Origin of the sequence: Streptomyces sp. NPDC088254 (assembly GCF_044740925.1) — a bacterium.
In the GTDB taxonomy this organism is placed as follows: domain Bacteria; phylum Actinomycetota; class Actinomycetes; order Streptomycetales; family Streptomycetaceae; genus Streptomyces.
In genome coordinates this window covers 338867-395156 of sequence record NZ_JBIURQ010000010.1, presented here as the reverse complement: position 1 = coordinate 395156, position 56290 = coordinate 338867, and the positions used below count along the sequence as shown (strand labels likewise).

55 protein-coding genes and 1 pseudogene (2 of these 56 cut by a window edge) are annotated in these 56290 nt (G+C 70.7%); 41 read left to right on the top strand and 15 right to left on the bottom strand.

From position 1 onward, the window contains the following. From hemL to ACIOC0_RS28865, 8 genes are all read left to right on the top strand, one after another. Positions 1-468 carry the 3' end of a glutamate-1-semialdehyde 2,1-aminomutase gene (gene hemL, locus ACIOC0_RS28900; protein ID WP_402158677.1) on the top strand. It extends 849 nt beyond the left edge of the window, so the window shows 468 of its 1317 coding nt (coding positions 850-1317); the start codon falls outside the window, past its left edge; it ends in the stop codon at positions 466-468. Between the two features lie 56 nt (positions 469-524). Then, positions 525-1172, top strand: coding sequence for a histidine phosphatase family protein (locus tag ACIOC0_RS28895; protein WP_352245335.1), 648 nt, complete (start codon positions 525-527; stop codon positions 1170-1172). Between the two features lie 148 nt (positions 1173-1320). Continuing rightward, positions 1321-2616, top strand: coding sequence for a hypothetical protein (locus ACIOC0_RS28890; RefSeq protein WP_402158676.1), 1296 nt, complete (start codon positions 1321-1323; stop codon positions 2614-2616). Between the two features lie 66 nt (positions 2617-2682). Then, a complete protein-coding gene (locus ACIOC0_RS28885; protein WP_402158675.1) occupies positions 2683-3309 on the top strand; it encodes a TlpA family protein disulfide reductase in 627 nt (208 codons plus the stop codon). A 1-nt stretch (position 3310) separates the two neighbouring features. After that, complete coding sequence (locus ACIOC0_RS28880; RefSeq protein ID WP_130440812.1) at positions 3311-4081, top strand: cytochrome c biogenesis CcdA family protein; 771 nt, start codon at positions 3311-3313, stop codon at positions 4079-4081. 3 nt (positions 4082-4084) lie between these two features. After that, a complete protein-coding gene (locus tag ACIOC0_RS28875) occupies positions 4085-5887 on the top strand; it encodes a cytochrome c biogenesis protein ResB (protein ID WP_402158674.1) in 1803 nt (600 codons plus the stop codon). After that, the gene (gene ccsB, locus ACIOC0_RS28870) at positions 5884-6963 is read left to right on the top strand and encodes a c-type cytochrome biogenesis protein CcsB (RefSeq protein WP_402158673.1); all 1080 of its coding nucleotides are present in this window, start codon (positions 5884-5886) and stop codon (positions 6961-6963) included. The genes ACIOC0_RS28875 and ccsB overlap by 4 nt, the downstream gene beginning before the upstream one ends. A gap of 53 nt (positions 6964-7016) precedes the next feature. Continuing rightward, the gene (locus tag ACIOC0_RS28865) at positions 7017-7475 is read left to right on the top strand and encodes an SRPBCC domain-containing protein (RefSeq protein ID WP_402158672.1); all 459 of its coding nucleotides are present in this window, start codon (positions 7017-7019) and stop codon (positions 7473-7475) included. Between the two features lie 60 nt (positions 7476-7535). Here ACIOC0_RS28865 and ACIOC0_RS28860 read toward each other — a convergent pair whose 3' ends face one another. The 3 genes from ACIOC0_RS28860 to ACIOC0_RS28850 form a co-directional block, all read right to left on the bottom strand. Next, complete coding sequence (locus ACIOC0_RS28860) at positions 7536-9089, bottom strand: hypothetical protein (protein ID WP_402158671.1); 1554 nt, start codon at positions 9087-9089, stop codon at positions 7536-7538. Further along, positions 9089-11149, bottom strand: coding sequence for a hypothetical protein (locus ACIOC0_RS28855; RefSeq protein WP_402158732.1), 2061 nt, complete (start codon positions 11147-11149; stop codon positions 9089-9091). Before ACIOC0_RS28855 ends, ACIOC0_RS28860 begins: the two co-directional genes overlap by 1 nt. Positions 11150-11314: 165 nt before the next feature. After that, the gene (locus tag ACIOC0_RS28850; protein WP_352245187.1) at positions 11315-11635 is read right to left on the bottom strand and encodes a PLD nuclease N-terminal domain-containing protein; all 321 of its coding nucleotides are present in this window, start codon (positions 11633-11635) and stop codon (positions 11315-11317) included. Between the two features lie 118 nt (positions 11636-11753). Between ACIOC0_RS28850 and ACIOC0_RS28845 the strand changes: the two genes are divergently transcribed. The 9 genes from ACIOC0_RS28845 to ACIOC0_RS28805 all read left to right on the top strand — a co-directional run bounded on the left by ACIOC0_RS28845 (position 11754) and on the right by ACIOC0_RS28805 (position 18955). Further along, the gene (locus ACIOC0_RS28845) at positions 11754-13205 is read left to right on the top strand and encodes a menaquinone biosynthesis decarboxylase (RefSeq protein WP_402158670.1); all 1452 of its coding nucleotides are present in this window, start codon (positions 11754-11756) and stop codon (positions 13203-13205) included. Beyond that, positions 13202-14107, top strand: coding sequence for a menaquinone biosynthesis prenyltransferase MqnP (mqnP, locus tag ACIOC0_RS28840; protein ID WP_402158669.1), 906 nt, complete (start codon positions 13202-13204; stop codon positions 14105-14107). Before ACIOC0_RS28845 ends, mqnP begins: the two co-directional genes overlap by 4 nt. Before the next feature lie 51 nt (positions 14108-14158). Further along, positions 14159-14824, top strand: a complete 666-nt coding sequence (locus tag ACIOC0_RS28835) for a UbiX family flavin prenyltransferase (protein ID WP_130441638.1) — start codon at positions 14159-14161, stop codon at positions 14822-14824. A gap of 65 nt (positions 14825-14889) precedes the next feature. Then, entirely contained in the window at positions 14890-15345 is a 456-nt protein-coding gene (locus ACIOC0_RS28830) for an Lrp/AsnC family transcriptional regulator (protein WP_130440828.1), read from the top strand. Positions 15346-15395: 50 nt separating this feature from the next. After that, the gene (gene mqnE / locus ACIOC0_RS28825) at positions 15396-16559 is read left to right on the top strand and encodes an aminofutalosine synthase MqnE (RefSeq protein ID WP_351094710.1); all 1164 of its coding nucleotides are present in this window, start codon (positions 15396-15398) and stop codon (positions 16557-16559) included. Positions 16560-16731: 172 nt separating this feature from the next. Continuing rightward, positions 16732-17271, top strand: coding sequence for a uracil-DNA glycosylase family protein (locus ACIOC0_RS28820; protein WP_402158668.1), 540 nt, complete (start codon positions 16732-16734; stop codon positions 17269-17271). Between the two features lie 44 nt (positions 17272-17315). Then, the gene (locus ACIOC0_RS28815; protein ID WP_402158667.1) at positions 17316-17840 is read left to right on the top strand and encodes a GNAT family N-acetyltransferase; all 525 of its coding nucleotides are present in this window, start codon (positions 17316-17318) and stop codon (positions 17838-17840) included. Between the two features lie 106 nt (positions 17841-17946). Further along, positions 17947-18246, top strand: a complete 300-nt coding sequence (locus ACIOC0_RS28810) for a DUF4229 domain-containing protein (protein ID WP_402158666.1) — start codon at positions 17947-17949, stop codon at positions 18244-18246. Positions 18247-18310: 64 nt separating this feature from the next. Next, the gene (locus ACIOC0_RS28805; protein WP_402158665.1) at positions 18311-18955 is read left to right on the top strand and encodes a TetR/AcrR family transcriptional regulator; all 645 of its coding nucleotides are present in this window, start codon (positions 18311-18313) and stop codon (positions 18953-18955) included. A gap of 9 nt (positions 18956-18964) precedes the next feature. Here the strand turns inward: ACIOC0_RS28805 and ACIOC0_RS28800 are convergent, their stop codons facing one another. Then, a complete protein-coding gene (locus tag ACIOC0_RS28800; protein ID WP_402158664.1) occupies positions 18965-19840 on the bottom strand; it encodes a MaoC/PaaZ C-terminal domain-containing protein in 876 nt (291 codons plus the stop codon). Then, positions 19840-21156, bottom strand: coding sequence for a 3-oxoacyl-ACP reductase (locus tag ACIOC0_RS28795; RefSeq protein WP_402158731.1), 1317 nt, complete (start codon positions 21154-21156; stop codon positions 19840-19842). Before ACIOC0_RS28795 ends, ACIOC0_RS28800 begins: the two co-directional genes overlap by 1 nt. A 105-nt stretch (positions 21157-21261) precedes the next feature. Here ACIOC0_RS28795 and ACIOC0_RS28790 point away from each other — a divergent pair, with 105 nt between their 5' ends. Then, positions 21262-22554 carry an acetyl-CoA C-acetyltransferase gene (locus ACIOC0_RS28790; RefSeq protein WP_402158663.1) on the top strand — a complete coding sequence of 431 codons (1293 nt, stop codon included), beginning with the start codon at positions 21262-21264 and terminating at the stop codon, positions 22552-22554. Between the two features lie 88 nt (positions 22555-22642). Here ACIOC0_RS28790 and ACIOC0_RS28785 read toward each other — a convergent pair whose 3' ends face one another. Further along, the gene (locus tag ACIOC0_RS28785) at positions 22643-23815 is read right to left on the bottom strand and encodes an IS200/IS605 family accessory protein TnpB-related protein (protein ID WP_402158730.1); all 1173 of its coding nucleotides are present in this window, start codon (positions 23813-23815) and stop codon (positions 22643-22645) included. A 387-nt stretch (positions 23816-24202) separates the two neighbouring features. Here ACIOC0_RS28785 and ACIOC0_RS28780 point away from each other — a divergent pair, with 387 nt between their 5' ends. Then, the gene (locus ACIOC0_RS28780; RefSeq protein WP_402158662.1) at positions 24203-26134 is read left to right on the top strand and encodes an AMP-dependent synthetase/ligase; all 1932 of its coding nucleotides are present in this window, start codon (positions 24203-24205) and stop codon (positions 26132-26134) included. Here the strand turns inward: ACIOC0_RS28780 and ACIOC0_RS28775 are convergent. Both ACIOC0_RS28775 and ACIOC0_RS28770 read right to left on the bottom strand, forming a co-directional pair. Next, a complete protein-coding gene (locus ACIOC0_RS28775; RefSeq protein WP_402158661.1) occupies positions 26127-26366 on the bottom strand; it encodes a DUF397 domain-containing protein in 240 nt (79 codons plus the stop codon). The genes ACIOC0_RS28780 and ACIOC0_RS28775 overlap by 8 nt on opposite strands. Next, positions 26363-26922 (bottom strand): annotated as a pseudogene (locus ACIOC0_RS28770) (Scr1 family TA system antitoxin-like transcriptional regulator). Before ACIOC0_RS28770 ends, ACIOC0_RS28775 begins: the two are co-directional and overlap by 4 nt. A gap of 215 nt (positions 26923-27137) precedes the next feature. On the opposite strand from ACIOC0_RS28770, the gene ACIOC0_RS28765 reads away from it, so the two are divergent. Beyond that, on the top strand, positions 27138-27611 hold the full coding sequence (locus ACIOC0_RS28765) for an ATP-binding protein (protein ID WP_402158660.1): 474 nt from the start codon (positions 27138-27140) through the stop codon (positions 27609-27611). Here the strand turns inward: ACIOC0_RS28765 and ACIOC0_RS28760 are convergent. Continuing rightward, positions 27559-28476, bottom strand: coding sequence for a LysR family transcriptional regulator (locus tag ACIOC0_RS28760; protein ID WP_402158659.1), 918 nt, complete (start codon positions 28474-28476; stop codon positions 27559-27561). The genes ACIOC0_RS28765 and ACIOC0_RS28760 overlap by 53 nt on opposite strands. A 183-nt stretch (positions 28477-28659) precedes the next feature. Between ACIOC0_RS28760 and ACIOC0_RS28755 the strand changes: the two genes are divergently transcribed. Next, the gene (locus ACIOC0_RS28755) at positions 28660-29211 is read left to right on the top strand and encodes a DUF6817 domain-containing protein (RefSeq protein WP_402158658.1); all 552 of its coding nucleotides are present in this window, start codon (positions 28660-28662) and stop codon (positions 29209-29211) included. A 14-nt stretch (positions 29212-29225) separates the two neighbouring features. Here the strand turns inward: ACIOC0_RS28755 and ACIOC0_RS28750 are convergent, their stop codons facing one another. Next, positions 29226-29876 (bottom strand): class I SAM-dependent methyltransferase, encoded by a 651-nt coding sequence (locus ACIOC0_RS28750; RefSeq protein ID WP_402158657.1) that lies wholly within the window; start codon positions 29874-29876, stop codon positions 29226-29228. Positions 29877-30275: 399 nt separating this feature from the next. Then, complete coding sequence (locus ACIOC0_RS28745) at positions 30276-30479, bottom strand: cold-shock protein (RefSeq protein ID WP_003974443.1); 204 nt, start codon at positions 30477-30479, stop codon at positions 30276-30278. Between the two features lie 288 nt (positions 30480-30767). Here ACIOC0_RS28745 and ACIOC0_RS28740 point away from each other — a divergent pair, with 288 nt between their 5' ends. From ACIOC0_RS28740 to ACIOC0_RS28725, 4 genes are all read left to right on the top strand, one after another. After that, positions 30768-31616, top strand: a complete 849-nt coding sequence (locus ACIOC0_RS28740; RefSeq protein WP_402158656.1) for a menaquinone biosynthetic enzyme MqnA/MqnD family protein — start codon at positions 30768-30770, stop codon at positions 31614-31616. Next, positions 31613-32458, top strand: a complete 846-nt coding sequence (locus ACIOC0_RS28735; RefSeq protein ID WP_402158655.1) for a prepilin peptidase — start codon at positions 31613-31615, stop codon at positions 32456-32458. Before ACIOC0_RS28740 ends, ACIOC0_RS28735 begins: the two co-directional genes overlap by 4 nt. A gap of 72 nt (positions 32459-32530) precedes the next feature. After that, the gene (gene mqnC, locus ACIOC0_RS28730) at positions 32531-33745 is read left to right on the top strand and encodes a cyclic dehypoxanthinyl futalosine synthase (protein WP_402158654.1); all 1215 of its coding nucleotides are present in this window, start codon (positions 32531-32533) and stop codon (positions 33743-33745) included. Positions 33746-33774: 29 nt separating this feature from the next. Next, on the top strand, positions 33775-34248 hold the full coding sequence (locus ACIOC0_RS28725) for an imidazolonepropionase-like domain-containing protein (protein WP_402158653.1): 474 nt from the start codon (positions 33775-33777) through the stop codon (positions 34246-34248). 24 nt (positions 34249-34272) lie between these two features. Here the strand turns inward: ACIOC0_RS28725 and ACIOC0_RS28720 are convergent, their stop codons facing one another. Beyond that, complete coding sequence (locus ACIOC0_RS28720) at positions 34273-35310, bottom strand: chitinase (protein ID WP_402158652.1); 1038 nt, start codon at positions 35308-35310, stop codon at positions 34273-34275. A 463-nt stretch (positions 35311-35773) separates the two neighbouring features. Between ACIOC0_RS28720 and ACIOC0_RS28715 the strand changes: the two genes are divergently transcribed. Then, positions 35774-36469 carry a demethylmenaquinone methyltransferase gene (locus tag ACIOC0_RS28715; protein WP_351094676.1) on the top strand — a complete coding sequence of 232 codons (696 nt, stop codon included), beginning with the start codon at positions 35774-35776 and terminating at the stop codon, positions 36467-36469. Between the two features lie 41 nt (positions 36470-36510). Here the strand turns inward: ACIOC0_RS28715 and ACIOC0_RS28710 are convergent, their stop codons facing one another. Both ACIOC0_RS28710 and ACIOC0_RS28705 read right to left on the bottom strand, forming a co-directional pair. Then, positions 36511-36828 carry a PASTA domain-containing protein gene (locus ACIOC0_RS28710; protein ID WP_402158651.1) on the bottom strand — a complete coding sequence of 106 codons (318 nt, stop codon included), beginning with the start codon at positions 36826-36828 and terminating at the stop codon, positions 36511-36513. A gap of 127 nt (positions 36829-36955) precedes the next feature. Then, on the bottom strand, positions 36956-37462 hold the full coding sequence (locus ACIOC0_RS28705; protein WP_402158650.1) for a GNAT family N-acetyltransferase: 507 nt from the start codon (positions 37460-37462) through the stop codon (positions 36956-36958). 97 nt (positions 37463-37559) lie between these two features. Between ACIOC0_RS28705 and ACIOC0_RS28700 the strand changes: the two genes are divergently transcribed. After that, entirely contained in the window at positions 37560-38846 is a 1287-nt protein-coding gene (locus ACIOC0_RS28700; protein WP_402158649.1) for a geranylgeranyl reductase family protein, read from the top strand. A gap of 274 nt (positions 38847-39120) precedes the next feature. On the opposite strand, the gene ACIOC0_RS28695 is transcribed toward ACIOC0_RS28700, so the two are convergent. Further along, positions 39121-39987 carry a C40 family peptidase gene (locus tag ACIOC0_RS28695; protein WP_402158648.1) on the bottom strand — a complete coding sequence of 289 codons (867 nt, stop codon included), beginning with the start codon at positions 39985-39987 and terminating at the stop codon, positions 39121-39123. A 712-nt stretch (positions 39988-40699) separates the two neighbouring features. Here ACIOC0_RS28695 and ACIOC0_RS28690 point away from each other — a divergent pair. The 14 genes in view from ACIOC0_RS28690 to nuoN are tightly spaced (at most 38 nt apart) and all read left to right on the top strand, a layout consistent with a single transcriptional unit that may run on beyond the window. Further along, entirely contained in the window at positions 40700-41059 is a 360-nt protein-coding gene (locus ACIOC0_RS28690) for an NADH-quinone oxidoreductase subunit A (RefSeq protein WP_030494815.1), read from the top strand. Positions 41060-41072: 13 nt separating this feature from the next. Next, the gene (locus ACIOC0_RS28685; protein ID WP_055635348.1) at positions 41073-41627 is read left to right on the top strand and encodes an NADH-quinone oxidoreductase subunit B family protein; all 555 of its coding nucleotides are present in this window, start codon (positions 41073-41075) and stop codon (positions 41625-41627) included. Continuing rightward, positions 41624-42379 carry an NADH-quinone oxidoreductase subunit C gene (locus tag ACIOC0_RS28680; RefSeq protein ID WP_402158647.1) on the top strand — a complete coding sequence of 252 codons (756 nt, stop codon included), beginning with the start codon at positions 41624-41626 and terminating at the stop codon, positions 42377-42379. Before ACIOC0_RS28685 ends, ACIOC0_RS28680 begins: the two co-directional genes overlap by 4 nt. Then, positions 42376-43698 (top strand): NADH-quinone oxidoreductase subunit D, encoded by a 1323-nt coding sequence (locus tag ACIOC0_RS28675; RefSeq protein WP_402158646.1) that lies wholly within the window; start codon positions 42376-42378, stop codon positions 43696-43698. The genes ACIOC0_RS28680 and ACIOC0_RS28675 overlap by 4 nt, the downstream gene beginning before the upstream one ends. Positions 43699-43736: 38 nt before the next feature. After that, positions 43737-44570 carry an NADH-quinone oxidoreductase subunit NuoE gene (gene nuoE / locus ACIOC0_RS28670; protein ID WP_402158729.1) on the top strand — a complete coding sequence of 278 codons (834 nt, stop codon included), beginning with the start codon at positions 43737-43739 and terminating at the stop codon, positions 44568-44570. After that, positions 44570-45916 (top strand): NADH-quinone oxidoreductase subunit NuoF, encoded by a 1347-nt coding sequence (nuoF, locus tag ACIOC0_RS28665; protein WP_130440902.1) that lies wholly within the window; start codon positions 44570-44572, stop codon positions 45914-45916. The genes nuoE and nuoF overlap by 1 nt, the downstream gene beginning before the upstream one ends. After that, positions 45913-48417: an NADH-quinone oxidoreductase subunit G gene (locus ACIOC0_RS28660; RefSeq protein WP_402158645.1), complete on the top strand. Its 2505-nt coding sequence runs from the start codon at positions 45913-45915 to the stop codon at positions 48415-48417. The genes nuoF and ACIOC0_RS28660 overlap by 4 nt, the downstream gene beginning before the upstream one ends. After that, positions 48414-49775 (top strand): NADH-quinone oxidoreductase subunit NuoH, encoded by a 1362-nt coding sequence (gene nuoH, locus ACIOC0_RS28655; protein ID WP_402158644.1) that lies wholly within the window; start codon positions 48414-48416, stop codon positions 49773-49775. Before ACIOC0_RS28660 ends, nuoH begins: the two co-directional genes overlap by 4 nt. Next, the gene (nuoI, locus tag ACIOC0_RS28650; protein ID WP_402158643.1) at positions 49768-50418 is read left to right on the top strand and encodes an NADH-quinone oxidoreductase subunit NuoI; all 651 of its coding nucleotides are present in this window, start codon (positions 49768-49770) and stop codon (positions 50416-50418) included. The genes nuoH and nuoI overlap by 8 nt, the downstream gene beginning before the upstream one ends. Then, positions 50415-51305: an NADH-quinone oxidoreductase subunit J gene (locus tag ACIOC0_RS28645; RefSeq protein WP_402158642.1), complete on the top strand. Its 891-nt coding sequence runs from the start codon at positions 50415-50417 to the stop codon at positions 51303-51305. The genes nuoI and ACIOC0_RS28645 overlap by 4 nt, the downstream gene beginning before the upstream one ends. Continuing rightward, a complete protein-coding gene (nuoK, locus tag ACIOC0_RS28640) occupies positions 51302-51601 on the top strand; it encodes an NADH-quinone oxidoreductase subunit NuoK (protein ID WP_130440912.1) in 300 nt (99 codons plus the stop codon). Before ACIOC0_RS28645 ends, nuoK begins: the two co-directional genes overlap by 4 nt. A 15-nt stretch (positions 51602-51616) precedes the next feature. Continuing rightward, entirely contained in the window at positions 51617-53581 is a 1965-nt protein-coding gene (nuoL, locus tag ACIOC0_RS28635) for an NADH-quinone oxidoreductase subunit L (protein ID WP_402158641.1), read from the top strand. Between the two features lie 5 nt (positions 53582-53586). After that, positions 53587-55158, top strand: a complete 1572-nt coding sequence (locus tag ACIOC0_RS28630; RefSeq protein WP_402158640.1) for an NADH-quinone oxidoreductase subunit M — start codon at positions 53587-53589, stop codon at positions 55156-55158. Next, positions 55155-56290, top strand: partial view of an NADH-quinone oxidoreductase subunit NuoN gene (gene nuoN, locus ACIOC0_RS28625; RefSeq protein ID WP_130440918.1) — the 5' portion only. 514 nt of this gene lie beyond the right edge of the window; 1136 of the gene's 1650 nt are visible here — the first part of the coding sequence; its start codon is at positions 55155-55157; the stop codon falls past the right edge of the window. The genes ACIOC0_RS28630 and nuoN overlap by 4 nt, the downstream gene beginning before the upstream one ends.

Below are 56290 nucleotides of genomic sequence, written 5' to 3'. Positions count from 1 at the left end.
GCGTTCGGCGGTCGCGCCGACGTGATGGAGCACCTCGCCCCCGCCGGGCCCGTCTACCAGGCCGGCACCCTCTCCGGGAACCCGGTCGCCACCGCCGCCGGCCTCGCCCAGCTGCGGCTGCTCGACGACGCCGCGTACGCCACGGTGAACGCCGTGTCCGAGCAGGTCCAGACGCTGGTGTCCCAGGCGCTGTCCAAGGAGGGCGTGGCCCACAGGCTGCAGAGCGCCTCCAACATGTTCTCCGTCTTCTTCACGGACCGCCCGGTGCGCGACTACACGGACGCGCGGGCGCAGGACTCGTTCCGCTACACCGCCTTCTTCCACTCGCTGCTGGCGAACGGCGTCTATCTGCCGCCCTCGTCCTTCGAGTCCTGGTTCGTGTCCACGGCCCACGACGAGCGGGCCCTCCAGCGGATCGCCGACGCCCTCCCGGCGGCGGCCCGAGCGGCTGCGGAGGCCACCGCGTGAGCACCGAGAAGACCCCGGGCACCGGGAACGACAGCGACATCACCGTCGTCCACCTCATGCGCCACGGCGAGGTGGAGAACCCCGACGGCGTCCTCTACGGCCGTCTCGGCGGATACCACCTCTCCGAGCTGGGCCGGCGGATGGCCGACCGGGTCGCCGAGCACCTCGCCCCGCGCGACGTCACCTATGTGTGCGCCTCCCCCCTGGAGCGGGCGCAGGAGACGGCCACGCCGATCGCCAAGGCGCACGGGCTGGACCTCGACAGCGACGCGCGGCTCATCGAGGCCGAGAACGTCTTCCAGGGCAAGACCTTCGGCGTCGGGGACGGCGCCCTGCGCCGGCCGGAGAACTGGAAGCACCTCGTCAACCCGTTCAAGCCGTCCTGGGGCGAGCCGTACGTCGACCAGGTCGTGCGGATGATGGGCGCGCTGAACGCGGCGAAGGACCAGGCGCGCGGGCACGAGGCCGTGCTGGTCAGCCATCAGCTGCCGATCTGGATCGTGCGGTCCTACGTCGAGCGCCGGCGGCTCTGGCACGACCCGCGCAAGCGGCAGTGCACCCTCGCCTCGCTGACGACGTTCACCTACCGCGGCGACACCATCGTCTCCGTCGGCTACACCGAGCCCGCCCGCGACCTCGTCCCCGCCCACCTCCTCGCCGGCGCCAAGCCGGTCAAGGGCAAGGGCAAAGCCTTCGGGGCGTAAGACACTTCACACGCCCCGGATTCCCCGCCGGGATCAACTGGCTCATTCCCGGCCATCGTTACGAAACTCGCACGAACAAGCGGAACCCCTTTGTTCGCCGCGTCCTCTCAGTGGGTGACCACCAGAGGACGTGACGAACGGGGATGCCATGCGCACTCTCAGCCGCAGGGGAGCGATCGGGCTCGGAGCAGGAGCCGTCGCCGCCGCCGGACTCGCCGGATGCGGCGGCTCCGCCGACCCGGACGGATCGAAGCCGTCGTCCGGTTCCGGGAAGAACCGTTCCGGCTCGGCCGAGCCCAGCCCGAGCCCGACCGCCCCGGCCCGCCCCCTGGGTGACGGCTCCACCTCCCTCACCGGCAAGCAGCCCCACCAGCCCGCCGCGCCCCGGCCGCTCGAACCCGGCCAGGAGCCGCCGCAGTTCGTGGTCTTCTCCTGGGACGGCGCCGGCGAGGTCGGCAACGGGCTCTTCCCGCGCTTCCTGGACCTCGCCAAGGAGCACGGCGCGGCGATGACCTTCTTCCTCTCCGGCATCTACCTGCTGCCCGAGTCCAAGAAGCGGCTCTACGACCCGCCGGGCAACCGTCGCGGGGCCTCCGACATCGGCTACCTCACCGACGCCCACATCAAGGACACCCTGAAGTACCTGCGCCGCGCCTGGCTCGAAGGGCACGAGATAGGCACCCACTTCAACGGGCACTTCTGCGGGGAGGGCAGCGGCTCGGTCGGCAACTGGACCTCCCAGCAGTGGCGCAGCGAGATAGACCAGGCCAAGGCCTTCGTGAAGGAGTGGCGCACCAACTCCGGCTGGACCGACCTGCCCGCGCTGCCCTTCGACTACGACAAGGAACTCGTCGGCGGCCGCACCCCCTGCCTCCTCGGCCAGGACAACCTGCTGCCCACCGCCCGCGCCCTCGGCTGGCGCTACGACGCCTCCTCGCCCGGCGGCCGTCAGGTCTGGCCCACCAAGAAGCAGGGCATATGGGACCTTCCGTTGCAGCAGATACCGTTCCCCGGCCGGGGGTTCGAGGTCCTGTCGATGGACTACAACATGCTCGCCAACCAGTCGATCAACTCCACCAAGGCGCCCAGCCACAACTACCCGCGCTGGCGCCAACAGGCCGCCCAGGCGTACATACAGGGATTCAAGCGGGCATTCGAGACGAACCGCGCGCCCTTCTTCGTCGGCAACCACTTCGAGCAGTGGAACGGCGGCATCTACATGGACGCCGTCGAGGAGGCCTTCAAGCACATCGCCCGGGAGAAGGAGAAGGGCGCGGACGTGCGGCTGGTCTCCTTCCGGCAGTTCGTCGACTGGCTCGACGTGCAGAGGCCCGAGGTGCTGGCCAAGCTCAGGACCCTGGAGGTCGGCCGGCGGCCGCCCGGCGGCTGGCAGGCCTTCCTCGGCGCCCAGGCCCCCGTCTCCCCCCGGCCGTCCGCCGCCTGAAATGCGGGTTTCCACCCGCAAGGGGGGTGCGCAAGATCCCCAGAACGGGCATGCGAAACTTTTCACATGAGTGCCGCCTGCCGCGCCCCCCGAAGCTCGAGGAACCGGACCCGAACGCGCCGCGCCGCCCTGACCGCAGGCGCCGCCGTCGCGGCGCTGCTCGTCTCCGCGTGCACCTCAGGAGGCACCTCGGGCGGGGGCGGCGACACCAACTTCATCATGGGCGCGGACGGCGTGGCGACCGCGAAGAAGGGGGAGCGGGCCGAGGCTCCCGACCTCTCCGGCACGACCGTGGACGGCGGGCAGCTCGACGTCTCCTCCTTCAAGGGCAAGGTCGTCGTCCTGAACGTGTGGGGCTCCTGGTGCGCCCCCTGCCGTGCGGAAGCGCCGAACTTCGAGAAGGTCCACAGCGACCTCAAGGACAAGGGCGTGCAGTTCGTCGGCATCAACACCCGTGACGCCGAGGTGACCAACGCCCGCTCCTTCGAGAAGCAGCAGGGCGTGACGTACCCGAGCCTCTACGACCCGAACGGCAAGCTGATGCTCCGCTTCAAGCGGGGCACGCTCAACCCGCAGGCGATCCCCTCCACCCTCGTCATCGACCGGGAGGGGAAGATCGCCGCCCGCTCGCTGGCAGCGCTCAGCGAGGAGAAGCTGCGCGGCATGATCTCCCCGGTCCTCGCGGAGAAGTGACGTGAGCACGGTCACGACACTCGCCCAGGAGGGCGTCAACGGCACGGTGCTCAACGGCGCCCTGCTCGTCGCCCTGCCCGTCGCCGTGCTCGGCGGCCTCGTCTCCTTCTTCTCCCCCTGCGTCCTGCCCCTCGTCCCCGGCTACCTGTCCTACGTCACCGGGGTCACCGGCACCGACCTCGGCGAGGCCCGGCGCGGCCGGATGGTCGCCGGCGCCTCCCTGTTCGTCCTCGGCTTCACCGCCGTGTTCGTCTCCAGCGGCGCCCTGTTCGGCTACTTCGGGGAGACCCTCCAGGACAACAAGGACGTCCTCAGCGATGTGCTGGGCGTGCTCATGATCCTCATGGGCGTCTTCTTCATGGGCCTGATGCCCTGGATGACCCAGCGGGAGTTCCGCTTCCATCGCCGGCCCGCCGCCGGTCTGGCCGGCGCCCCGCTGCTCGGCGCGCTGTTCGGCATCGGCTGGACGCCGTGCATCGGCCCGACCCTCGCCTCCGTCCTCGCCCTGTCCTCGCAGCAGTCGAGCGCGGGCCGCGGCGCGATACTGACCGTCGCCTACTGCCTCGGCCTCGGCGTGCCCTTCGTGCTCGCCGCGGTCGCCTTCCGCAAGGCGCTCGGCGCCTTCGGCTGGGTCAAGCGCCACTACGTCTGGGTGATGCGGATCGGCGGCACGATGATGATCGTGACCGGTCTGCTGCTGCTGACCGGCGTCTGGGACAGTCTCGTGCAGGACATGCAGTCCTGGTCCACCGGCTTCACTGTGGGGATCTGATCCATGAGCAACACGACCGCCGGCGAGCAGACCCCGGCCGCCCCCGACGACCAGGACCTCGGTGCGGCCGGCTCCCAGCTGTCCACCGCCCCGGCGGAGACGCTCTCCGGCGGCCCCGCGCTCGGCGTCGTCGGCTGGGCCCGCTGGTTCTGGCGGCAGCTGACCTCCATGCGGGTCGCGCTGCTGCTCCTGCTGCTGCTCGCGCTCGGCGCGATCCCCGGCTCGCTGATCCCGCAGACCGGCACCGACGCCACCAAGGTCGCCGCCTTCCTCAAGGACAACCCCACCCTCGGGCCCATCTACGAGAAGCTCGGCCTGTTCCACGTCTACAGCTCGGTGTGGTTCTCCGCGATCTACATCCTGCTGTTCGTCTCGCTCATCGGCTGCATCATCCCCCGCACCTGGCAGTTCGTGGGCCAGCTGCGCGGCCGCCCGCCGGGCGCGCCCAGGCGGCTGACGCGGCTGCCCGCCCACACCACGTGGCGCACGGGGGCCGAACCGGAGGAGGTCCGCGAGGCCGCCCTCGCGCTGCTGAAGAAGCGCCGCTTCCGCGCCCACCTCGCCGGTGACGCGGTCGCCGCCGAGAAGGGTTACCTGCGCGAGGTCGGCAACCTCGCCTTCCACATCGCGCTCATCGTGATGCTGGTCGCCTTCGCCTGGGGCCAGCTGTTCAAGATGGAGGGCAACAAGCTGATCGTCGAGGGCGGCGGGTTCTCCAACACCCTCACCCAGTACGACGACATCAAGTCCGGCACGCTCTTCAGCACCGACGACCTGGCGCCGTTCAGCTTCACCCTGGACGACTTCAAGGGCACCTACGAGGTGTCCGGCCCCAACAAGGGCACCCCGCGCACCTACCAGGCCTCCCTCACCTACTCCGAGGGCGCCTACGGCAAGGACCGCAAGACCGTCGTCAAGGTCAACCACCCGCTGGAGCTCGGCGACTCCAAGGTCTACCTCACCGCCCACGGCTACGCCCCGGTCGTCACCGTCCGCGACGGCAAGGGCGAGGTCGTCTACCGCGACGCCGTGCCCCTGCTGCCGCTCGACTCCAACGTCACGTCCTCCGGTGTGATCAAGGTCTACGACGGCTACCGCGACGCCAAGGGCACGAGCGAGCAGCTCGCCTTCCAGGCCTTCCTGCTGCCGAGCTACGCCAAGGGCAACGAGGTGTCCTCGGTCTTCCCGGCCCTGCTGAACCCGGTGCTGAACCTGGTGCCGTACCACGGGGACCTGGGCGTGGACGCGGGCATCCCGCAGAGTGTGTACCAGCTCGACAAGAGCCACATGAAGGCGTTCAAGGACGCCAAGGGCATCCAGATGCGGGAGAACCTCAAGCCCGGGGAGACCCTGACGCTTCCTGGCGGCGCCGGTTCGATCACCTACGACGGCACCAAGGAGTGGGCGAACTTCCAGGTCACCCAGCAGCCCGGCAGCGGCTGGGCGCTGGGCGGCGCGCTCACCGCGATCTTCGGCCTGGCCGCCTCCCTGTTCATCCAGCGCCGCCGGGTGTGGGTGCGCGCGGTGAAGGGCGCCGACGGGGTGACGGTCGTGGAGATGGCCGGCCTCGGCCGCAGCGAGTCCGCGAAGCTCCCCGAGGAGCTGGGCGACCTCGCCGGGCTCCTCTACGACCAGGCCCCCGCAGCGCCCGACCCGGAGGACGATCCCGACGGCCCTCCCGGCCCGGGGACCGATCCCGACCCCGACGCCGCCCCTGAGCCGACCCCGGGCACCGCCCCCGAAGCCGCCCCGGGCTCCACGACCCCCCACCCCCGAGCCGTACCTGCCGAAGGGCTGGAGAAATGACTCTCGCCGCCGCCACCAACGAGAACCTCGCGAACGTCAGCAACACGCTGATCTACTCCGCGATGGCCGTCTACACCCTGGCCTTCTTCGCGTACATCGCCGAATGGCTCTTCGGCAGCCGCAGCAAGGTCGGCCGCACGGCCGCCGCGCTCACCGCCGGCGCCACGGCGGCGAAGGGCCCGGCCGTGACCGTGAAGAAGGCCGGCAACACCGCCGTGCTGGAGCGCCCGAAGGTCGTCGTACGGTCCGCGGCCGGCGCGCGTGACGTGCCCGACGGGCCGGGCGCGCACGGCGGGGACGAGCAGGGCGACCTCTACGGCCGTGTCGCCGTCTCCCTCACGGTGCTCGCGTTCCTCGTCGAGTTCGGCGGGGTGCTCACCCGGGCCCTCTCGGTGCAGCGCGCCCCCTGGGGCAACATGTACGAGTTCAACCTCACCTTCTCCACGGTGGCCGTCGGCGTGTACCTCGCGCTGCTGGCGCTCAGGAAGAACGTGCGCTGGCTCGGCCTGTTCCTGATCACCACCGTGCTGCTGGACCTGGGCCTCGCCGTCACCGTCCTCTACACGGCGAGCGACCAGCTGGTCCCGGCCCTGCACTCCTACTGGCTGTACATCCACGTCTCCACCGCGATCTTCTGCGGCGCGGTGTTCTACGTCGGTGCGGTCAGCACGATCCTGTACCTGTTCAAGGACTCCTACGAGAACAAGCTCGCGAGCGGCGGCGCCCCCGGCCGGTTCGCGAACTCGGTCCTGGACCGGCTGCCGGCCGCGGCCTCCCTGGACAAGTTCTCCTACCGCGTCAACGCGGCCGTCTTCCCGCTGTGGACGTTCACGATCATCGCGGGCGCGATCTGGGCGGGCGACGCCTGGGGCCGCTACTGGGGCTGGGACCCCAAGGAGACCTGGTCGTTCATCACCTGGGTCGCCTACGCCGGCTATCTGCACGCCCGCGCCACCGCCGGCTGGAAGGGCCGCAAGGCCGCCTACCTCGCCCTGATCGCCTTCGCCTGCTGGCTGTTCAACTACTACGGCGTCAACATCTTCGTCAGCGGAAAGCACTCCTACTCGGGGGTGTGACCACCGGCCCGCCAAGGGGTGCGTGAGGTGTCGGTCGGGGTCACGCTGGTGTCATGAGCGGTTCGATCGAGCAGGGCACCAGCCAGACCCACGGCGACATCCGCATCCTGCACTTCCTGGTGCGGCTGCCGCGGACCATGGAGGCGGTCTGGCCGGCGTTCACCACTCCGGACGGGCTCGCGCAGTGGTTCGGGCCCGTCGACGTGCTGGAACCCCGGTACGGGGGCGTGATCGGGCTGCCGGGCCTGGGCGGCGGACAGGTCACCGCGTGGGACGTGGACCGGGTCGCCGAGTACACGGTGGAGGGCGGCGGCCGGATGCGGTTCCACCTGGAGCGGGACGGGGAGCGCGGGTGCGTCCTCCGGTTCACCTACGAGTTCCAGGGCGGCCGGGACGACGACGAGGACGACGCGGGGGACACCGCTCCGGCCGCGGAACCCGAGGGCGGGAGCGAGCACGGCTGGCGGGCGCGTTTCGAGCGCCTGATCGAGCACATGGAGCGGGTCCCTTAGCCCGCCCGGGTCGGCTCCCCGGGGAAGGACCGACCCGGCCCGCCGGGGAGACCGCGCCCCCTACGACGGCGGCAGGCACTCCTTCGCCGGCGGTCTCCCCTCCGGCCAGGCGATGCGGACGAAGCGGGAGGCGCCCTGCGCGGTGAGCTCGACGATCGGCACGGCCTTGTCGTACGGGTTGCCGTGTACGTCCAGGCAGATCCATCCGCTGGCCCCGCTCACCCGCAGCGAGCCCTTGACCTGCGGCCACTGAAGGCCGACGTCCGCGAGGGACGGCACGGTCCCGCCGTCGGGAGTGGCCTCCCGGATGCCGTGGACGGCGAGGCGCAGCGCGTCGTACGCGATGATCAGCTGCCCGTCGTCCAGCGCCGTGGGCCCGATCGGGCCGACCGGCTCACGGACGGCGCGTTCCAGCAGCGAGGCCAGCGCCGCCGCGTCCCGCGCCGACCCGCCCGTCGCCGGGGCGCCCCTGGTCCAGGCGTCCGGGTGGGCGAGGGCGGTGTAGCGGACGGAGAGGCTGCGGGTGAGGGCGGTGCGGTCCAGTTGCGGGTCGCCCGTCAGGTAGGAGCCCTCGTCGCCGGTGAGCAGGGTGAACCGGCGGTCCTGGCAGCCGCGGCCGCCGAGCGCGTTGATGAACTGCCGCAGCTGGGTGTGGCGGCCGGCGAACAGGATGGTGTCGGTCTCCGGCGAGGTGTCGCACACGAGGTGGGTGATCTGCCGGAAGGTGTTCGCGGTCGTGCCCTCCTGGGAGCGGTCGGCGGGCGGCGTGAACGGCTGCGGCTCGTAGGGGGAGCCCTTGATCAGCGCGGCGAACGACGTCTGCAGCGTCCGCGTGTACGGATCGCCCGGCTTGTCGTACACCAGCAGCGCGCGCCCCGCGGTGACCTTCGCGAACGAGGCCAGGGCGCGCGCCTCGTCGGTGTTGGTGGGGGAGACCCGGGCGAGGCCGGGGAAGGGGTCCTTGCCGCCGTGCCCGTTGGCGAGGTCGTCGGCGGTGATGGACGCGCCGATGACCGGGATGCCCCGCCGGGTCAGCTCCGCCACGGCCCTCTTGTTGTCCTCGGTGCTCATGCCGACCCCGGCGACCGCGCGCAGCCGCTCCGGTCCGGTCGTCATCCGCTCCAGCTGGTCCACCAGGCGCTCCCAGTGTGCGCTGGTCGCTCCGGGGTTGGCCAGCACCAGCCGGATCGCGGGGGCCTGCCCGTTGGAGGTGTGGTTGGCCTCCCACTGGGCGAGATAGGCGCCCTGCACCTCGTGCAGGATGTCGCTGAGGGTGGAGGGGGTGGTGGCGGTGTACGGCATCATCAGCGCGACCGTGACGTAACTCCCCTCCTTCAGCCGGTCGTTCTCCCGGTCGATGGCCCGCACCGCGTCCCGGAACCGGGGCCGCCCGAAGTCGTACGCGGTCGACGTCACGCCCACGCACTCGTCGCTGCCCTCGGGACGGGACACGCCCGGTGCGCACGAGCGGTCCTCGCGGGTGAGCGCTCGCACCGCGAAGAACGCGCCGGTGACGAGCGCGGCCGTGACCAGCACCGCGACATAGCGGTAGAGGCGGATCTCCCAGACCTCCCGCAGCCACCGCCCGAAGGAACCTCTGCCCCCGTCGGCCATCACGCCTCCCCGTCCCCGTCCCCGTCGTCGTCGGCGTCGTCGTGCGCGGGGACGCGCAGGGGGCGGCCCGCCAGGGCGTCCCGGTGCCAGGCCCGGGACGTCGTGAACAGCAGCGCGCCCCCGGCGGGCCGCAGGTCGGACAGTTGCAGCAGTTCGAACCGCAGCCGGTCGCACACCGTCGCCTCGGGCGGCACCAGCGGGTCGCTCACCTGCCACACCGCGTGCAGCAGCCGCCGTACGCGCAGATGGAGGCCGGCGTCCACGCCGTCGGGCGGCCGCTCGGCCCCGTCCGTGCGGCCCAGGGCGATCGCCGTGCGGCGGTCGTCGTCGCGGGCCCGGAAGCAGGGCGCGGAGGCGAGGAAGGCGAGCGTGCCGAGCCAGGCGCGGGTGTCCAGCGTGGCGAAGGTGTCCCGCAGATGGGCCACCGCGCCGGCGGTGTCGCCGAGGGCCAGTTCGTGGTGGAGCCGGTAGCGGGCGTGGGGGTCGGCACCGCCCTCGGGGCCGGGCGTGTAGTGCCGGATCAACGTCTCGTGCACCTCACGCCACTCGGCGTGGTCGGCGTCGCGGTGGTGCAGCCGGAGCAGCAGCAGGGTGCGGACGAAGGGGTCGCCGACGAAGTGGTCCGGCCGGCCCGCGAGTCCCTCCACGGCGAGCCGCGCCCGCAGGGACCGTACGCCCGATGAGCCGAAGTCGTCGGGCAGTCGGGCGGCGGCCAGGGCCACGGCGGAGTCGTGGTCGTGGGCGGCCGCGAGGACGGTCAGCTCGCCGAGGCGGTCGGCGGGGACCAGCCGGGTGAGCAACTCGGTGCACGCGGGCCGTCCGTCGTCGGGGTCCTCGGTGAGTTTGATCCGCGCGGTCAGCAATCGGCCCAACGACGCCGCCCGGTCCGGGTGTTGCCGGGCGGCTGTGGCGGTGAGGACGATGCCCAGCGGGTTGCCGCCGGTCAACCGGTGCACCGCGTGCGGAAGTCGGGGCGGGACGACGACGTCGTCGCAGACCGCGCCCACCATGTGCAGGGTGTCGTCCGGGGACAGCGGCGGCAGCGGCACCAGCAGCGCCCGCGAGGACGGCGACGGGCCCGGCGTCCAGCCGGTCGCGCGGGCGACCTCCGCGAGGTCACGCCGTACGGCGTCCCGCAGCAGGGGGTGACCGGTCCCGCGTACGGTCGCCGCCCACACCACCTGGTCGGCGATCCCCTCGGCCCGGTCCCGCAGCACGGCGTCCAGCAGCCCCGGGCCCGGCCCGCCGCGCGCGTTGTCCAGCAGGATCAACGGCCGCCCCAGCCGCCGCAGATGGGAGCCGAGGCCCGAGTACGCCTCGGCCAGGTCGGCGAGCAGCGCCCGCACCAGCCGGCGCTCGGCGTGCTCGCGGGACGCGCCGCCGGCCCGGAAGTTGCCCGCGAGCAGCAGCAGTCCGCGCTTGGCGTTGCCGCCCGCGTTGGGGTAGGCGCGGTACCAGGTGGCCGGCTTCTGCTCCTTGCGGGAGGTGACGCCCTCCGACAGCGCCTCCAGCGTGGCCTCGATGGCCGCCGCCACGAACGCGCCCTGGCCGCTCGCCGTCGAGACGACCTGCACCGCGACCCGCGCCGCCCAGCGTCCGGCCATGCTGAACCGTGAGCCCCGCTCGTTCAGCAGCAGGATCCGGGTCAGCTCCCGCCGGATGCGCTCCGAGTCGCCGCGTCCGCTCCAGTCGCCGGCCCGCACCGCCACCAGGCCCGCCGTCAGCCGCGGGAAGGTGAGCTGCCCGGCCGCCTTGACCGGCTCGGTCAACTGTTCTGCCAGCACCAGCAGCGCCTGCCAGACGGGGGACCAGGACTCGGGGCTCTCCTCGTGCGGCGGGCGCGCGAACTGCTCGTCCTCGCAGTCGATCAGCGCGGCCGGCGTCCGCTTGCGCGACTCGCCGCCCCGCAGCCGCTCGGTGTACGCGCCGAGGATCTCGGCGAGCACCGCGCTCTTGCCCGCGCCCCGGCCGCCGGCCAGCACCAGCAGGGGCGGCCCGCCGGGGTGTTCCACCCGTTCGGCGTGATGCTCGTACGGCCGCAGCCCGACCAGCCGGGACATGAGTCCGGCCGGCTCGACGTCGAACAGCGCCCCCCGTCCGTGCAACTGTCCGTGCACCGCACCTCCCCCGTGGCCGGTCTACGACGCCAGGGTAAGGAGGGAGTGTTGATGTGTGCCAGACCGCGTGAGGCCGGCCGGGCGAGGTCCGGCGGGTGAGAAACCGCGTCAGGGCTGCTCGCCGTCGTCCTTGCGCCGCTTCTTCTCCTCCTCGTCCAGCGACTTCAGGAACTCGGGGTTGTCGTCGGGTGCGACCCACCCTCCGCGCTGACGGCCGCCGCGGACGCCCGACCAGCCCTCGGCGGCCGGGCTGCGCTTCTTGCCCGCGATCAGCCACGAGATCGAGCCCACGAGAGGGAACAGCAGCACGAGGATCGCCCACAGCGGCTTGGGCATGTGGCGGATGTCGTCGTCCTTCGTGCTGATGCAGTCGATGAACGCGTACACGCTCAACGCCAGCGGCACCAGGAACATCAGTACCCGGAGCATGGGGGCCTCTCAGAGCAGTCGTGGTCGGGGCCGCGGTCCGAGGGCCTTGCGCAGGTGCAAGGACCCCTGAGGGCCCCAGGTACTGGGTCAGGGTAGCCGCTCGGGGATACTTGGCCCCATGGCTTACGACGATCTTCGCTCCCTGCTCAGGGCCCTGGAGCGCGAGGGCGACCTCAAGCGCGTCAAGGCCGAGGTCGATCCGTACCTGGAGGTCGGGGAGATCGTCGACCGGGTGCAGAAGGCCCAGGGCCCGGCGCTGCTCTTCGAGAACGTGAAGGGCTCCGCGATGCCCCTCGCGATGAACGTCTTCGGCACCGACCGCCGGCTCCTCAAGGCCCTCGGCCTCACCTCGTACGCGGAGATCTCCGAGAGGATCGGCGGTCTGCTCAAGCCCGAGCTGCCGCACGGGTTCGTCGGCGTCCGCGAGGCCTTCGGCAAGCTCGGCGCGATGACGCACGTCCCGCCGAAGAAGGTGAAGGACGCCCCCGTGCAGGAGGTCGTCCTGCACGGCGACGACGTGGACCTCGACCGGCTGCCCGCGCTGTTCACCTGGCCCAAGGACGGCGGCTCCTTCTTCAACCTGGGCCTGACCCACACCAAGGACCCGGAGAGCGGGATCCGCAACCTCGGCCTGTACCGCCTCCAGCGCCACGACCGGCGCACCATCGGCATGCACTGGCAGATCCACAAGGACAGCCGCAACCACTACCAGGTGGCGGCCCGCCGCGGCGAACGCCTCCCGGTCGCCATCGCCTTCGGCTGTCCGCCCGCCGTGACGTACGCCTCCACCGCCCCGCTCCCCGGCGACATCGACGAGTACCTCTTCGCCGGGTTCCTCGCCGGCAAGCGGATCGAGATGGTCGACTGCAAGACCGTGCCGCTCCAGGTGCCGGCGCAGGCGGAGGTCGTCCTCGAAGGCTGGCTGGAGCCGGGGAAGATGCTCCCGGAGGGCCCCTTCGGCGACCACACCGGCTTCTACACCCCGCAGGAGCCGTTCCCCGCGCTCACCATCGACTGCGTCACCATGCGCCGCCGCCCGCTGCTCCAGTCGATCGTCGTCGGCCGCCCGCCGACGGAGGACGGCCCGCTCGGCCGGGCGACGGAGCGCTTCTTCCTCCCGCTCCTGAAGATCATCGTCCCGGACATCGTGGACTACCACCTGCCCGAGGCGGGCGGCTTCCACAACTGCGCGATCGTCTCCATCGACAAGAAGTACCCCAAGCACGCGCAGAAGGTCATGCACGCCATCTGGGGCGCGCACATGATGTCGCTGACCAAGCTGATCGTGGTCGTGGACTCCGACTGCGACGTCCACGACCTGCACGAGGTGGCCTGGCGCGCCCTCGGCAACACCGACTACGCCCGCGACCTGTCCCTCGTCGAAGGCCCGGTCGACCACCTCGACCACGCCTCCTACCAGCAGTTCTGGGGCGGCAAGGCGGGCATCGACGCGACGAGGAAGTGGCCCGAGGAGGGCTACACCCGGGACGGCGGCTGGCCCGACATGGTCCTGTCGGACCCGGAGACGGCGTCCCTGGTGGACCGCCGCTGGAAGGAGTACGGGCTGTGACCTCCGCCTCCGCGGCGCTCCCGCAGCAGCCGGGACGCACGAAAGCCTTCCTGCGCCTGGTGATGATCGAGCACTCGGTCTTCGCGCTGCCCTTCGCCTACATCGCCGCCCTCACCGCGATGTTCCAGCTGGACCGCAACGTCCACTGGGGCCGGCTCGCGCTGGTCACCGTCTGCATGGTGGGCCTGCGCACCTTCGCGATGGCGGTCAACCGGATCATCGACCGTGAGATCGACGCGCGGAACCCGCGCACCGCCGGGCGCGAGCTGGTCACCGGCGCGATGTCGGTGCGGCACGCGTGGACGGGCGCGCTGATCGCGCTGGCGGTCTTCCTGGGCGCGGCGGCCCTGCTGAACCCGCTCTGCCTGGCGCTCGCCCCCGTCGCCGTGGTCCCGATGGTGGTCTACCCCTACGGCAAACGCTTCACGAACTTCCCCCAGGCCATCCTGGGTGTGGCCCAGGCGATGGGCCCGATCGGCGGCTGGCTCGCGATCACGGGGGAGTGGTCGTGGGACGCGGTGATCCTCGGGCTCGCCGTGGGCGTCTGGATCGGCGGCTTCGACCTGATCTACGCCTGTCAGGACGTCGAGACCGACCGCGAGATCGGCGTCAGGTCGGTCCCGGCCCGCTTCGGCGTCCCGGCGGCGATCTGGGGCGCCCGCGTCTGCCATGCGATCACCACGGCCCTGTTCGTCTGGTACGCCCTGGCCACCGGCGCGGGCGCGTTCTTCTGGCTGGGCCTGCTGATCGTCGCCGGCGCGTTCGTCTACGAGCACACCATCGTCCGCCCGCACGACCTGTCCCGGGTGAACAGGGCGTTCTTCTCGGTCAACGGCTTCATCGGCATCGCCTTGTTCGTGTGCGCGCTGCTCGATCTCGCGGTGCGGGGTCTGACCGTCTGACCACGCGCCCACCGGTACGCTCAAGGTGTGAACGCAGGAGAAACGCAGCGCGTGCCTTGGATCGTGGGGGTCTCCGGGGCGTCCGGTACGCCCTATGCCGCCGCTGTCCTGCGGGCGCTGCTCGCCGCGGGCGAGAGTGTCGACCTGGTGGTCAGCCGGGCCTCGCGGCTCACGCTGCTCGACGAGACGGGGATCTCGTTCCGGGACGCCCACTGGCGGGACGACCTGCGCGAATGGCTGGCGCGGGGGGCGGACGGCAAGCCGGACGCCTTCGACGTGAGCCTGGACGGGGTGCGGTACTGGGGCGCGGGGGACCTGGCGGCGGGGCCCTCCTCCGGGTCGTACGCGACGAAGGGGATGCTGATCGTCCCGGCGTCCACGGCCTGTGTGGCCGGGGTCGCCGTCGGACTGTCCAAGGACCTTCTCCAGCGCGCGGCGAGCGTGACGCTGAAGGAGCGCCGGCCGCTGGTCGTCGCCGTCCGGGAGACCCCGTTGAACGGGCAGACGCTGCGGCACCTCGTGGCGCTCGACGACGCGGGCGCGAGCGTGGTGCCCGCCTCCCCCGCCTTCTACGCGGGCGCGACCCACATCCAGGACCTGGTCGACTTCGTCGCGGGCCGGGTGCTGGACGCGGCGGGCGTCGGGCACGGGCTGTACCGCCGCTGGGAGGGCGAGCTGGGCCGGGCCCAGGGCGGCGGCGGAACCCGCACGCCCTGAACGCCATCTGAGCAAGTCGCAGTACGTCTCATCACTTCAGGAACTCTTTCGGAAGGCTCGATCGCATGGACGCGGTGGACAGGCAGCTCATCCAGGCCCTGAGGGAGAACGGCCGGGCCTCGTACGCGGAGTTGGGGCGCCTCGTCGGCCTGTCGGGACCCAGCGTCACCGACCGCATCAACCGGCTGGAGGCGGCCGGTGTGATCACCGGCTACCGCGCGACGGTGGACTCCGCCTCCCTCGGCCTGGGCGTGACCGCCCTCATCGGCATCTCCCTCTCCGACGCGGCCGACCACGAGGACGTGGCCGCCCGGATGAAGGACCTCAGCGAGATCGAGGACTGCTGGTTCATCGCCGGCGACGACTCGTTCATGCTCAAGGTGCGGGCCAACGACGTCGACGGCCTGGAGCGGATCATCCGGCGGCTGTCCGGGACGAAGGGCGTCTCCCGGACCCGCACCACCATCGTGCTCTCCACGAAGTGGGAGAACCGGGTGGGGGAGTTGCCCGAGGAGGTCTAGGACTTCCACGGGCGTACGGTGTACGAAGTCTGTCTACGAGAGGGATGATCATGGACGTCGGGCTCAAGCGCGAGCTGGAGGAGAAGGTCCGCTCCGGTGAGCGGCTGACCCGCGAGGACGGCATCGCGCTGTACGAGTCGGACGACCTGGCCTGGCTCGGCGGTCTCGCGCACGAGGTGCGGACGCGCAAGAACGGCGACGTCGTGCACTTCAACGTCAACCGGCACCTCAACATGACCAACGTGTGCACGGCGTCGTGCGCGTACTGCTCCTTCCAGCGCAAGCCGGGGGAGAAGGACGCGTACACGATGCGCATCGAGGAGGCCGTCAAGCTCGCCAAGGCGATGGAGTCGGAGAACCTCACCGAGCTGCACATCGTCAACGGCCTGCACCCGAACCTGCCGTGGCGCTACTACCCGCGCTCGCTGCGGGAGTTGAAGGCCGCCCTCCCGGACGTCTCGCTCAAGGCCTTCACGGCCACGGAGATCCACCACTTCGAGACGATCAGCGGTCTGTCGGCCTCCGAGATCCTCGACGAGCTGATCGACGCCGGTCTGGAGTCCCTCACCGGCGGCGGCGCGGAGATCTTCGACTGGGAGGTGCGCCGGCACATCGTGGACCACCGCACCCACTGGGAGGACTGGTCCCGCATCCACCGCCTGGCGCACGAGAAGGGGCTCAAGACCCCGAGCACCATGCTCTACGGCCACATCGAGGAGCCCCGCCACCGCGTCGACCACGTGCTGCGGCTGCGTGAGCTCCAGGACGAGACGGGCGGCTTCCAGGTCTTCATCCCGCTGCGCTACCAGCACGACTTCGTGGACATGCAGGACGGCAAGGTCCGCAACCGCCTCCAGGCCCGCACCCAGATGGCGACCGGCGCGGAGGCCCTGAAGACCTTCGCGGTCTCCCGTCTCCTCTTCGACAACGTCCCGCACGTCAAGGTCTTCTGGGTCATGCACGGCGTGCAGACCGCGCAGCTCGCGCTGCAGCACGGGGCGGACGACATGGACGGCTCGGTCGTCGAGTACAAGATCACCCACGACGCGGACAACTACGGCACGCCGAACAAGCTGACCCGCGAGGACCTGCTGGACCTCATCCGCGACGCCGGCTTCCGCCCCGTGGAACGCAACACCCGCTACGAGATCATCCGAGAGTACGAAGGCCCCGACCCCCTCCTCCGGGAATCCCCCCAGCCGATGCGAGTCTGACCTCGGACCGGCGGTCGTTTCAGCCCGTCTGGGGGTGCCCCCTCTGGGGGTTTTGAGGACGAGGGCCGTTCAGGGCCGATGGCGGGGGGCTGGGGGCGGCAGCCCCCAGGGCGGGACGGGAAAGGGCGGCGGGGGCGAGGAACACTCGCCCCGAACCGGGCACCCGTCCCGCATGGCCGGCACGAAGGCTGCCGAGGACGCGTACACCGCCGCGCCCTTCGTCCCGAGGACACCAACAGACCTCGCCCCCCTCCGCGAGGCCGCCGCCCACTGCCGAGGCTGCGTGGGCCCCGTCGGCGAGCTCCTCGACCGGGCCCTCGCCGACGCCGGCCTGGACCCCGCCGGCGCGTACGTCACCAACGCCGTCGAGCACTTCAAGTTCACCCCGGCCGAACCCCGCAAGCGCCGCATCCACAAGGCGCCGACCCTCAGGGAGGCGGCGGCCTGCGTCCCCTGGCCGGCGGCCGAACTGGCGATCGTGGAGCCCGAGCTGATCGTGGTGCCGGGGGCGACCGCCGGGAAGGCGCTGCTCGGCTCCTCGTTCAAGGTCACCGAGGCGCGCGGAACGCTCCTGGAGCGGGAGATCCACGGTCGCCCCGAGCGTCTGCTCCCCACCGTGCACCCCTCCTCCGTCCTGCGGGCCGACGACCGCGAGGCCGCGTACCGGGGCCTGGCCGCGGATCTGAGGACGGCGGCCCGCGCACTGTCGTGAGCATCACGGTGATTCCAGGCAGCAGTAAGGGCTAAAGTTGGCCCGTGCCACTTACCTTCACCCTTGATCCCGCCGTCACGCCCGACCTGCGCGACGGCATCCTCGACCTCTGGGCGGACGTCAGCAACGCCGGCGGAGCCGTCGGCTTCGTCGCGCCGGTCTCCCGGGAGGCGATCCGGCCCGAGCTGGTGCGGGCCCTCGCGCAGATCGCCGAGGGCCGCACCCGCCTGCTCGTCGGGCACGACGAGAGCGGCCGGGTCGCGGCGACCGCGTTCATCACCTTCAACACCCACCGGCTGATGACGCACTGGGTGTGGCTCTACACGGTGATGGTGCACCCGGAGCACCAGGGCAAGGGCCATGGCCGCGACCTGCTCGCCGCCGCCGCGCAGGCGGCCCGCGGTTTCGACGGGGTCGAGGCGATACGGCTGTCCTGCCGGGGCGGCCTCGGCCTGGAGGACTTCTACGCCTCCTGCGGGTACAAGGAGGTCGGCCGCGTCCCCGGCGCGATCAGGGTGGCGCCAGGCGACGACCGGGACGACATCACGCTGCTGCTGCCCCTGACCTGACCGGCCCCGCAACCCCCGTGCAAGATCGGTGCCCCGGCGTGCTTCACTGGACAACGGACCCATATCCGACGGACCCACGTCCGACCGACCGGAAGACTGGATTGAGATGCTCCGCTACACGTTGATGCGCCTCGGTGTGTTCGCAGGCTGCCTCGTGGCCGTCTGGGGTCTCGTCTACTTCGGTGTGGTTCCGCGCGGCCTCGGCCAGTCCAACGGCATGTGGATCATCCTGCTCGCGCTGGTGATCTCCGCGCCGCTCAGCTTCGTCCTGCTGCGCAAGGAGCGCGACCGCGCCTCGGAGACGGTCGTACGCCGGGTGGACCGGATGAAGGCCAACCTGGAGGCCAACCGCTCCCAGGAGGACGAGGCCGTCGACTCCGCCCGCACGCACGGGCAGACCTCGTAGCCTCACGGGACCTCGGGCCGGCGTACGGAAGTCCACCGCGCCGCCCCCCAACTAGGCTTGCCCCATGGGTGCCCTGAAGACCAAGCGGATGCCACGCGCCGTCCGTGAGCAGCAGATGCTGGACGCCGCCGTGGAGATCTTCGGGCGGCGGGGGTACATGGCCGCGTCGATGGACGAGATCGCCGAACTGGCGGGCGTGTCCAAGCCGTTGGTGTACCTGTACCTGAACTCCAAGGAAGACCTCTTCACCGCCTGCATCCGGCGCGAGGCGAAGGCGCTCGTGGACGCGGTGCGTTCCGGCGTCCGCGCCGACCTGCCCGCCGACCGCCAGCTGTGGGACGGCCTGCTGGCCTTCTTCGCGCACACCGGCCGGCACCCGCACGCCTGGTCCGTGCTGCACCTCCAGGCCCGCACCCACGGTGAGCCGTTCGCCGCCGAGGTCGCCGCGATGCGCGCGGAGATCGTCGTCTTCGTGACCCATCTGATCGCCGTCGCCGCCCGTGAGGCGCACCGGGCGCCCGACCTCCCCGAGCAGGAGGTCGGCGGGCTCGCCGAAGCCCTGGTGGGGGCCGCCGAGTCGCTGGCCGCCTGGGCCAACGCCACCGAGGGCGGCACGCCCCGGCAGGCGGCGGCGACGCTGATGAACTTCGCCTGGGCGGGCCTGGCCAACCTGATGGCGGGCCGCCCCTGGTCCCCGCCGGAGGCCTAGCCGGGTCCCTCAGCCGAGGGGCTCCACCCGTCCGCTCACGTGCAGCCGCCCCTCCTCACCCGGCCCGCGCAGCTCGAAGCGGGTGCCGTCCGCCGCGAAAGTCACCGTTCCGGGCAGCAGGACCGGTGCCCGGAAGCCGGCCCGCACCCGGACCGCCTCCGGGGTGCCGTGGGCGGCGAGGCAGCGGGCCGCGGTCCACATGCCGTGGGCGATGGCACGCGGGAAGCCGAACAGGCGGGCGGTGAGGGGATGCAGGTGGATGGGGTTGCGGTCACCCGAGGCGGCGCCGTAGCGGCGGCCCACGTCGGCGGCGAGCCGCCACTCGTCGAGCACGGGCAGCGGGGTCCGCGGGTCGTCTGCGGGAGACACCCCGTCCCCGGTGCCGGCCCCCGTCGAGGCCGCCCCCGGAGTGCGGTGCCGTGCGAGATACGTGCTGTGGGACTCCCACACCAGCTCGCCGCCGTCCCGTGCCTCGGTCACGACGGTCGCCTCGGTGCCGCGTCGGTGCGGTGCCAACCGGTCGACGTGCACGGCGAGTTCGTAGCACCCGGCGACCGGCAGCGGGCGGTGGCGGGTGATCTCGATCGACGTGTGGACCAGGCCGAGCAGCGGCAGCGGGAAGCGCCGGTCGCTCATCAGCCGCATGGCCAGCGGGAAGCCGAGGACGTGCGGATAGGTGACCGGCAGCGAGTCCTCGCCCGCACCGAAGCCGCACACCCGCTCGTACGCGGTCAGTCGGGCCTGGTCGATCCGCAGCCGGGGCAGGGCGAGACGGACGCGCGGATGGCCGGCGTCGGGGCGCGGCCGCTTGAACGGGGAGAGCAGCGCGCCCCGGGCGAGGAGCGGCGTGAGGGCGGGCTGCGCCGGCAGGGAGACGGTCGTCATCACGCCCCCAGCAGGCTCTGCCCGCACACCCGCACGACCTGCCCGTTGACCGCGCCGGACGCGGGATGGGCGAGCCAGGCGGTGGTCTCGGCGACGTCGACGGGCAGCCCGCCCTGGGCGAGCGAGTTCATACGACGGCCCGCCTCGCGGATGAACAACGGCACCGCGGCGGTCATCTTCGTCTCGATGAAGCCCGGCGCGACCGCGTTCACCGTCACCCCGTGCTCGGCGAGAGCGCGCGGCGCGAGGGCGCGGACGAGCCCGGCGACGCCCGCCTTGCTCGCGCCGTAGTTGGTCTGGCCCGCGTTGCCCGCGAGCCCGGCGATGGAGGCGGTCGCCACGATCCGCCCGCCGGGTCTCAACGCGCCCTTGGCGAGCAGCGCGTCGGTGGTCCGCAGCACGCTCGCCAGGTTGACGTCGAGCACCGAACTCCAGCGCTCGGCGGGCATGTTGACCAGCCGGCGGTCCCGGGTGACGCCCGCGTTGTGGATCAGCACGTCGATCCCGTCGGGGACTTCGGCGGCGATGCGCTCGCCGGCGTCGGCGGCCGTGATGTCGAGGGCGAGCGCGCCCGCGCCGCCGCCGAGGCGGCCGGCGAGGTCGCGAGCGTCCCGTTCCGCCGCAGGGACGTCCAGGAGGACGACCCGTGCGCCGTCCCGGGCGAGCGTCTCGGCGACGGCCGCGCCGATCCCGCGGGCGGCGCCGGTGACGAGGGCGGTACGGCCGGCGAGCGGGCGGCTCCAGTCGTCCGGGACGGTGACCGCGCCCGCGCCCACGCCGATCACCTGACCGCTGACGTAGGCCGACCTGGGGGAGAGGAGGAACCTCAGCGTGGACTCGGCGGCGGCCGCGTCGGTGAGCCGGACCAGGTTCACGGTCCTGCCCCGGCCGATCTCCTTGCCGAGCGAGCGCGTGAAGCCCTCCAGCGCCTGCTGCACGGCGGCCTGGTGGTGGTCCCCGGGGTCGAGGGGCGCGCCCAGCAGCACGATCCGCCCGCTCGCCGCGACCGACCGCACGACCGGGTGCAGGGCCGCGTGCACCTCGGCGAGGGTGTCGACGTCCCGGACGCCGGTCGCGTCGAGGACGACGGCCGCGAGGGTCGAGGAGGCCGAGGAGCCGGACGGCAGCCCCGTCCGGGCCAGTACGGGCGCGAGGTCGAGCGCCGACGCCCCGGCGGTGAGGTGGAGCAAGTCTCCGCCCAGCGAGGGGTGTTCGGCGCTCCAGCGCCTGAGCGCGGCCGGCTGCGGCAGCCCGAGCCGTCGGGTGAGGAAGCGGCCGGGCGCGGTGGCGGTGAGGCTCAGGTAGCGGTCGGCCACGTTCGACTCCTGGCGATTGCGGGGCATGACGACAGTGACGCCGGTCCTTACTCTGAAGTAAGGTTACCGTCGGTAAGCCTATGTCATCGTGAGGAGCAGGTCGAGATGATCCCCGTGAACCGGCCGCCGCGGGCCGTCCGCCGCGTCGCGATCGTCGGCGGCAGCCGGATCCCGTTCGCCCGCTCCGACGGCCCCTACGCCACCGCCTCCAACCAGGAGATGCTGACGGCGGCGGTGGACGGCCTGGCCAAGCGGTACGGGCTCGACGTGCCCGGCGTCGTGGGCGAACTGGTCGCCGGCGCCGTCCTCAAGCACAGCCGCGACTTCAACCTGGCCCGCGAGACCGTCCTCGGCTCGAAACTGGACCCGCGCACCCCGGCGTACGACATCCAGCAGGCCTGCGGCACCGGGCTCCAGGCGGTCGTCGCCGCCGCCAACAAGATCGCCCTCGGGCAGACCGAGTCCGCGATCGCGGGCGGCGCCGACACCGCGAGCGACGCCCCGCTCGGCGTCAACGACCGGCTGCGCCGCATCCTCCTCGAAGCCCGCCGCGCCAAGACCACCGGCGCCCGCCTCAAGGCCCTCGCCCAGGTGCGCCCCGCCCATCTGATCCCCGACATCCCGCGCAACGCCGAGCCGCGCACCCGGCTGTCCATGGGCGAGCACGCGGCGGTCACCGCCCGCGCCTGGGGCGTCGGCCGCGCGGCGCAGGACGAGCTGGCCGCGACCAGCCACCGACGGCTGGCGGCCGCCTACGACGACGGCTTCTTCCAGGACCTGGTCGTCCCCTTCCGGGGCCTCGACCGTGACCAGAACCTGCGCCCCGACTCGACCGTCGAGCAACTCGGCCGTCTGAAGCCGGTGTTCGGACTCGACGCACCCGACCCGACGATGACGGCGGGCAACTCCACCCCGCTCACCGACGGCGCGGCCGTGGTCCTGCTGGCCTCCGAGGAGTGGGCCGACGCGCGCGGCCTGGAACCGCTGGCCTACCTGACGGCGTACGAGACGGCCGCGGTGGACTTCGTGCACGGGGATGTCGCCGGCGGCGAGGACGGCCTGCTGATGGCGCCCGCGTACGCGGTGCCGCGCATGCTGGAGCGATCCGGCCTCGGCATCGAGGACTTCGACCTGGTCGAGATCCACGAGGCGTTCGCCTCCCAGGTGCTGGCGACGCTGGCGGCCTGGGAGAAGCGCGGGCTCGCCCCGGTCGACCGGGACCGCCTGAACACGGCCGGCTCCTCCCTCGCCACCGGCCACCCCTTCGCCGCGACGGGCGCCCGCATCGTGGCCACCCTCGCCAAGCTGCTCGCGGAGCGCGAGGGGCCGTCCAGGGGCCTGATCTCGATCTGCGCGGCCGGCGGCCAGGGCGTCACGGCGATCCTCGAACGCCCTTGACCCGTACGGCACTCCGAGGCTGCACAGCCTGACCCCCGGAACACCTCCGAACCCGCACACACCCCCCACGCGAACGTCGTACGATCCCCTACCCAACCGGCGGTAACCGTCCCCAGAGACTGAGCGGGAGTGAGTCCTGTTGCCAGAACCCATGCTCAGTCGAACGCCCCGGACGGTGTTGGGCGTTCTGGTTGCCCGCGTTCGCTCCGCGTCCGGCGCGCAGGGATCGTGTCCGTGGTCCGGGGATGCGGGGGCGGGTTTCCTCACGCCCAGGAACACCCGGCCCGGCCTGGACGGTCCGATGCCCCGCACGATCACTCCGGTCGTGTGGGGGCGGTGCCGTCCGTCGCCGGATCGGGTGGTGTCCCTGAGCGCGCCTTCCGATCGCCACGGCCGCTGCATCGTGGCGAGTGGGTTTGCGGGTGGTGCTGGTGAGGGGCCTTTGCCAGTGCTGGGCGCCCCAGCGGCTGGTGTAGGCGGGGTCGACGGCGATCACCGCGATGCCCGTGGCGTCGGCCATCGACGCCAGCCGGGCACGGAGCCTGCCGGTGGGCATGCCCGAGATCAGCCGGCGGAAGCGCTTGTTGCCGCCGTGCTTCTCGCGGGTCTTCTCTGCGGCGAAGTCCAGGTCCTCCACGGCGATCGCCTTCACACCACAGGTGCGGGCCAAGCGCAGGAGGCGGGTGAGGGCGTGGCGGACCTGGGCGTCGCGGCCGGACTCGCCGTCCGCCTGGCAGAACCAGCGCTCCGCCTCCCACCGCCCGCGCCAGACGGACTCCGTCAGCTGGGCCGCCTGCAGGTGATGCCGGGCGCGGGCCAGGTGTTTGCCGCCGCGCACGACGTGCACGCGGCCGGCCTCGCGGTCGGCCCTCGCCGCAGCCAGCCGGTCCTGGACCACCCCCAGCCGCCGAGATTTGGCGTGCCACTCCCGCTTCGACCGGTAACCCCCGGGCGTCTTCTTCGTGCCCTTCTGCCCGACCGGCTGGGACAGGCGGTGCTCGATGCGCTGGATGCCGGCTTCCAGATTCTGGATGTGCGCGAGCCGGCAGCGGCGGGCCAGCGCCCACTGGTCGTGCGTGGCCTTGGAGATGCTGCCCGCCCACCGCGACGACGACACAGCCGTCAGTTCCCGCTTACGCACCGCCCATGTCCGGGCGGAGTGCTCCAGCCCGTCCCGGCAGCGCGCCTTGAGGTCTCTCGAAGCCAGCGACCCCAGATGCGCGCCCACCAGACGCAGCACCTCCTCATCAGCGGGCGTCAGCTGCTTCAGGCGGGTCCGGACAGCCACACCACCCGGAGCGGGCGCGACGAACGGCTCCGCAACACGCCTCAGCTCACCCACCCCGTCACCCCCGCCCAGTGTCACCGAAGAGCCCTGCCGCCATGACCAACGACCACCACCCGGGAAAGTCGCGCATTCGACACACAAACGCCAGTTCCCCCGCCGACAAGCGACCTCACGACCGCGATACGCAACACGACACAGATCCCGCACTCACCCCCGCTCACTCGAACACTTCTGAGCACACACCAGCAGCAAAAGCTGCAACCCCTCACCGGGGGCCAACCCGGTGAACGCCTCGACACGCGAGGCACGTACCTCATGCAGCAAGCAGTCATGTGCCGCTGCACGCCCAGGGAGCCGCCCGTGTCCACCCCGTACCCCGAGCCCGCCCCGGACTACGCCGACCCCGACGCTCCCCCCGTGCTGGTGGAGCCGGAGACGCGCCGCCTGGACGGCGCGGTGCGGGAGGCGTCCGTGCCGGCGCTCGCGCGCCCGGTGACCTACGGCTCGCTCGCCGACCTGCCCTTCGAGAACGCGGCCGCAGCCCCGGACGCGGTGGTCCTCAGTCGCAAGACGGCGGACGGCGAGTGGACGGACGTCACGGCGGAGCAGTTCGCCGCCCAAGTCCACTCCGTGGCGAAGGGGTTGATCGGCGAGGGCCTGGTGCCCGGCGACCGGATCGCCATCATGGCCCGAACGACCTACGAGTGGACGCTGCTCGACTTCGCCGCCTGGGCGGCCGGACTGGTCACCGTGCCCGTCTACCCCACCTCCTCCGTCTTCCAGACCCGCTGGATCCTCCAGGACTCCGGCGCGGTCGCCCTCGTCACCGAGACCATGGGCCAGGCGGCGGCCGTCGGCCCCGAACGCGACCGGCTGCCCGACCTCCAGCACATCTGGGTGATGGAGAAGGGGCACCTCGACCGGCTGGCGGAACTCGGCGACCAGCACACAGCCGATGCCGAAGTCGACATCCGCAGAGGCATGTTGGTGCCCGACACCCTCGCCACCCTCATCTACACCTCCGGCACCACCGGCCGCCCCAAGGGCTGCGCGCTGACCCACGGCAACTTCTTCACCGAGGTCGACAACGCGATCGAACTCCTCTACCCCGTCTTCAAGTCGGACACCGAGGACCTCTCCGTCCTGCTCTTCCTCCCCATGTCCCACGTCTTCGGCCGGATGGTCGCCATCGCCTGCGTCCGCGCCCGCGTCCGCCTCGGCCACGCGCCGAGCCTCAAAGCAGACGAACTCCTCCCGGATCTCGCCGCGTTCAGACCCACCTGCCTTCTCGCGATCCCCTACATGCTGGAGAAGATCTTCAACTCCGCCCGCGCGAAGGCCGAGTCGGGCGGCCGGGTCGGCGCCTTCGACCGCGCCGTCAACACCGCCGTCCGCTACGGCGAGGCCGTCGAGGCCCACAAGACCGGTACCGGCAACGGCCCCGCCGCCACCGTGCGAGCCGCCCGCACCTTCTACGACCCGCTCGTCTACCGCCGCCTGCGCAACGCCATGGGCGGCCGGGTCCGGCACGCCATCTGCGGCGGCTCCCCGCTGGGCCGCCGCCTCGCCGCGTTCTACCTGGGCGCGGGCATCGAGATCTACGAGGGTTACGGCCTGACCGAGACCACGGGCGCGACCACCGTCACCCCGCCCCTCAAACCCCGTCTCGGCACGGTGGGTTGGCCGCTCCCCGGGACGAAGATCCGCATCGCGGCCGACGGTGAGATCCTCGTCGCCGGCGAGCACGTGCTGCGCGGCTACTGGGACCCGGCGGCCGGCGGAGTCGTCCCCGCCACCCCCGACGGCTGGCTGGCCACCGGCGACATCGGGGAGCTCGACGACGAGGGCTATCTGACGATCACCGGCCGCAAGAAGGAGATGATCATCACGGCGGGTGGCAAGAGCGTCGCCCCCGCCCCGCTGGAGAACTGGCTGCGCTCGCACCCCCTGATCTCCCAGTGCATCGTCCTAGGCGACGCCCGCCCCTACGTCTCCGCGCTGATCACGCTCGACGTGGACGGCCTCACCCACTGGCGCCAGATGAACGGCAAGCACCCCGTCCCGCCGGAGCTGCTGATCGGCGACGAGGAACTCAACGACGTGCTCCAGCGGGCGGTCGACGAGGCCAACAAGCTCGTCTCCCGCCCGGAGTCGATCCGCCGTTTCGCCGTACTGCCCCGCGACTTCACCGAGGCGGACGGTCACCTCACCCCGTCGATGAAGCTGCGGCGCGAGGCGATCCTGCGGGACTTCGCGAAGGAGGTGGAGGGGCTCTACCCGGAGGTCACTTGAGCGCGGAGGTGAACGCGGCCCAGGTGGCGGGGGAGAGGTCCAGCACGGGACCGGAGGGGTTTTTGGAGTCGCGGATGTGGATGGTGGTGGGGCAGGTGGCTACTTCCACGCAGTCCCCGCCTTCGCCGTCGCTGTGCGTCGACTTGTGCCAGGTGTAGGCGGTTTCGAGGCATTCGCCGCCCCCGCCGCTGCTGTAGCTGCTCTTGAACCATCTGGGCTCGCGCGCGCTCATAGCCGTCCCCGCAGATTCTCGATGTGGCCCAGCGACTCGTTCGGCGTTAGGGCCTGCGCCCTGAGCAGTCCATAGCGCTCGTTGAGTACGCGTACTTCTTCCATGTCCGTGATGAGCCGTGGATACGTGTGGATCTCCACGTACGCTACCTGCTCGGCCTTTCTGACCGTCAACAGGTTGAACGGACCGTCCATGCTGGGCTGTTCCTCGCGGTTCATCGGCATCACCTGGAGTTCGACCGTCCGCAGGCTGCCGATCTGCGCACCAGCTGGTTGCTGTACACGTGGATGGCCTTGGCCTCCGCCTCAAGGTTGGCGTACCCCCGGTACCACTCCGGATGCCGAGTCCGAACGCGCCCCATGGCCTCCCGCACCTCAGGGATCGCGTCCTTCAGCATGCCGCCGGCGTCCAGCAGCACGTCGGCCTGCTCCAGCACCTCGGGGCGGATGAGCCGTACGCCGCGCTCCATCGCGGAGATGGCGTCCGGGCCGTACCCCACCAGTTGCCCGAACTCCTTCTGCGTCAGCCCCTTACGCTCACGGAGCCGCTTCAGCATCTTGCCCAACGCTGTGAACAGCCCCGTCGTCCCGTCGGCCTCCGCCGGGGTCTCCGGCCTGCGCTCCCGTTAGTCCGTCATGGCACTGCACTGCCCTCACGTCGCTGATGTCACTGTCGACAGCACGTACGCCTCCTCCAGCGCATCCGTACGGCTACGGAGAGTCGCCAGGTCGCCCCTGGTCAGAGTAGAGACAACCGGCCACGCTCGGTGAGGTGAACTCCGAAAATTCCACCCGGATCCCGACCCCCCTCGGCGAGCTCGCCCTGCGGCTGAGCGCGACGCCCCGGGGCGCACGCCTGGCGCGGAGGCTGACCGCGCAGCAGCTCGACGCGTGGGGCTACGCGCACGACGGCGAGGTGAGCGACACCGCGCAGCACGTGGTCGCGGAGCTGGCGGCCAACGCCGTCACGCACGGACGGGTGCCGGGACGGGACTTCGAGCTGCGTCTGCTGCTGCTCCCGGAGGGCCTGCTGCGGATCGAGGTGAGCGACGCGCGGGGGGACAAGGGGCTGCGGATCGTGACGGAGGCGGACGCGGAGGGCGGGCGGGGGCTGGTCCTCGTCACCGCGCTGGCCACGACGTGGGGAGTCGCGGAGCGGGAGGTGGGAAAGACGGTGTGGGCCGAGCTGGCGCTCAGTCCGCCGCACCGGGAGACGCCGAGGCCGTCCGTCCGCGCTGCTCGATGACGAGGTCGGCGAAGGCCCGCGCCGGCGGGCTCAGGGCGTCCCAGCGGCGTACGGCCCAGCCGACGGGGAGGGGTCGCAGCGCGGGGACGGGGATCAGGCGCAGGGCGCCGTCGGCGGGCTGGGACAGGCCAGGCAGGGCGGGGACGATCGCGCGGCCCACGCCCAGCTCGGCGAGGAGCAGCGCGGTGTCCCAGTCGGCGACGCCGGTGTCGTAGGAGAAGCGGACGCCCAGCCGGGCGCAGGAGGCGTCAAGATGGGCGGCTGAGGCGGAGTTCGGGGGCAGCCGGATGAGCCGTACGTCGCGCAGGTCGGCGACGTCGACGTGGGGGAGGCCGGCGAGCGGGTCGTCGGCGGGTACGGCGAGCATCCAGGGGAGGTCGACGACCCGCCGCTGCTCGATGCCGCGCACCGGAGGGCCGAGGGTGATCCAGGCCAGGTCGAGTGTGCCGTCGGCGAGCGCGTCGAAGGAACCGCGGCCCGAACTCACCGTGCGGAACTCCAGGTTGACGCCGGGATGGGCGCGGCGGTACGCGACGAGGGCGTCGGACATGAAGTGCCGTACGGTCGTCGCGCCGGTGGCGACGCGGACGTACCCGCTGACGCCGTCGGACAGGTCGCGCACCTGCCGCAGGGCCAGGCCGAGTCCGGCGATGCCCTCCGCAGCGGCTGCCTCCAGGATCCGGCCGGCCTGCGTCGGCACGACTCCGCGCGGCCGGCGTTCCAGCAGCCCTACGCCCGTCTCCCGTTCGAGGCGCTTGACGTGCTGGCTCACGGCCGACTGCGTGCACCCCAGTTCCCGCGCGACCGCGCTCAGGCTGCCCGCCCGGCACACGGCCACGAACACCCGCAGATCCTCCAGCGTCATGAGGGCCAAGCTTAGACTTGGGGGTGGCCACAAATCCTTAGGATTGACTGAGCAGTTGGGGCCGTACGACGATCTCCCCGGGGCCCTGGGCGGCAACCCGCTCCGCACCCTCGTGGGCGTCCGGACACCAAGGGGTGGGAGCGGGTGCCGACCCTCGTCGCCCGGAGGAAGGGGGCCGCTGCCATGACCGAAACCGTGTCTGCGGAGGGAGCCGAGACGCTGCTGCGGGATCTGGGCGCGGGCGCGCTGGCGCACCCGGGTGGCACGCTCCTCGCCCATGTGCGCCGCGTACGCTCCCGGCTCGCCGCGTGGGAGGCGCGCCCGGCGCTGCAGATCGCCGGCCTCTGCCACGCCTTCTACGGCACCGACGGCTTCCCGGACGGCCTGCTCCCGCTGGAGCGCCGTTCCGAGATCGCCCGGGTGATCGGGCGGGAGGCGGAGGCGATCGTGTACCTGTACGCGAGCTGCGACCGCGGGGCGACGTACCCGGGCCTGGCCGGCCCGGCCCCCTGCTTCCACGACCGTTTCTCCGGCGTCCAGTGGACGCCCGCGCCCCGCACCCTGCGCGACTTCGCCGACCTCACCGCCGCCAACGAGCTCGACCTCGCCGCGCACGACCCGGAGTTCCGCGACCGGTGGGGCCCGGACCTGCTGGCGCTGTTCACCCGCCTCCGCCCGCTGCTGAGCCGTGCGGCGTGGGAGGACTGCCGGAAGATCCTGCCGAAGGCGGCGTGAGGAGGGAGGTCCCTTCACTCGCCCTGCGGCTTGCGGGCGATCAGATAGGCCTGCCGGACCTTCTCGCCGAAGGAGGGCTCATGCTCCCGCACGGTCCATGAACGCATCTCGAACCCGCCCGCGACGAGCAACTCGGTCATCAGCTCGGGCTCCCGCCGCAGGAAGTCCAGCGCCACGGGGTGCCCCCAGGGCTGGTCGTGGCGCTGGACCTCGTCCCCGGCCTGGAAGGCGAGCAGCAGATGCCCGCCGGGGCGCAGGACCCGCAGGAACTCGGCGAAGAGCGCCGGCAGCTCCGGTTCGGGCGTGTGGATGGACGAGTACCAGGACACGACCCCGTCGACGGAGCCGTCCTCGTGCGGGAGGTCCGTCATCGACCCGAGCTCGAACGCAATCCCCGGATTCTCCCGTCGGGCGACGGCGAGCATCCCCTCCGAGAGGTCCACCCCGGACACCACCAGCCCGAGCGACCCGAGGTACCGGGTGACCCGCCCCGGCCCACACCCCAGATCGACCACCACCCCACCCCGCCCGACGATCTCGGCAAACCCCCCGAGCACCGCCCGGTCCATGGGCCGAGCCGGCTCCTCGGAGAAGAGCTCGGCGTAATCACCGGCGACGGCGTCGTAGAAGGTACGGGTGTCGGAGAGAAAGTCGCGCGCGGTCATGAGCTGCGAGGCTAGCGGGAGCGGGTGAGCCCGTCCGGCGTTTGAGGACGAGGCCCGTCCAGGGCCGAAGCGGGGGCCTCGGGGCGGCAGCCCCCAGGGACGGGACGGGAAGGGGCGGCGGGAGCGAACCACCACACCGAAGCGACACGCCCCCACCCCCACCCGGGTGACCCCACAACCGACCAGAACCCCCCACCTCCACGCCGCCCACCACCACCGCCCACCGACCAACCTCCGATCGGCGGCAGCCAAACCACTCCCCCGAGTGAAGCCCCCCTGCCCGAGCGCCGCAGGCAAAGGCGGGCGAAGACAGGCAAAGGCAGGAGCCCCACCGCCACAACCGTGGCGCGGGGCTCCTTGGGTACTGCTCTCAGACTTGCGATGTCACGGACGTGACGATCAGACGGGGGTGACGTTCTCCGCCTGCGGGCCCTTCGGGCCCTGAGTCACGTCGAAGGAGACCTGCTGGTTCTCCTCCAGGGAACGGAAGCCCTGCGCGTTGATCGCCGAGTAGTGGACGAAGACGTCGGGGCCGCCGCCTTCCTGGGCGATGAAGCCAAAGCCCTTTTCGGCGTTGAACCACTTCACGGTTCCGGTAGCCATAAGCCCTCCTTGGGCCCAAAGGGTTGCCCTGCTCCAGAACCCTGCAAGCGTGAAAGCAAGTGCCGCACAACTGCATACGTCTGAAAACGACGAGAGCCCGCGGTTACATGCTCCGCAGGCTCTGTACTGCAAGGGAAACCAAACTGCAACTTGCGGCGAGCCTAGCACGCAGGCAGCCGAACGCAATAGAGGTCAAGATCACGTCACCCGAATGTTTGAACATCCGGAGAAGCGGTTGACCGAGGGGTCGGGGACAGGAGCGTACCGGACGGGGTCTAGTCTCGCGATGTGGACAATTCTCGCAACCGACCCCGCGTGGGCCACATCCAGTTCCTCAACTGCCTGCCCCTCTACTGGGGGCTCGCGAGAACCGGCACGCTCCTCGACTTCGAGCTGACCAAGGACACCCCTGAGAAGCTCAGCGAACAGCTGGTGAGCGGGGACCTGGACATCGGCCCCGTCACCCTCGTCGAGTTCCTGAAGAACGCCGACGACCTGGTCGCCTTCCCCGACATCGCGGTCGGCTGCGACGGCCCGGTGATGTCCTGCGTGATCGTCTCCAAGGTCCCCCTGGTGGAACTGGACGGCGCGCGCGTCGCCCTGGGCTCCACCTCACGCACCTCGGTGCGCCTGGCCCAGCTCCTCCTGTCGGACCGCTACGGCGTCCGCCCCGACTACTACACCTGCCCGCCCGACCTGAGCCTGATGATGCAGGAGGCGGAGGCCGCCGTCCTGATCGGCGACGCGGCCCTGCGGGCCAACCTCCTGGACGGCCCGACGTACGGCCTGGAGGTCCACGACCTCGGCGCGCTCTGGAAGGAGTGGACGGGCCTGCCGTTCGTCTTCGCGGTCTGGGCGGCCCGCCGCGACTACCTGGAACGCGAGCCGGTCATCACCCGCAAGGTCCACGAGGCCTTCCTCGCCTCCCGCAACCTCTCCCTGGAGGAGGTCACCAAGGTCGCCGAACAGGCAGCCCGCTGGGAGGCCTTCGACGAACGGGTCCTGGAGCAGTACTTCACCACCCTCGACTTCCGCTTCGGCCCCGCCCAACTCGCAGCGGTAACGGAATTCGCCCGCCGCGTCGGCCCCACAACAGGCTTCCCGGCAGACGTGAAGGTGGAACTCCTCACCCCGTGACTTCGACATTCGGCGACGCGACCCTGCTCGTCGTCGCAGCGGCGTGGGGTGCGGTGGTGGGGGCTCTGCTGCCTCGGGCCGCGTACCGGTTCTCGGTGGCGTTGCCGCCGAGGGGGGCGGACGGTGAGGCGGGGGCCGACGGGGCCGGGGCGGACGGCGAAGAGGGATCGCCTGTGCCCGGGTGGCGCGACCGTTGTCCTCAGGGGCACCCCGTCCGCGGCTGGATCGGTCCCGCGCGCTGTCCCCGTTGCGCCGAAGGCGCCGGTGCCGGTGCGGGCACACGGGGACGCGGTGGGGCGTACGGTCCCGGCGGGGCGCTCTTCGCCGGCGTCACCGCCGGCCTGTGCGCCGTCCTCGGCTTCGCCACCGGTCCCCGGCCCGAGTTGGCCGTCTGGCTGCTGCTCGCGCCCGTCGGGGTGCTGCTCGCCGTCGTCGATCTGCGGGTGCAGCGGCTGCCCGATCCACTCACCCTGCCCTTCGCGGCGATCGCCCTCGCCCTGCTCGGCGTGGCCGCGCTGCTGCCGGAGCACGCCGGCGAGTGGACGACGGCCCTCCTGGCGTCCCTCGCGCTCAGCGCCGGCTACCTCGTACTGCACCTCGTCAACCCCGGCGGCATGGGCTTCGGCGACGTGAAGCTCGCGCTCGGCGCGGGCGCCGTCCTCGGCTGGTACGGCTGGGCCACCGTCATGCTGGGCACCTTCGCCGGGTTCCTGCTCGGCGCGCTGTACGGCGGCGCGCTCCTCGCCGCGCGCAAGGCCGACCGCAAGACGACGATCCCGTTCGGGCCGTTCCTGATCGCGGGCGCCTACGTGGGGCTGCTGCTGGGCGCGTACACGGCCTGACGTCGGTCGTGACGAAGGGCTGGCGTACGCTGACTTGGTCCGTCCACAACCCTTGACGAAAGGGACGCTCCGGTGACCGAGAAGGCCGACCTCACCTCTGTTGACGTCACAGCCGTCCTCGAACGTGCCGCCGCGGGCGGACGGATCACGCCCGAGGAGGCGCTCGTCCTCTACCGCGACGCGCCCCTGCACGCGCTGGGCGCCGCAGCCGACGCCGTGCGCCGCCGTCAGTACGCCGGCATCGAGCACATCGCGACGTACATCATCGAGCGGAACATCAACTACACGAACGTGTGCGTCACGGCGTGCAGGTTCTGCGCCTTCTACGCGGCGCCGAAGGACACGGCCAAGGGCTGGACCCGCGACCTGGACGACATCCTGCGCCGGTGCGCGGAGACCGTGGAGCTGGGCGGCACCCAGATCATGTTCCAGGGCGGCCACCACCCGGACTACGGCGTCGAGTACTACGAGAAGCACTTCTCCGCCATCAAGCAGGCCTTCCCGCAGCTCGTCATCCACAGCCTTGGGGCGAGCGAGGTCGAGCACATGGCCCGCATCTCCAAGGTGTCGGTCGAGGAGGCCATCCAGCGCATCCACGCGGCGGGCCTGGACTCCTTCGCCGGCGCCGGCGCCGAGCTGCTGCCCGAGCGGCCGCGCAAGGCCATCGCCCCGCTGAAGGAGTCCGGCGAGCGCTGGCTTGAGATCATGGAGGCGGCGCACAACCTCGGCGTCGAGTCCACGTCGACCATGCTGATGGGCACCGGTGAGACCAACGCCGAGCGCATCGAGCACCTGCGGATGATCCGTGACGTACAGGACCGGACGGGCGGCTTCCGCGCCTTCATCCCGTACACGTACCAGCCCGAGAACAACCACCTGAAGGGCCGCACCCAGACGACCCTGTTCGAGTACCTGCGGATGATCGCGATCGCCCGCCTGTTCCTCGACAACGTCCGCCACATCCAGGGCTCCTGGCTGACGACGGGCAAGGAGGTCGGCCAACTCTCCCTGCACTACGGCGCGGACGACCTCGGCTCCATCATGCTGGAGGAGAACGTAGTCTCCTCGGCCGGCGCCAAGCACCGCTCCAACCGCCTGGAGATCATCGACCTGATCCGCAAGGCGGGCCGCGTCCCGGCGCAGCGCTCCACGACGTACGAGCACCTGGTCGTCCACGAGGACCCGGCGAACGACCCCGTGGACGAGCGGGTCGTCTCCCACATCTCCTCGACCGCGATCGAAGGCGGCACCGCTCACCCCGAGTTGAAGCTGCTCGCGCCCAACTGACCGGCCACCGCACCGAACTGACGCTGCCCGTGCTGACCATTCACGCCGCGGACGAGCTCCGACGCGCCTGGGACGACCCGTCGCCGGTCGCGGGCGGAGCCGTCGCCGTTCAGGGCGACCGGGTCGTCGGCGTGGGTACACGTGCCGAGTTGGAGGCGCGGTTCCCCGGTGCGCGCGTGCGGCACTGGCCCGGCGTCCTCGGCCCCGCGCGCCTCCACCAAGGCCCCCTTCCCGACGCCCCCAGCGCACGCGAGCGCGTCCACGCTGTGCTGAAGCTGGGCGCGGCGGCCGTCCTGGCGGAGCACGCCGGCTCGCCCGAGCTCCGGGCGGCGGCGGCACGCAACCACGTTGCCGTGCTGTCCAGTTCACGGCCGACCGCGATCGTGGAGAACGGGCGCGCCGATCTCGCCGTGTTCACGCCCGACGAGTCGGGCAGCGGCGAGGGGGTGGAGGTCTGCATCGCCACCGTGTGCGCGGGGCGGCTGGTCCACCGTCGGCGGTGACCGGTCCGCAGGGGTCCGTGTGTGTCAGTTCGCCGCCGAGAACGCCTTCGCGAACGCCCCCGAACTCTGCTTCACCCCACTGCAGTCGGTGAGCGGTTCGTCCTGTCCGGCGACCCCGTCCGCGCAGCTCCGGTCGCGGAAGGCGGACCACATCGACACCCAGGCGACGCCCTTGCCCTCGGCGAACGCCCGCACCTGCGCCGCGTCCGCGAGTGTGAACGTCTCGTCGGCGACGTCGTTGACGCCGATCATCGAGGTGAGCGCCATCCCCTTCCACGCTCCGGCGTCCGTCGTGCCGAAGGCCTTCTTCAGCTGCGCGTGCGCGGCCGTGGCGGCGGCGATCGCGTAGCCGCCCATGTCGCCGGTGTACGACTCGCCGTAGTTCATCGTCATGATGTTGACGGTGGAGACCTGGACGTCGTACTTGTTCGCCGCGTCGAGCAGCGCGAGGCCACCGGCGTCCAGCCCGGAGGGCATCACCGGGAGCGTGAAGGTGACTTCGAGGTCCGTGCGCTCCTTCTGGAGCAGGGCGATGGCCTGGGAGCGCAGGGCGACCGAACCGGCGTCGGCGAGGTCGTCGCCCTCGACGTCGAAGTCGGCCCGCGTGGAACCGGCTGCGTCCAGGGCCGCGCCGTACGCCTCGGCCAGTTCCGTGGCGCCGTCGCAGACCGCCGCCAGTTCCTTTCCGGAGGCCCCGCCGAAGGAGACGCGGACCGAGGCGCCGGACTTCGTGAGAGCGGAGACGCGGGAGGCGACGGACGTGTCGCCGATGGCGTGCGTGCCGTTCCACTTCGGCGTGCAGCCGCTTCCGTCCGAGATGACGAAAGCCAGGTTGTACGTCGCCGGCGAGCCGGCCGTGTCGTTGGCGGAGGCCGCCGTGGCGTTGACGTAGGGCGCGTAAGCCGTCGCTGTCCCCGTTGCCGTATGGGATGTGGCGCTCGGCGAGGAGGATTCGATGGCCGACGGCGCTTTCGATGTGTCCTCGGGCGCCGCGGAGCAGCCTGCCATGGTCAGGGCGAACAGACAGGTCAGCCCGGCCGCCGGCTTCAGGAGACTCCGCATTGCGTGCGCACCCGCTCTCGTGAATTCAAATGAAGGTGACGAAAGGTGTTCCCGAAAGGGGAATGTCCCACATTCGGGCGGGAGCGTGCGTGAACAGTGGCCACACAGAAATCTTGTGGACTCAACCGTGCAAAAGGGGACAATTGGTCACCCGAACAGGACAATCTACCCCTCTGATTCTTGCAGGTCCTGACGCAGCGACTAGCTGTTTCTCTGAGGTGAGTGACAGGTTCAGGCGTTCCTCATGGCCTCCTCGCAACAATTCCAGAGTTCAGGACTGATGAAGGCTCCCTGATATCCGGGGAATGCATTCCGAGCCTGCCGTCGAAATCCGTGCCGCCACTCCTGGTCACCACCGCAAACGCGTCGACGACTCCGGCGAAGGGCCCGTGTTCGGCTGAAATGAATACGAGGGGCGCGGGCTGGCATGAGCCGGGCAGGCGGGGGCTGCCACAATGGGCGGGTGACCCGCGCTTCCCTGAACAAGCAGCCGCACGAAGTCGCCTCGATGTTCGACGACGTGGCGGAACGGTACGACCTGACGAACGACGTCCTCTCGCTCGGCCAGGACCGGAGGTGGCGCAAGGAGGTCGCCCGCGCGGTCGACGCCCGCCCCGCGCAGAAGATCCTGGACCTGGCGGCCGGCACGGCCACCTCCTCCCTGCCCTTCGCCCGCGCCGGCGCCTACGTCGTCCCGTGCGACTTCTCCCTCGGCATGCTCCAGGTGGGCAAGCGCAAGCACACCTGGCTGCCCTTCACCGCCGGCGACGCGACGAGGCTGCCGTTCAAGGACGACACCTTCGACGCCGTCACGATCTCCTTCGGCCTGCGCAACGTGCAGGACTTCGACTCCGCCCTGCGCGAGATGCACCGGGTGACCCGCCCCGGCGGCCGGGTCGTGATCTGCGAGTTCTCGCACCCGACCTGGGCGCCTTTCCGCACGGTCTACACCGAGTACCTGATGCGCGCCCTGCCGCCGGTCGCCCGGGCCGTCTCCTCGAACCCGGACGCGTACGTGTACCTCGCCGAGTCCATCCGCGCCTGGCCCGACCAGCCCGCACTGGCCGAGCACCTGCGCAAGGCCGGCTGGTCGAAGGTCGCCTGGCGCAACCTGACCGGCGGCGTGGTCACCCTGCACCGGGGCTTCAAGGAGAGCTGAGCAGGAGCGCGCCAAGGGTGTCGAACAGCGCGGCCGCTGCTTCAGCGGGAGCTGGCCGTCTCGAAGGCGTCTCCCGGCCGGTCCAGCTCGCGTTCCAGCCCGCCTCCCCCCGGCCGGGGCACGCGCGGCTCGCGCACGCCCGAGCCTCCGCCGCCCTCGCCCTCGGCGAAGTCGAACCACACGGTGACGACGGCGCCGCGCGGCACCTCGACCCCGGGCGGCGGGTACTGCCGTACGACGTAGTCGACGACGGTGCGGTGGAAGTCGGGCCGGTCAGGTGCGGCCAGCAGCACGCCTCGCGCCGTGGCCGTCTCGCGCGCGTCCGTCGCCATCAGGCCGACGAGTCTCGGCACGCGCACTTCGGGTGTTTTTGGCCGTATGAGCACAGATGTCACCCCCAGCGGTACTGGAAGGGTAACCGCCCGGGGGTGCCGTCCGGAAGCGCCTGGTGTCGTTGTGTGACAGCCGGTCACTCAGGGTCATCTGTCACAGGTCGAGGCGGTAGCAGTGCCCCTGCGACCTCGACTGCGGGGTGGTGAAGACCTCCGCCAGCCGCATGCCGAGCCGCTGCGTGACCGCGATGGAGCGGGCGTTGCGGGCGGCGACCATGGCCACCACGCTCGGCACGCCCGCCTGTCTGACCCGGTCCACCGTCGTCCGCGCCGCCGCGGTGACGTATCCCCGGCCCCAGTGCTCCCGTCCCAGCCGCCACCCGATCTCGATCTCGCCCGCCGGGCCCCAGTCCCGCTCCCAGGGCTGGGCGCCGGTGAAGCCGATGACCTGGCCCGACTCGTCGAGCATCGTCCACAGGCAGTACCCGCGCTCGGCGTCGTGCCGACGCTGGCGGGCGGTGAGTTCCTCGTAGACGGACAGTCCCGCGGACCGGCCGCCGTGGAACTCCATGACGTCGGGGTGGTCGAAGATCCGATGCCAGGCGACCGCATCCTCGTCGGTGGGGACGCGCAGCCGTACCACGGGGAGAACTCGCTTCACGGGGGCAGCCCTTCAGCCGGTGATCAATGTCGCTGAATAGACTGCCCATGTCCAGTGCCCCTCGGCACCCAGATTCCGAACTTGGGGAGTTCCCGCCGTGACTCAGCCCCTCTCCGAAAACACCGCCGACGTGATCGTCGTCGGCGCTGGGCCGGCCGGCTCCACGACCGCGTACCACCTCGCCAAGGCCGGACTCGACGTGCTCCTGCTCGAGAAGACCGAGTTCCCGCGGGAGAAGGTCTGCGGCGACGGTCTCACCCCACGCGCCGTCAAGCAGCTCGTCGCCATGGGCATCGACATCTCCGAAGAGGCCGGCTGGCTGCGCAACAAGGGGCTGCGCATCATCGGCGGGGGCGTCCGCCTCCAGCTGGACTGGCCGGATCTCGCCTCCTTCCCCGACTACGGTCTCGTCCGCAAGCGCGACGACTTCGACGAGCAGCTCGCCCGCCAGGCGCAGAAGGCGGGCGCCCGGCTCCACGAGCGCTGCAACGTCGGCGCCCCGATCGTCGACGACCGCACCGGCCGCATCACCGGGGTGCACGCCAAGCTGGGCGAGGACAAGCGCGAGGTCACCTTCCACGCCCCGCTGGTCGTCGCCGCCGACGGCAACTCCACCCGCCTCTCCCTGGCGATGGGCCTGCACCGCCGCGAGGACCGCCCCATGGGCGTCGCCGTGCGCACCTACTTCACCTCGCCGCGCCACGACGACGACTACCTGGAGTCCTGGCTGGAGCTGTGGGACCGGCGCGGACCGGGCGAGGACCGGCTCCTGCCCGGCTACGGCTGGATCTTCGGCATGGGCGACGGCACGTCCAACGTCGGTCTCGGCGTCCTCAACACCTCCGACTCCTTCAAGGAACTGGACTGGCGCGAGGTCCTCAAGGCCTGGTGCGCCTCCATGCCGGAGGACTGGGGCTACACGCCGGACAACATGACGGGCCCGATCCGCGGCGCCGCCCTGCCCATGGCCTTCAACCGCCAGCCCCACTACACCAAGGGCCTGCTGCTCGTCGGCGACGCGGGCGGTCTGGTGAACCCCTTCAACGGCGAGGGCATCGCCTACGCCATGGAGTCCGGGCAGATCGCCGCCGACGTCATCGTCCAAGCCCACGCGCGGGCCACCCCGGGCCAGCGCGAACTGGCTCTCCAGAGCTACCCGCGCATCCTCAAGGACACCTACGGCGGCTACTACACGCTGGGCCGCGCCTTCGTGAAGCTCATCGGCAACCCGAAGGTCATGAAGATCGCGGCGCAGCGCGGCCTCACGCACCCCATGCTGATGAAGTTCACGCTGAAGCTCCTCGCGAACCTCACCGACCCCACGGGCGGCGACGCGATGGACCGCATCATCAACGGCCTGAGCAAGGTGGCCCCGAAGGCGTGACATCGCACGCGTGACGGTGACGGCGCCCCCTGGCGGCTGAAGCGGGGGAGCGCCCTCACTGTCAGAGGGCGGCGAACAGCCGCTGCCCGGCCCACCGGTGACCGGACATCGACTCGAGGGCGAGTGAACTCGGGTCCGGCGCACAGGTGTTGCCCCGGCGGCCGGTGCGTGTGCTCTGTGGGGACGTCACGTCGGCCGGGTTCGGCGAGGCAGGGAAAGCCCGAAGGGCCGCTGCCCCCGAGCGGCTGCGGCCCTTCCGTCGGTTCCGTACGTCTCAGAGGACGCGGACAGCGCCCGACGCCGGGTAACCGGAGAGGTCCTGGATGACGACGCCCTTGGACGGGTTGGCCGCGTCCAGGTACTGGCCGTTCCCGATGTAGACGCCCACGTGGTAGGCCGAACCCTTGCCGCCCCAGTACAGGATGTCGCCGACCTGGACGTCGGACAGCGACACGTCCGTGCCGGCCATCGACTGGTCCTGCGAGACGCGCGGCAGGTCGACGCCGACCTGCTTGAACGCGGCCTGGACCAGGCTGGAGCAGTCCCACGCGTTGGGTCCGGTGGCGCCCATGACGTACGCGTCGCCCAGCTGTGCCTTGAGGAAGGAGATGACCGTCCCGACGCTGCCGCTGGCGGGAGCGGAGACCGACGCGGAGCCGGAGTCGGAGACGGACGCGGATGCGGATGCGGATGCGGATGCGGATGCGGAGAGGGTGCTGCGCTCCGCGGAACGGGACGCGGCGGCCTCGGCGGCGGCCTTGCGGGCTTCCTCGGCCTTCTTCTTGGCCTCGGCCTTCTTCGCGGCGGCGAGGTCCTTCTTGGCCTCGGCGGCCGCTGCTGCTGCGGCGGCGTCGCGCTCGGCGTCCAGCTGGTAGTTCGCGGCCGCCTGCTGCGTGACTTCGGCGGACTGCGCGACCTGCGCGGCCAGATCGCCCGTGAGGACGGGCAGTTCGAGCGTCTGCGTCACCGGCTCGGCGGCGTTGGCCGATCCTGCCGCCGTGGCGACGGCCAGCGTGCCGAGGACACCACTGGCGACTCCGGCCCGCATCGCGATCTTCGACGCGCTGCGGCGGGGTTTCCGGTGGCTGCGTATGTGAGCGGTGTGGGACATGGGTACAAGCGGTATCAGGGGCTCCTCCATACCTTCAAGAAACGTGTGCTGCGCCACAATTACTCAATGGGGACCCTGAACACCTGTCACGCCGCACCTTATTGACGCCTTAACGGACATTGCGGACTCAAGTGATCAAGCCCGTGATCATGGGCTTTCGTTGTTACGTCCGGATTGCCCCGCGCCTACCACTGGTTGAGGCAGTTGGCCAAGCCCGGTTCTCGGGCGCGCTTTCGGGTGTGGCAGAGGTCACGGAACGGTTACCGGAGTCCGGGCGTCATGTGCGCGATGGAGTCGTCGGCTCCGCTCGTGAACGCGCGCACACGTCCACTCGACGCTGCCCCGGTCCCCCTGATGTGTGAACGCGGCCTCTAGCAGGACACCCCGTCCAAGGCGAATTTGCATGCAGAGGAACTCTCTTGATATTGAGACGCGCCCTGCGGCCTGCGCGGACGAGCGTAAATGTCACCTCTTGTGATCACTCTGACGCTTCCCGTACGAAGATCACCACTGATACGACTTCATGATCCTTCGTCAGGTGGTGGAGATCACAAAGCTTGTGCAATACCCCGTGTCGCAGATCACAGACCGGCAGGCATAAGATGCGTGGCAGTTGGGCTTGTGACCTGCTTCACATGTTCGCGATCTTCGCCGGGACGGGCGGGGTTCGAGGGGTGTGTGAGGCGGATGTGAGCCCGTGCCATCGCCAGCAGTCAGTGCCGACTGAGAGGAGCGAGGAGCGGTGAACGCGTATGCGCCCATCCTCGTACTGGGAGCCCTCGGGGCAGGCTTTGCGATCTTCTCCGTGGTCATGGCCACGCTGATCGGGCCGAAGCGGTACAACCGAGCCAAGCTCGAGGCCTACGAGTGCGGTATCGAGCCGACCCCCACGCCGGCCGGCGGCGGGCGCTTCCCCATCAAGTACTACCTGACGGCGATGCTCTTCATCGTCTTCGACATCGAGATCGTCTTCCTCTACCCCTGGGCCGTCACCTTCGACGCCCTGGGGCTTTTCGGGCTCGTGGAGATGCTGCTCTTCGTGCTCACCGTCTTCGTCGCCTACGCGTACGTGTGGCGTCGCGGCGGCCTGGAATGGGACTGAGGGGCCTTTAGTCATGGGACTCGAAGAAAAGCTGCCGAGCGGTTTCCTGCTGACCACCGTCGAGCAGGCCGCGGGCTGGGTGCGCAAGGCGTCCGTCTTCCCCGCCACGTTCGGCCTCGCCTGCTGCGCCATCGAGATGATGACCACCGGCGCCGGCCGCTACGACCTGGCGCGCTTCGGCATGGAGGTCTTCCGCGGTTCGCCCCGCCAGGCGGACCTGATGATCGTCGCGGGACGGGTCAGCCAGAAGATGGCGCCCGTGCTCCGGCAGGTCTACGACCAGATGCCGAACCCCAAGTGGGTGATCTCCATGGGGGTCTGCGCTTCCTCGGGCGGCATGTTCAACAACTACGCGATCGTCCAGGGTGTCGACCACATCGTCCCCGTCGACATCTACCTCCCGGGCTGCCCGCCGCGCCCGGAGATGCTCATGGACGCCATCCTCAAGCTCCACCACAAGATCCAGAACTCCAAGCTGGGCGTGAACGCCGAGGAAGCGGCCCGCGAGGCGGAGGAAGCGGCGCTCAAGGCCCTGCCCACGATCGAGATGAAGGGGCTGCTGCGGTGAGCGACGCGAACGGCGCCGGCACGGGGCCCGGCGGGACAAACCCCGACAAGGATCTCTCCGCATCGAACCTCCCCGGACAGCGGGGCCAGGGCGGTGAGGAGATCCGCGTGCAGCGCGGCATGTTCGGCGCCGACAGGAGCGGCGACACCTCCGGCTACGGCGGCCTGGTCCGCTCCGTCCGGCTGCCGGGACCGGCGAGCCGGCCCTACGGCGGCTGGTTCGACGAGGTCGCCGACGAACTTGACGGCGCGCTGGAGGAACAGGGGCTCCTCCCCGACAACGCGATCGAGAAGACCGTCGTCGACCGCGGCGAACTCACCTTCCACATCGAACGCGAGCACCTGGTGACGGTCGCCCGCACCCTGCGCGACGACCCCGCCCTGCGCTTCGAACTGTGCACCGGCGTCAGCGGCGTCCACTACCCCGCCGACAAGGGGCGCGAGCTGCACGCCGTCTACCACCTGCGCTCGATCACCCACAACCGGCTGATCCGCCTCGAAGTCAGCGCCCCCGACAGCGACCCGCACGTGCCGTCCCTGGTCTCCGTCTATCCGACCAACGACTGGCACGAGCGTGAGACCTACGACTTCTTCGGGATCGTCTTCGACGGTCACCCGGCCCTGACGCGGATCATGATGCCGGACGACTGGCAGGGCCACCCGCAGCGCAAGGACTACCCCCTCGGCGGCATCGCCGTCGAGTACAAGGGCGCCCAGATCCCGGCTCCGGACCAGCGGAGGTCGTACTCGTGAGCACTTCGCACGCCTCCCCCAGGGAGACCACCGAGGGCACCGTCTACACGGTCACCGGCGGCGACTGGGACGAGGTCGTCCAGTCCGCGGCCCGCGCCGACGACGAACGCATCGTCGTCAACATGGGCCCCCAGCACCCCTCCACCCACGGGGTGCTCCGCCTCATCCTGGAGATCGAGGGCGAGACGGTCACCGAGGCCCGCTGCGGCATCGGCTACCTGCACACCGGCATCGAGAAGAACCTCGAGTTCCGCACGTGGACCCAGGGCACCACGTTCGTGACGCGCATGGACTACCTGACGTCCTTCTTCAACGAGACCGCCTACTGTCTCGCCGTCGAGAAGCTCCTCGGCATCGAGGACCAGCTCACCGAGCGGGCCAAGATCATCCGGGTGCTCCTGATGGAGCTGAACCGGATGTCCTCCCACCTGGTGTGCATCGCCACCGGCGGCATGGAACTCGGCGCCACCACGATCATGATCTACGGATTCCGCGATCGTGAAATGATTCTCGACATCTACGAGCTCATCACGGGCCTCAGGATGAACCACGCGTACATCCGCCCCGGCGGACTCGCCCAGGACCTGCCGCCCGGCGCGGTGGACCAGATCCGCGAGTTCGTGAAGAAGATGAAGAAGAACCTCCCGGAGTACGACAAGCTCGCCACCGGGAACCCCATCTTCAAGGCCCGCATGCAGGACGTCGGCTACCTCGACCTGGCCGGCTGCATGGCTCTCGGCGCCACCGGCCCCATCCTGCGCTCCACCGGCCTCCCGCACGACCTGCGCAAGGCACAGCCCTACTGCGGCTACGAGACCTACGACTTCGAGGTCCCGACCGCCGACTCCTGCGACTCCTACGGCCGCTTCCTCGTCCGCCTGGAGGAGATGCGTCAGTCGCTGCTGATCGTCGAGCAGTGTCTGGACCGGCTCCAGCCCGGGCCCGTCATGATCGCCGACCGCAAGATCGCCTGGCCCGCCCAGCTCGCCCTGGGACCCGACGGGCTCGGCAACTCCCTCGACCACATCAAAAAGATCATGGGCAGCTCCATGGAGGCCCTGATCCACCACTTCAAGCTGGTCACCGAGGGCTTCCGCGTACCGCCGGGACAGGCGTACGCGGCCGTCGAGTCGCCCAAGGGCGAACTCGGGGTGCACGCCGTCTCCGACGGAGGCACCCGCCCCTTCCGGGTCCACTTCCGCGATCCGTCCTTCACCAACCTGCAGGCGATGGCGGCGATGTGCGAGGGCGGCCAGGTCGCCGACGTCATCGTCGCCGTAGCGTCCATCGACCCCGTGATGGGAGGCGTCGACCGGTGACCACCACCCCTTCCTCGGAGCGGGGCGTCAGCCTGGGCATGCCCGAACTGCCCGCGCCCGCATACCCGGACGACGTCCGAGCCCGCCTCGAGCGGGACGCGCGCGAGATCATCGCCCGTTACCCCGACTCCCGGTCCGCGCTCCTGCCGTTGCTGCACCTGGTGCAGTCGGAGGAGGGACACGTCACGCGCACCGGGATGCGGTTCTGCGCGGACGTCCTGGACCTGACCACCGCCGAGGTCACCGCGGTCGCAACCTTCTACACCATGTACCGGCGCCGCCCCAGCGGCGACTACCAGGTGGGCGTCTGCACCAACACGCTGTGCGCGGTGATGGGCGGCGACGCGATCTTCGAGGCGCTCCAGGAGCACCTGGGACTCGCCAACGGCGGGACCACCGATGACGGCAAGGTCACCCTGGAGCACATCGAGTGCAACGCGGCCTGCGACTTCGCGCCGGTCGTGATGGTCAACTGGGAGTTCTTCGACAACCAGACCGTACAGAGCGCGAAGCGCCTGGTGGACGACCTGCGGGCGGGACGCCCCGCGTCGCCCACGCGCGGGGCGCCGCTGTGCACCTTCAAGGAGACCGCCCGGATCCTGGCGGGCTTCCCGGACGAGCGCGACGGCGCCGTCGAGGCGAGCGGCAGCGCGGGGCCGGCGTCGCTGGTGGGCCTTCGCCTGGCAAGGGGAGAGACCGCACCCGCGCGCGTGGTCCATCCGCGCGACGGCAAACCGCACGCCGAGCCGCAGGACAGGCCCGTCCACGAACCGTCGCCGACCGAGCACCTCAGTTCACATGACGCGCCGCAGGGCACATCGGCCTCCGACCCGGCTCACCCGGCAGGGCCTACCGCCGAGGAGGGGGAGTGATGACCTTGGTATCCGAGCTGAAGGACACCGGCCCCGAGAAGCTGCTCGCACCCGTGCTGTCGGCCTTCTGGGACGAGGACCGGTCCTGGACTCTGGACGTCTACCGGAGGCACGAGGGGTACGAGGGGCTCCGCAAGGCGCTCGCCATGTCGCCGGACGACCTGATCGCGTACGTCAAGGACTCCGGTCTGCGCGGCCGCGGTGGCGCTGGATTCCCCACGGGAATGAAATGGCAGTTCATTCCCCAAGGGGATGGAAAACCGCACTATCTAGTTGTCAACGCCGACGAATCGGAGCCCGGGACCTGCAAGGACATCCCGCTCCTCTTCGCGAACCCGCACAGCCTCATCGAGGGCATCGTCATCGCGTGTTATGCCATCAGGTCGTCTCATGCCTTCATCTATCTGCGTGGTGAAGTCGTCCCCGTTCTGCGGCGGTTGCACGAGGCCGTGCGCGAGGCCTACGCGGCGGGCTACCTCGGCGAGAACATCCTGGGCAGCGGACTCGACCTCCAACTCACCGTGCACGCCGGCGCCGGCGCGTACATCTGCGGTGAGGAGACCGCGCTGCTCGACTCGCTCGAAGGCCGCCGTGGTCAACCGCGGCTGCGTCCTCCTTTCCCTGCTGTGGCAGGTCTCTACGCCTGCCCGACTGTGGTGAATAACGTCGAGTCCATCGCTTCAGTTCCCGCGATTCTGAACAACGGGAAAGAATGGTTCAGGTCGATGGGAAGCGAGAAGTCCCCGGGCTTCACGCTGTACTCGCTCAGCGGCCATGTCGCCAGCCCCGGCCAGTACGAGGCCCCGCTCGGCATCACCCTCCGTCAGCTCCTGGAGATGAGCGGCGGCATGCGACCGGGCCACCGCCTGAAGTTCTGGACCCCGGGCGGCTCCTCGACCCCGATGTTCACCGACGAGCACCTCGACGTCCCTCTTGACTACGAAGGAGTGGGCGCCGCGGGTTCCATGCTCGGCACGAAAGCACTCCAGTGCTTCGACGAGACGACCTGTGTGGTGCGGGCCGTCACCCGCTGGACCGAGTTCTACGCCCACGAGTCCTGCGGCAAGTGCACCCCCTGCCGCGAAGGCACGTACTGGCTCGTGCAGTTGCTGCGGGACATCGAGGCCGGCAAGGGAGCGATGTCCGACCTCGACAAGCTCAACGACATCGCCGACAACATCAACGGCAAGTCCTTCTGCGCCCTCGGCGACGGCGCCGCCTCGCCGATCTTCTCCTCGCTCAAGTACTTCCGCGAGGAGTACGAGCAGCACATCACGGGCCGCGGCTGCCCCTTCGACCCGGCCAAGTCGACGGCCTGGGCCGACCGCACGGAGGTGAACGCATGACCGTGACCACCAACGCCCCCACCGGCGGGGGCGAGGCGGCCGTCCCGCCGGAAGACCTGGTGACGCTGACCATCGACGGCGCCGAGATCAGCGTGCCCAAGGGCACTCTGGTCATCCGGGCCGCCGAGCAGCTCGGCATCGAGATCCCGCGCTTTTGCGACCATCCCCTCCTCGACCCGGCCGGCGCCTGCCGCCAGTGCATCGTCGAGGTGGAGGGCCAGCGCAAGCCGATGGCCTCCTGCACCATCACCTGCACGGACGGGATGGTGGTGAAGACCCACCTCACCTCGCCCGCGGCCGAGAAGGCCCAGCGCGGTGTGATGGAACTGCTCCTCATCAACCACCCGCTGGACTGCCCGGTCTGCGACAAGGGCGGCGAATGCCCCTTGCAGAACCAGGCCATGTCCCACGGCCAGGCCGAGTCCCGGTTCGAGGGCCGCAAGCGGACGTACGAGAAGCCCGTCCCCATCTCCACGCAGGTGCTGCTCGACCGTGAGCGGTGCGTGCTGTGCGCCCGCTGCACCCGCTTCTCCAACCAGGTCGCGGGCGACCCCATGATCGAACTGATCGAACGGGGCGCGCTCCAGCAGGTCGGCACCGGAGAGGGCGACCCCTTCGAGTCGTACTTCTCCGGCAACACCATCCAGATCTGCCCGGTCGGCGCGCTGACCTCGGCGGCGTACCGCTTCCGCTCCCGGCCCTTCGACCTCGTCTCCTCGCCCTCCGTGTGCGAGCACTGCTCCGGCGGCTGCGCCACGCGCACCGACCACCGGCGCGGCAAGGTCATGCGGCGCCTCGCCGCGAACGACCCCGAGGTCAACGAGGAGTGGATCTGCGACAAGGGGCGCTTCGCGTTCCGGTACGCGCAGCAGCGTGACCGGCTCGACACGCCGCTCGTGCGTGACGCCGAGGGCGTCCTGACGCCGGCGTCCTGGCCGGAGGCCCTGCAGATCGCGGCGCAGGGCCTGCTCGCCTCCCGCGGCCGGACCGGCGTCCTGACCGGCGGGCGTCTGACCGTCGAGGACGCGTACGCGTACAGCAAGTTCGCGCGCGTGGCGCTCGACACCAACGACATCGACTTCCGCGCGCGCGTGCACAGCACCGAGGAAGCGGACTTCCTGGCCGCGCGGGTGGCCGGGCACGGCCGCGATCTCGACGGCACGGGCGTCACGTACACCGCGCTGGAGAAGGCGCCCGCCGTCCTCCTCGTCGGCTTCGAGTCGGAGGAGGAGGCCCCCGGCGTCTTCCTGCGGCTGCGCAAGGCCTGGCGCAAGCACGGGCAGAAGGTGTTCTCCCTGGCCACGCACGCCACGCGCGGTCTGGAGAAGGCGGGAGGCACGCTGCTGCCCGCCGCTCCCGGCACCGAGACCGAGTGGCTGGACGCGCTGTCCGGCGGCGTCGGCCTGGAGGCCGACGGCAGCAGGGCCGCCGAAGCGTTGCGCGCCGAGGGCGCGGTGATCGTCGTGGGCGAACGGCTGGCCGCCGTGGCCGGCGGTCTCACCGCCGCTGCGCGGGCCGCGAACGCGACCGGGGCCGCCCTGGTGTGGATCCCGCGCCGGGCAGGAGAACGGGGCGCCGTCGAGGCCGGCGCGCTGCCCTCGCTGCTGCCGGGAGGGCGTCCGGCCACCGACCCGCGCGCGCGGCAGGAGGTCGCGGCCGCCTGGGGCGTCGCGGAACTCCCGCACCGCTACGGGCGGGACACCGGGCAGATCATCGAGGCCGCCGCCGGCGGTGAGCTGCAGGCGCTGCTCGTCGCGGGTGTGGAGGTCGCCGACCTGCCGGATCCGGCACGCGCGCGTGAGGCGCTCGCCGAGGTCGGGTTCGTGGTGTCGCTGGAGTTGCGCCCTGGGGAGGTCACCGAGCACGCCGACGTCGTCCTGCCGGTGGCCGCGGTCGCCGAGAAGGCGGGCGCCTTCCTGAACTGGGAGGGCCGGGTGCGCTTCTTCGAGGCCGCACTCAAGCCCGACCAGATGACCCGGCGCCTCGCGCCGGCCGACGCGCGCGTGCTGCAGATGCTCGCCGACGCCATGGACGTCCACCTGGGTCTGCCGGACCTGCGCACCGCACGCGCGGAACTGGACCGGCTCGGCGCCTGGGACGGACCGCGGGCCACCGAACCCCTCGACACCGCGGGCGTCCTGCCGCGGCCCGCCGCCGGCGAGGCCGTGCTCGCAGGTCACCGTCTGCTGCTCGACCGGGGCGTCCTCCAGCAGGGCGACGAGGCGCTCGCCGGGACGCGGCATGCCGCACACGCACGCGTGTCGCCTGCGACGGCCGCCGAGGCGGGCGTCAAGGACGGCGACGCGCTCGCGGTGACCGGACCGGCCGGGACCGTGGAACTGCCGCTGGAGATCACCGAGATGCCCGACCGGGTGGTGTGGCTCCCGCTGAACTCCGTGGGCGGGGGCGTCGCTTCCGACACCGGGGCACGGCCCGGCTCCCTCGTCCGTATCGGCCCGGCGACGCTCACCGCCGACGCCCCCGAGGAGGTGGAGGCATGAACATGTACCTCGCCGCTGAAGACCTCTCCATGTTCGGCCGCGACCCGTGGTGGCTGGTCGTCGTCAAGGCGGTCTTCTGTTTCGCCTTCCTGATGGTGACGGTGCTGTTCTCCATCGTCTGGGAGCGCAAGGTCGTCGCCTGGATGCAGCTGCGCGTAGGCCCCAACCGGCACGGCCCCTGGGGCATGCTCCAGTCGCTCGCCGACGGCATCAAGCTGATGCTGAAGGAAGACGTCATCGTCAAACGCGCCGACAAGGTGGTGTACGTCCTCGCGCCGATCGTCGCGGCCGTCCCCGCCTTCATGGCGATCGCGGTGATCCCCTTCGGCCCCGCCGGCAACGAGATCTCGATCTTCGGCCAGCGCACCACGATGCAGCTCACCGACCTGCCGATCGCGATGCTCTACATCCTCGCGGTCGCCTCGGTCGGCATCTACGGCATCGTCCTGGCGGGTTGGAGTTCCGGATCCACCTATCCGCTTCTCGGCGGTCTGCGCTCCTGCGCGCAGATGATCTCCTACGAGATCGCGATGGGCGCCGCGTTCGCCTCCGTCTTCCTGTACTCCGGTTCGATGTCGACGTCGACGATCGTCGAACAGCAGCACGACCGCTGGTACGTCATCCTGCTGCCGGTCTCCTTCATCCTCTACATCGTCACGATGGTCGGCGAGACCAACCGCGCCCCCTTCGACATGCCGGAGTCCGAAGGCGACCTGGTCGGCGGCTTCAACACCGAGTACTCGTCGATCAAGTTCGCGATGTTCATGCTCGCCGAGTACGTGAACATGGTGACGGTCTCGGCCGTGTCGGTGACGCTCTTCCTCGGCGGCTGGCGGGCCCCGTGGCCGATCAGCGGCTTCTGGGAGGGCGCGAACCACGGCTGGTGGCCGATGCTCTGGTTCACCGTCAAGGTGCAGCTGCTGCTGTTCTTCTTCATCTGGCTGCGCGGCACGCTCCCGCGCGTGCGCTACGACCAGCTGATGAAGCTCGGCTGGAAGGTCCTCATCCCGGTCTCGGTGACCTGGCTGATGCTCGTCGCGACCGTGCGGACCCTGCGCAACGAGAACTACGACTTCGCCGACATCGCCCTCTACGTCGGCGGCGCGGTCCTGCTCCTGCTGCTGCTCTCCTTCGTCGCGGACATGTACCGCGACCGCGGCAAGCAGGCAGAGACCCCCGCCGAGCCCGCCGCGTTCGACCCGATGGCGGGCGGATTCCCTGTGCCGCCGCTGCCCGGGCAGGAGCTGCCGCCGGTCCCGAGGCGCCGCCCGCGCCGGGAGCGGGAGTTGATTGTCAGTGGCGGGCCCGATACTCAGAGTGACGGATCTCTGGATGGAAAGGAGGCGTCCGATGGCTGAGGAGCCCAAGGAGGCCGGGCACACGTCGCCCGGTTTCCAGAACCCCGTCGCCGGCTTCGGCGTGACCTTCAAGGCCATGTTCAAGAAGCGGCTGACCGAGCAGTACCCGGAGCAGAAGAAGACCACGGCTCCGCGCTTCCACGGACGGCACCAGCTCAACCGCCATCCGGACGGCCTGGAGAAGTGCGTCGGCTGCGAGCTGTGCGCCTGGGCCTGCCCCGCCGACGCGATCTACGTCGAGGGCGCGGACAACACAGAGGAGGAGCGCTACTCGCCGGGCGAGCGGTACGGCCGCGTTTACCAGATCAACTACGCCCGCTGCATCCTGTGCGGCCTGTGCATCGAGGCATGCCCCACGCGCGCGTTGACGATGACCAACGAGTTCGAGCTCGCCGACTCCAGCCGGGCCAACCTGATCTACACCAAGGAGCAGCTGCTCGCCGGGCTCGACGACGGCATGGTCGACACGCCGCACGCGATCTACCCCGGGACGGACGAGCAGGACTACTACCGGGGACTGGTCACGGAGGCCGCGCCCGGCACCGAGCGGCAGGCGGCCGTCTCCAAGGGCGAGGTCCCGCAGGAGGCCGAGTCCACCTTCGGTGAGGACGAGCCCGCCTCGCAGGAGGTGACCGGCCGATGAGCGCCCAGTTCGCCGCGCACTCCGTCGGCCGGCTCGCCGCCGACTCGGCTCCGCAGCTCGCCGCCTACTCCACCTCCACCGGCGAGGCGTTCCAGTTCTGGGTGCTCGGCACCGTCGCGGTGATCGGCGCCCTGTGCACCGTCTTCATGAAGAGGGCCGTGCACAGCGCGCTCTGTCTCGCCGGCACCATGATCATCTTGGCGGTGTTCTACCTCGCCAACGGCGCCTACTTCCTGGGCATCGTGCAGATCGTCGTCTACACCGGCGCGATCATGATGCTGTTCCTGTTCGTGGTGATGCTCGTCGGCGTCACCGCGGCGGACTCCCTCAAGGAGACCATCAAGGGCCAGCGCTGGCTGGCCCTCCTGTGCGGCGTCGGTTTCGGGGTCCTCCTCTTCGCGGGCATCGGCAACGCCTCCCTGACGGAGTTCGACGGCCTCGCCGACGCCAACGCGGGCGGCAACGTCGAGGGCCTCGCCGCCCTCATCTTCACCAAGTACGTCTTCGCCTTCGAGATCACCGGCGCCCTGCTCATCACGGCCGCCGTCGGCGCGATGGTGCTCACCCACCGCGAGCGCACCGAGCGGCCCCCCACCCAGCGCGAGCTGGCCGAGAAGCGCGTACGCGAGGGCAAGCACGTCCCGCCCCTGCCGGCCCCCGGCGTGTACGCGCGGCACAACGCCGTCGACATCGCCGGGCTGCTGCCCGACGGCACGCCGTCGGAGCTCACCGTCAGCAAGACGCTGCGCGAGCGCGGCCAGATGCGTGATGTGTCCACCGAGGCGCTCAACGACCTCAAGGCGCTGGAACAGCGCGCCGAGGACCGCCTGGAGCGGGCCGCGGTCGAGCCGCCGACCTTCAAGCGGACCGAGGAGGCGTCGAAGTGAACCCGGTCAACTATGTCTACCTGGCCGCCCTGTTGTTCACGATCGGCGCGACGGGCGTACTGATCCGGCGCAACGCGATCGTCGTGTTCATGTGCGTCGAGCTGATGCTCAACGCCTGCAACCTCACGCTCGTCGCCTTCTCCCGGATGCACGGCAATCTCGACGGCCAGATCATCGCCTTCTTCACGATGGTCGTCGCCGCCGCGGAGGTCGTGGTCGGACTCGCGATCATCGTGTCGCTGTTCCGTTCCCGCCACTCGGCCTCGGTCGACGACGCCAGCCTGATGAAGCTGTAAGGGGTCGGAAGAATCGTGGACAACCTGATTGCGCTGCTCGTCGCGGCGCCCCTGCTCGGAGCGGCCGTCCTGCTGCTCGGCGGCCGCCGGCTCGACGCCGTCGGCCAGTGGGTCGGCACCGTGTTCGCGGCCGCCTCCTTCGTGATCGGCCTCGTCCTCTTCGCCGACATGCTCGGCAAGGAGGCCGACGACCGCACGCTGACACAGCATCTGTTCAGCTGGATCCCCGTCGGGGGCTTCCAGGCGGACGTCGCCTTCCGCGTCGACCAGTTGTCGATGACCTTCGTACTGCTGATCACGGGCGTGGGCTCGCTGATCCACCTGTACTCGGTCGGCTACATGGAGCACGACGAGCGGCGCCGCCGCTTCTTCGGCTACCTCAACCTGTTCCTCGCGGCGATGCTCTTGCTCGTCCTCGCCGACAACTACCTTCTGCTGTACGTCGGCTGGGAGGGCGTCGGTCTCGCCTCGTACCTGCTCATCGGCTTCTGGCAGCACAAGCCCAGCGCCGCCACCGCCGCGAAGAAGGCCTTCCTGGTCAACCGCGTCGGCGACGTGGGCCTGTCGATCGCCATCATGCTGATGTTCACCACCTTCGGCACCTTCGCCTTCGGCCCGCTCCTCGGCACGCAGGAGAAGCCCGGGCTCGCCGGGGACGCCACCGAGGGACAACTCACCGCGATCGCCCTGATGCTGCTGCTCGCGGCTTGCGGCAAGTCCGCCCAGGTACCGCTGCAGTCCTGGCTCGGGGACGCCATGGAGGGCCCGACCCCGGTCTCCGCCCTCATCCACGCGGCGACCATGGTGACCGCGGGCGTCTACCTGATCGTCCGCTCCGCGGCGATCTTCAACGCGGCCCCTGACGCGCAGCTCGTCGTCACGGTCGTCGGCGCCGTCACGCTCCTGTTCGGTGCGATCGTCGGTTGCGCGAAGGACGACATCAAGAAGGCGCTGGCCGGCTCGACCATGTCGCAGATCGGCTACATGGTCCTCGCCGCCGGCCTCGGCCCCATCGGCTACGCCTTCGCGATCATGCACCTGGTCACGCACGGCTTCTTCAAGGCGGGCCTGTTCCTCGGGGCCGGCTCGGTCATGCACGGCATGAACGACGAGGTCGACATGCGCAAGTACGGCGGTCTGCGCAAGTACATGCCGATCACCTTCGTCACCTTCGGCCTCGGCTACCTCGCGATCATCGGCTTCCCGGGTCTGTCCGGCTTCTTCTCCAAGGACAAGATCATCGAGGCGGCGTTCGCCAAGGGAGGCGCCGAGGGCTGGATCCTCGGCGGCTGCGCGCTGCTGGGCGCGGCCATCACCGCGTACTACATGACGCGCGTGATGCTGATGACGTTCTTCGGCGAGGAGCGCTGGAAGAACCAGCCCACCCGCTCCCCCGAGGCCCCGGGCGCGGAGCCCGCCGCCGAACACCACGGCGAACACGGCGAGCCGCACCCGCACGAGTCGCCCAAGGTGATGACGGCCCCGATGATCGTGCTGGCCGTCGGATCGGTCTTCGCCGGAGGCTTCTTCAGCATCGGTGAGCGCTTCGTGCACTGGCTGGAGCCCGTCACCGGCTTCGAACACGGGCACCCGCCGGTGAGCGCCCTGACGGTCACGATGTCCACGGTGGCCGTGATGATCCTGGGCGTCGCCGTCGCCTACGCCCAGTACGGCCGCCGCCCCGTCCCGGTCGTCGCCCCGCGCGGATCGCTGCTCACCCGGGCCGCCCGGCGGGACCTGTTCCAGGACGACTTCAACCACGTCGTCCTGGTGCGCGGCGGCGAGCACCTCACGCGGTCCCTGGTCTACGTCGACCACACCCTGGTCGACGGCGTCGTCAACGGCACCGCGGCCTCGGTCGGCGGCCTCTCCGGGCGCATGCGCAAGCTGCAGAACGGCTTCGCGCGGTCCTACGCGGTCTCGATGTTCGGCGGTGCGGCGGTCCTCATCGCCGCGACCCTGCTGATGAGGGCGGTCTGATACCGATGTCCTTTCCCCTCCTGACAGCGACGGCCGCGCTCCCCGCGATCGGGGCGATCGCGACGGCCGCCGTGCCCGCCGCGCGGCGCAACGCCGCCAAGTCCCTGGCGCTGTTCTTCTCGCTCGCCACACTCGCCCTGGCGATCGTCGTCCTGGTCCGCTTCGACCCGGACGGCGACCGCTACCAGCTCACCGAGTCCCACTCCTGGATCAAGGACTTCGGCGTCCGCTACGAACTGGGCGTGGACGGCATCGCGGTGGCGCTCATCGCGCTCACCGCACTGCTGATCCCGTTCATCATCCTGGCGGGCTGGCACGACGCCGACCCGCTGGAGACCGGCAACAGGCGCTGGCGGCCGACGCAGGGCTTCTTCGCCCTGATCCTGGCCGTCGAGGCGATGGTGATCATCTCCTTCGAGGCCACCGACGTCTTCCTCTTCTACATCTTCTTCGAAGCCATGCTCATCCCGATGTACTTCCTCATCGGCGGCTTCGGGGACCGGGCCCACGAACACGGTGAGCAGGCGGCGTCCACGCAACGCACGTACGCCGCCGTGAAGTTCCTGCTCTACAACCTCGTGGGCGGGCTGATCATGCTGGCCGCGGTGATCGGGCTGTACGTGGTCGCCGGGAGCTTCTCGCTCACGGAGATCGCCGCAGCGCGAGCCAACGGCTCTCTCGACATGGCGACGAACACCGAACGCTGGCTGTTCCTGGGCTTCTTCTTCGCCTTCGCGGTCAAGGCGCCCCTGTGGCCGCTGCACACCTGGCTCCCCAACGCCATGGGCGAGTCCACCGCGCCGGTCGCCGTCCTCATCACGGCGGTGGTCGACAAGGTGGGCACGTTCGCGATGCTCCGCTTCTGCCTCCAGCTCTTCCCGGAGGCGTCGAAGTGGGCGACGCCCGTCATCCTCGTCCTCGCCGTCGTCAGCATCGTCTACGGGGCGCTGCTCGCCGTGGGCCAGCGGGACATCAAGCGGCTGGTGGCCTACGCGTCGATCTCCCACTTCGGCTTCATCATCCTGGGCATCTTCGCGATGACCAGCCAGGGCCAGTCCGGTGCGACGCTCTACATGGTCAACCACGGCATCTCCACCGCCGCGCTCATGTTGGTCGCCGGGTTCCTGATCTCGCGGCGCGGCTCGCGGCTCATCGCCGACTACGGCGGGGTGCAGAAGGTCGCTCCGGTGCTCGCCGGCACGTTCCTCATCGGTGGTCTGGCGACCTTGTCGCTGCCCGGACTCGCCCCGTTCGTGAGCGAGTTCCTGGTGCTGGTCGGCACGTTCTCGCGGTATCCGGTGATCGGCGTCATCGCCACCTCGGGCATCGTCCTGGCCGCGCTCTACACCCTGGTCCTCTACCAGAGGACCATGACCGGCCCGGTGAAACCGGAGGTCTCCGCGATGCCGGACCTCCGCGCGCGTGAACTCCTGGTCGTCGCCCCGCTGATCGCACTGCTGATCATCCTGGGCGTCTACCCGAAGCCCGTGACGGACATCGTCGACCCGGCGGTCAAGCAGACCCTGTCCGACGTACAGAAGAAGGACCCCCAGCCCGAGGTGGAGGCGGCCAAGTGAGCACAGCAGTCGTCCACAGCCTGTGGACAACCGCGGCCGACCCGATCTCGAAGATCGACGCGCCGAAGATCGAATACGCACAGCTGTCGCCCACCCTGATCGTCGTGGGAGCGGCGATCGTCGGGGTGCTGGTCGAGGCACTCGTCCCGCGCAAGCACCGCTACTACGCGCAACTGTTCGTCTCCGTCGTCGCCCTGGCCGCCGCCTTCGCCGCGGTCGTGGCCCTCGCGGCGGACGGCTACGGCACGACCAAGGCGCGCATCGCCGCGATGGGAGCGATCGCCGTCGACGGGCCGGCCCTGTTCCTCCAGGGCACGATCCTGCTGGCCGCCCTGGTCGGCCTGTTCACCTTCGCCGAACGGCGGCTGGACCCCGAATCGCACGGCAACCGCGTCGACTCCTTCGCCGCCCAGGCCGCCTCGGTGCCGGGCAGCGACAGCGAGAAGGCCGCAGTGAAGGCCGGTTTCACCACCACCGAGGTCTTCCCGCTCCTGCTGTTCGCGGTCGCGGGCATGCTGGTCTTCCCGTCGGCCAACGACCTGCTGACCCTCTTCATCGCCCTGGAAGTCTTCTCGCTCCCGCTGTACCTCCTGTGCGCGCTGGCCCGCCGCAAGCGGCTCATGTCGCAGGAGGCCGCGGTCAAGTACTTCCTGCTCGGCGCGTTCGCCTCGGCGTTCACTCTGTTCGGCATCGCCCTTGTCTACGGGTACGCCGGCTCGGTGTCGTACGCGACCGTCGCGCAGGTCGTCGACGGCACGGTCACCGACGTGAGCCCGGCGCTCGCCGACACCATGGGCAACGACGCGCTGCTCCTCATCGGCGCCGCCATGATCGTCATGGGCCTGCTGTTCAAGGTGGGCGCGGTGCCGTTCCACATGTGGACGCCCGACGTCTACCAGGGCGCGCCCACGCCGGTCACCGGCTTCATGGCCGCCGCGACCAAGGTGGCCGCCTTCGGCGCGCTGCTGCGGATCCTGTACGTCGTCCTGCCCGGCCTGCGCTGGGACTGGCGGCCGGTGATGTGGGGCGTGGCGATCGTCACCATGCTGGGCGGCGCGATCGTCGCGATCACACAGACCGACATCAAGCGGCTTCTGGCGTACTCGTCGATCGCGCACGCCGGATTCATCCT

Bases quoted from the DNA above. Each gene is read 5' to 3' on its own strand.
- ACIOC0_RS28830 (WP_130440828.1), top strand. From the start codon at position 14,890: ATGGACGCGGTGGACAGGCAGCTCATCCAGGCCCTGAGGGAGAACGGC.
- ACIOC0_RS28800 (WP_402158664.1), bottom strand. From the start codon at position 19,840: ATGACGACCGTCTCCCTGCCGGCGCAGCCCGCCCTCACGCCGCTCCTC.
- ACIOC0_RS28865 (WP_402158672.1), top strand. From the start codon at position 7,017: ATGAGCGGTTCGATCGAGCAGGGCACCAGCCAGACCCACGGCGACATC.
- ACIOC0_RS28890 (WP_402158676.1), top strand. From the start codon at position 1,321: ATGCGCACTCTCAGCCGCAGGGGAGCGATCGGGCTCGGAGCAGGAGCC.
- ACIOC0_RS28790 (WP_402158663.1), top strand. From the start codon at position 21,262: ATGATCCCCGTGAACCGGCCGCCGCGGGCCGTCCGCCGCGTCGCGATC.
- nuoE (WP_402158729.1), top strand. From the start codon at position 43,737: ATGCCCGAACTGCCCGCGCCCGCATACCCGGACGACGTCCGAGCCCGC.
- ACIOC0_RS28820 (WP_402158668.1), top strand. From the start codon at position 16,732: ATGGCCGGCACGAAGGCTGCCGAGGACGCGTACACCGCCGCGCCCTTC.
- ACIOC0_RS28845 (WP_402158670.1), top strand. From the start codon at position 11,754: ATGGCTTACGACGATCTTCGCTCCCTGCTCAGGGCCCTGGAGCGCGAG.
- ACIOC0_RS28755 (WP_402158658.1), top strand. From the start codon at position 28,660: ATGACCGAAACCGTGTCTGCGGAGGGAGCCGAGACGCTGCTGCGGGAT.
- ACIOC0_RS28645 (WP_402158642.1), top strand. From the start codon at position 50,415: ATGAGCGCCCAGTTCGCCGCGCACTCCGTCGGCCGGCTCGCCGCCGAC.
- ACIOC0_RS28775 (WP_402158661.1), bottom strand. From the start codon at position 26,366: ATGAGCGCGCGCGAGCCCAGATGGTTCAAGAGCAGCTACAGCAGCGGC.
- mqnE (WP_351094710.1), top strand. From the start codon at position 15,396: ATGGACGTCGGGCTCAAGCGCGAGCTGGAGGAGAAGGTCCGCTCCGGT.
- ACIOC0_RS28630 (WP_402158640.1), top strand. From the start codon at position 53,587: ATGTCCTTTCCCCTCCTGACAGCGACGGCCGCGCTCCCCGCGATCGGG.
- ACIOC0_RS28885 (WP_402158675.1), top strand. From the start codon at position 2,683: ATGAGTGCCGCCTGCCGCGCCCCCCGAAGCTCGAGGAACCGGACCCGA.
- ACIOC0_RS28745 (WP_003974443.1), bottom strand. From the start codon at position 30,479: ATGGCTACCGGAACCGTGAAGTGGTTCAACGCCGAAAAGGGCTTTGGC.
- ACIOC0_RS28685 (WP_055635348.1), top strand. From the start codon at position 41,073: ATGGGACTCGAAGAAAAGCTGCCGAGCGGTTTCCTGCTGACCACCGTC.
- ACIOC0_RS28805 (WP_402158665.1), top strand. From the start codon at position 18,311: ATGGGTGCCCTGAAGACCAAGCGGATGCCACGCGCCGTCCGTGAGCAG.
- ccsB (WP_402158673.1), top strand. From the start codon at position 5,884: ATGACTCTCGCCGCCGCCACCAACGAGAACCTCGCGAACGTCAGCAAC.
- ACIOC0_RS28660 (WP_402158645.1), top strand. From the start codon at position 45,913: ATGACCGTGACCACCAACGCCCCCACCGGCGGGGGCGAGGCGGCCGTC.
- ACIOC0_RS28720 (WP_402158652.1), bottom strand. From the start codon at position 35,310: ATGCGGAGTCTCCTGAAGCCGGCGGCCGGGCTGACCTGTCTGTTCGCC.
- ACIOC0_RS28695 (WP_402158648.1), bottom strand. From the start codon at position 39,987: ATGGAGGAGCCCCTGATACCGCTTGTACCCATGTCCCACACCGCTCAC.
- ACIOC0_RS28850 (WP_352245187.1), bottom strand. From the start codon at position 11,635: ATGCTCCGGGTACTGATGTTCCTGGTGCCGCTGGCGTTGAGCGTGTAC.
- ACIOC0_RS28760 (WP_402158659.1), bottom strand. From the start codon at position 28,476: ATGACGCTGGAGGATCTGCGGGTGTTCGTGGCCGTGTGCCGGGCGGGC.
- ACIOC0_RS28875 (WP_402158674.1), top strand. From the start codon at position 4,085: ATGAGCAACACGACCGCCGGCGAGCAGACCCCGGCCGCCCCCGACGAC.
- ACIOC0_RS28855 (WP_402158732.1), bottom strand. From the start codon at position 11,149: ATGTCCCGGCTGGTCGGGCTGCGGCCGTACGAGCATCACGCCGAACGG.
- ACIOC0_RS28810 (WP_402158666.1), top strand. From the start codon at position 17,947: ATGCTCCGCTACACGTTGATGCGCCTCGGTGTGTTCGCAGGCTGCCTC.
- ACIOC0_RS28895 (WP_352245335.1), top strand. From the start codon at position 525: ATGCGCCACGGCGAGGTGGAGAACCCCGACGGCGTCCTCTACGGCCGT.
- ACIOC0_RS28750 (WP_402158657.1), bottom strand. From the start codon at position 29,876: ATGACCGCGCGCGACTTTCTCTCCGACACCCGTACCTTCTACGACGCC.
- nuoF (WP_130440902.1), top strand. From the start codon at position 44,570: ATGACCTTGGTATCCGAGCTGAAGGACACCGGCCCCGAGAAGCTGCTC.
- nuoH (WP_402158644.1), top strand. From the start codon at position 48,414: ATGAACATGTACCTCGCCGCTGAAGACCTCTCCATGTTCGGCCGCGAC.
- ACIOC0_RS28860 (WP_402158671.1), bottom strand. From the start codon at position 9,089: ATGGCCGACGGGGGCAGAGGTTCCTTCGGGCGGTGGCTGCGGGAGGTC.
- nuoI (WP_402158643.1), top strand. From the start codon at position 49,768: ATGGCTGAGGAGCCCAAGGAGGCCGGGCACACGTCGCCCGGTTTCCAG.